Source organism: Halomonas caseinilytica, from assembly GCF_001662305.1.
Classification (GTDB): Bacteria; Pseudomonadota; Gammaproteobacteria; order Pseudomonadales; family Halomonadaceae; genus Halomonas; species Halomonas caseinilytica.
This window is the reverse complement of the sequence record NZ_BDEP01000002.1, coordinates 1-55,850: the sequence shown is the minus strand read 5'-3', so window position 1 is coordinate 55,850 and position 55,850 is coordinate 1. Positions and strand designations below refer to the sequence as shown.

At 63.6% G+C, this 55,850-nt stretch carries 53 protein-coding genes (1 of these 53 running past the window's edge); 32 read left to right on the top strand and 21 right to left on the bottom strand.

The window, feature by feature from the left end:
- From htpG to A9O65_RS00850, 6 genes are all read left to right on the top strand, one after another.
- Positions 1–698: the 3' portion of a molecular chaperone HtpG gene (gene htpG / locus A9O65_RS00875; RefSeq protein ID WP_064701100.1), read on the top strand. Its footprint begins 1,192 nt before the window's first position; 698 of the gene's 1,890 nt are visible here — the last part of the coding sequence; its start codon lies beyond the left edge, outside the window; it ends in the stop codon at positions 696–698.
- Between the two features lie 207 nt (positions 699–905).
- Positions 906–2,477: a Re/Si-specific NAD(P)(+) transhydrogenase subunit alpha gene (locus A9O65_RS00870; protein WP_064699248.1), complete on the top strand. Its 1,572-nt coding sequence runs from the start codon at positions 906–908 to the stop codon at positions 2,475–2,477.
- A gap of 16 nt (positions 2,478–2,493) precedes the next feature.
- Positions 2,494–3,927, top strand: coding sequence for an NAD(P)(+) transhydrogenase (Re/Si-specific) subunit beta (locus A9O65_RS00865; RefSeq protein WP_064699249.1), 1,434 nt, complete (start codon positions 2,494–2,496; stop codon positions 3,925–3,927).
- A 106-nt stretch (positions 3,928–4,033) separates the two neighbouring features.
- On the top strand, positions 4,034–5,101 hold the full coding sequence (locus tag A9O65_RS00860) for an NAD(P)H-dependent glycerol-3-phosphate dehydrogenase (protein WP_064699250.1): 1,068 nt from the start codon (positions 4,034–4,036) through the stop codon (positions 5,099–5,101).
- A complete protein-coding gene (gene sixA, locus A9O65_RS00855) occupies positions 5,094–5,597 on the top strand; it encodes a phosphohistidine phosphatase SixA (protein ID WP_064699251.1) in 504 nt (167 codons plus the stop codon). Before A9O65_RS00860 ends, sixA begins: the two co-directional genes overlap by 8 nt.
- Positions 5,594–5,920, top strand: a complete 327-nt coding sequence (locus tag A9O65_RS00850; RefSeq protein ID WP_064699252.1) for an antibiotic biosynthesis monooxygenase family protein — start codon at positions 5,594–5,596, stop codon at positions 5,918–5,920. Before sixA ends, A9O65_RS00850 begins: the two co-directional genes overlap by 4 nt.
- Here the strand turns inward: A9O65_RS00850 and A9O65_RS00845 are convergent.
- Positions 5,917–6,876 (bottom strand): AEC family transporter, encoded by a 960-nt coding sequence (locus tag A9O65_RS00845; RefSeq protein ID WP_064701099.1) that lies wholly within the window; start codon positions 6,874–6,876, stop codon positions 5,917–5,919. The genes A9O65_RS00850 and A9O65_RS00845 overlap by 4 nt on opposite strands.
- 223 nt (positions 6,877–7,099) lie before the next feature.
- Here A9O65_RS00845 and kdgD point away from each other — a divergent pair, with 223 nt between their 5' ends.
- From kdgD to A9O65_RS00810, 7 genes are all read left to right on the top strand, one after another.
- Positions 7,100–8,017, top strand: a complete 918-nt coding sequence (gene kdgD, locus A9O65_RS00840; protein WP_064701098.1) for a 5-dehydro-4-deoxyglucarate dehydratase — start codon at positions 7,100–7,102, stop codon at positions 8,015–8,017.
- Between the two features lie 48 nt (positions 8,018–8,065).
- Entirely contained in the window at positions 8,066–9,115 is a 1,050-nt protein-coding gene (locus A9O65_RS00835; RefSeq protein ID WP_064701097.1) for a hypothetical protein, read from the top strand.
- A 105-nt stretch (positions 9,116–9,220) separates the two neighbouring features.
- Positions 9,221–9,664, top strand: coding sequence for a tripartite tricarboxylate transporter TctB family protein (locus tag A9O65_RS00830; RefSeq protein WP_064699256.1), 444 nt, complete (start codon positions 9,221–9,223; stop codon positions 9,662–9,664).
- A 13-nt stretch (positions 9,665–9,677) separates the two neighbouring features.
- Complete coding sequence (locus A9O65_RS00825; RefSeq protein WP_064699257.1) at positions 9,678–11,186, top strand: tripartite tricarboxylate transporter permease; 1,509 nt, start codon at positions 9,678–9,680, stop codon at positions 11,184–11,186.
- Positions 11,186–12,754: a galactarate dehydratase gene (gene garD / locus A9O65_RS00820; protein ID WP_064701096.1), complete on the top strand. Its 1,569-nt coding sequence runs from the start codon at positions 11,186–11,188 to the stop codon at positions 12,752–12,754. Before A9O65_RS00825 ends, garD begins: the two co-directional genes overlap by 1 nt.
- A 43-nt stretch (positions 12,755–12,797) precedes the next feature.
- Complete coding sequence (locus tag A9O65_RS00815; RefSeq protein ID WP_064701095.1) at positions 12,798–14,123, top strand: enolase C-terminal domain-like protein; 1,326 nt, start codon at positions 12,798–12,800, stop codon at positions 14,121–14,123.
- A 109-nt stretch (positions 14,124–14,232) separates the two neighbouring features.
- Positions 14,233–15,810, top strand: a complete 1,578-nt coding sequence (locus A9O65_RS00810) for an aldehyde dehydrogenase (NADP(+)) (protein ID WP_064701094.1) — start codon at positions 14,233–14,235, stop codon at positions 15,808–15,810.
- A 118-nt stretch (positions 15,811–15,928) separates the two neighbouring features.
- Here A9O65_RS00810 and uxaC read toward each other — a convergent pair whose 3' ends face one another.
- The 5 genes from uxaC to A9O65_RS00785 all read right to left on the bottom strand — a co-directional run bounded on the left by uxaC (position 15,929) and on the right by A9O65_RS00785 (position 21,019).
- Complete coding sequence (gene uxaC / locus A9O65_RS00805) at positions 15,929–17,350, bottom strand: glucuronate isomerase (protein ID WP_064701093.1); 1,422 nt, start codon at positions 17,348–17,350, stop codon at positions 15,929–15,931.
- Positions 17,351–17,354: 4 nt separating this feature from the next.
- Positions 17,355–18,644, bottom strand: coding sequence for a TRAP transporter large permease (locus A9O65_RS00800; RefSeq protein WP_064699262.1), 1,290 nt, complete (start codon positions 18,642–18,644; stop codon positions 17,355–17,357).
- Positions 18,641–19,132 (bottom strand): TRAP transporter small permease, encoded by a 492-nt coding sequence (locus A9O65_RS00795; protein WP_064699263.1) that lies wholly within the window; start codon positions 19,130–19,132, stop codon positions 18,641–18,643. Before A9O65_RS00795 ends, A9O65_RS00800 begins: the two co-directional genes overlap by 4 nt.
- Positions 19,133–19,248: 116 nt before the next feature.
- Entirely contained in the window at positions 19,249–20,214 is a 966-nt protein-coding gene (locus tag A9O65_RS00790) for a C4-dicarboxylate TRAP transporter substrate-binding protein (protein WP_064701092.1), read from the bottom strand.
- A 64-nt stretch (positions 20,215–20,278) separates the two neighbouring features.
- A complete protein-coding gene (locus A9O65_RS00785) occupies positions 20,279–21,019 on the bottom strand; it encodes a GntR family transcriptional regulator (RefSeq protein ID WP_064699265.1) in 741 nt (246 codons plus the stop codon).
- A 470-nt stretch (positions 21,020–21,489) separates the two neighbouring features.
- Between A9O65_RS00785 and A9O65_RS00780 the strand changes: the two genes are divergently transcribed.
- From A9O65_RS00780 to A9O65_RS00765, 4 genes are all read left to right on the top strand, one after another.
- Positions 21,490–22,224, top strand: coding sequence for a FadR/GntR family transcriptional regulator (locus A9O65_RS00780; RefSeq protein ID WP_064701091.1), 735 nt, complete (start codon positions 21,490–21,492; stop codon positions 22,222–22,224).
- A gap of 238 nt (positions 22,225–22,462) precedes the next feature.
- A complete protein-coding gene (locus A9O65_RS00775) occupies positions 22,463–23,275 on the top strand; it encodes an alpha/beta fold hydrolase (protein ID WP_064701090.1) in 813 nt (270 codons plus the stop codon).
- Positions 23,272–24,147 carry an alpha/beta fold hydrolase gene (locus tag A9O65_RS00770; protein WP_064701089.1) on the top strand — a complete coding sequence of 292 codons (876 nt, stop codon included), beginning with the start codon at positions 23,272–23,274 and terminating at the stop codon, positions 24,145–24,147. The genes A9O65_RS00775 and A9O65_RS00770 overlap by 4 nt, the downstream gene beginning before the upstream one ends.
- Positions 24,148–24,161: 14 nt before the next feature.
- The gene (locus A9O65_RS00765; RefSeq protein ID WP_064701088.1) at positions 24,162–25,184 is read left to right on the top strand and encodes a patatin-like phospholipase family protein; all 1,023 of its coding nucleotides are present in this window, start codon (positions 24,162–24,164) and stop codon (positions 25,182–25,184) included.
- Between the two features lie 45 nt (positions 25,185–25,229).
- On the opposite strand, the gene A9O65_RS00760 is transcribed toward A9O65_RS00765, so the two are convergent.
- Positions 25,230–25,796: a Smr/MutS family protein gene (locus A9O65_RS00760; protein ID WP_064701087.1), complete on the bottom strand. Its 567-nt coding sequence runs from the start codon at positions 25,794–25,796 to the stop codon at positions 25,230–25,232.
- 126 nt (positions 25,797–25,922) lie between these two features.
- On the opposite strand from A9O65_RS00760, the gene prmB reads away from it, so the two are divergent.
- The 5 genes from prmB (at position 25,923) to phaC (ending at position 30,926) form a co-directional block, all read left to right on the top strand.
- Positions 25,923–26,879 (top strand): 50S ribosomal protein L3 N(5)-glutamine methyltransferase, encoded by a 957-nt coding sequence (prmB, locus tag A9O65_RS00755; protein ID WP_064701086.1) that lies wholly within the window; start codon positions 25,923–25,925, stop codon positions 26,877–26,879.
- Between the two features lie 20 nt (positions 26,880–26,899).
- Positions 26,900–27,985: a chorismate synthase gene (aroC, locus tag A9O65_RS00750; protein WP_064699272.1), complete on the top strand. Its 1,086-nt coding sequence runs from the start codon at positions 26,900–26,902 to the stop codon at positions 27,983–27,985.
- A 75-nt stretch (positions 27,986–28,060) separates the two neighbouring features.
- A complete protein-coding gene (locus A9O65_RS00745) occupies positions 28,061–28,426 on the top strand; it encodes a DUF6489 family protein (RefSeq protein ID WP_064699273.1) in 366 nt (121 codons plus the stop codon).
- Between the two features lie 116 nt (positions 28,427–28,542).
- On the top strand, positions 28,543–28,962 hold the full coding sequence (locus A9O65_RS00740; protein WP_064699274.1) for a phasin family protein: 420 nt from the start codon (positions 28,543–28,545) through the stop codon (positions 28,960–28,962).
- Between the two features lie 134 nt (positions 28,963–29,096).
- Entirely contained in the window at positions 29,097–30,926 is a 1,830-nt protein-coding gene (phaC, locus tag A9O65_RS00735; RefSeq protein WP_064701085.1) for a class I poly(R)-hydroxyalkanoic acid synthase, read from the top strand.
- A gap of 117 nt (positions 30,927–31,043) precedes the next feature.
- On the opposite strand, the gene lnt is transcribed toward phaC, so the two are convergent.
- The 5 genes from lnt to miaB form a co-directional block, all read right to left on the bottom strand.
- Positions 31,044–32,516: an apolipoprotein N-acyltransferase gene (lnt, locus tag A9O65_RS00730; RefSeq protein ID WP_254783106.1), complete on the bottom strand. Its 1,473-nt coding sequence runs from the start codon at positions 32,514–32,516 to the stop codon at positions 31,044–31,046.
- A 44-nt stretch (positions 32,517–32,560) separates the two neighbouring features.
- The gene (locus A9O65_RS00725; protein WP_064699277.1) at positions 32,561–33,433 is read right to left on the bottom strand and encodes a CorC family transporter; all 873 of its coding nucleotides are present in this window, start codon (positions 33,431–33,433) and stop codon (positions 32,561–32,563) included.
- Complete coding sequence (gene ybeY / locus A9O65_RS00720) at positions 33,430–33,942, bottom strand: rRNA maturation RNase YbeY (RefSeq protein ID WP_064699278.1); 513 nt, start codon at positions 33,940–33,942, stop codon at positions 33,430–33,432. The genes A9O65_RS00725 and ybeY overlap by 4 nt, the downstream gene beginning before the upstream one ends.
- Positions 33,939–35,045 carry a PhoH family protein gene (locus A9O65_RS00715; protein ID WP_428976909.1) on the bottom strand — a complete coding sequence of 369 codons (1,107 nt, stop codon included), beginning with the start codon at positions 35,043–35,045 and terminating at the stop codon, positions 33,939–33,941. The genes ybeY and A9O65_RS00715 overlap by 4 nt, the downstream gene beginning before the upstream one ends.
- Before the next feature lie 210 nt (positions 35,046–35,255).
- The gene (gene miaB, locus A9O65_RS00710; RefSeq protein ID WP_064701083.1) at positions 35,256–36,599 is read right to left on the bottom strand and encodes a tRNA (N6-isopentenyl adenosine(37)-C2)-methylthiotransferase MiaB; all 1,344 of its coding nucleotides are present in this window, start codon (positions 36,597–36,599) and stop codon (positions 35,256–35,258) included.
- A 549-nt stretch (positions 36,600–37,148) separates the two neighbouring features.
- Here miaB and A9O65_RS00705 point away from each other — a divergent pair.
- On the top strand, positions 37,149–37,790 hold the full coding sequence (locus tag A9O65_RS00705) for a TIGR04211 family SH3 domain-containing protein (protein ID WP_137055222.1): 642 nt from the start codon (positions 37,149–37,151) through the stop codon (positions 37,788–37,790).
- Positions 37,791–37,804: 14 nt separating this feature from the next.
- Positions 37,805–38,446 carry a thiopurine S-methyltransferase gene (locus tag A9O65_RS00700; protein WP_064701082.1) on the top strand — a complete coding sequence of 214 codons (642 nt, stop codon included), beginning with the start codon at positions 37,805–37,807 and terminating at the stop codon, positions 38,444–38,446.
- Between the two features lie 48 nt (positions 38,447–38,494).
- Here the strand turns inward: A9O65_RS00700 and A9O65_RS00695 are convergent, their stop codons facing one another.
- The 6 genes from A9O65_RS00695 to ggt form a co-directional block, all read right to left on the bottom strand.
- Positions 38,495–39,085 (bottom strand): YajG family lipoprotein, encoded by a 591-nt coding sequence (locus tag A9O65_RS00695; protein WP_064699281.1) that lies wholly within the window; start codon positions 39,083–39,085, stop codon positions 38,495–38,497.
- An 81-nt stretch (positions 39,086–39,166) separates the two neighbouring features.
- Complete coding sequence (locus A9O65_RS00690) at positions 39,167–40,270, bottom strand: sulfate/molybdate ABC transporter ATP-binding protein (protein ID WP_064701081.1); 1,104 nt, start codon at positions 40,268–40,270, stop codon at positions 39,167–39,169.
- Positions 40,267–41,094: a sulfate ABC transporter permease subunit CysW gene (cysW, locus tag A9O65_RS00685; RefSeq protein ID WP_064699283.1), complete on the bottom strand. Its 828-nt coding sequence runs from the start codon at positions 41,092–41,094 to the stop codon at positions 40,267–40,269. Before cysW ends, A9O65_RS00690 begins: the two co-directional genes overlap by 4 nt.
- Positions 41,094–41,951: a sulfate ABC transporter permease subunit CysT gene (gene cysT, locus A9O65_RS00680; protein ID WP_064701080.1), complete on the bottom strand. Its 858-nt coding sequence runs from the start codon at positions 41,949–41,951 to the stop codon at positions 41,094–41,096. Before cysT ends, cysW begins: the two co-directional genes overlap by 1 nt.
- Positions 41,952–41,976: 25 nt before the next feature.
- Positions 41,977–42,999 carry a thiosulfate ABC transporter substrate-binding protein CysP gene (gene cysP / locus A9O65_RS00675; protein WP_064699285.1) on the bottom strand — a complete coding sequence of 341 codons (1,023 nt, stop codon included), beginning with the start codon at positions 42,997–42,999 and terminating at the stop codon, positions 41,977–41,979.
- A gap of 196 nt (positions 43,000–43,195) precedes the next feature.
- Complete coding sequence (gene ggt, locus A9O65_RS00670) at positions 43,196–44,926, bottom strand: gamma-glutamyltransferase (RefSeq protein WP_064701079.1); 1,731 nt, start codon at positions 44,924–44,926, stop codon at positions 43,196–43,198.
- A 142-nt stretch (positions 44,927–45,068) separates the two neighbouring features.
- On the opposite strand from ggt, the gene rpe reads away from it, so the two are divergent.
- The 3 genes from rpe to A9O65_RS00655 are packed head-to-tail and all read left to right on the top strand — an operon-like array spanning position 45,069 to position 46,948.
- Entirely contained in the window at positions 45,069–45,767 is a 699-nt protein-coding gene (rpe, locus tag A9O65_RS00665) for a ribulose-phosphate 3-epimerase (protein WP_064699287.1), read from the top strand.
- Positions 45,768–45,769: 2 nt separating this feature from the next.
- Positions 45,770–46,045, top strand: coding sequence for a GIY-YIG nuclease family protein (locus A9O65_RS00660; protein ID WP_064699288.1), 276 nt, complete (start codon positions 45,770–45,772; stop codon positions 46,043–46,045).
- A gap of 57 nt (positions 46,046–46,102) precedes the next feature.
- On the top strand, positions 46,103–46,948 hold the full coding sequence (locus A9O65_RS00655; protein WP_082919976.1) for a mechanosensitive ion channel family protein: 846 nt from the start codon (positions 46,103–46,105) through the stop codon (positions 46,946–46,948).
- Positions 46,949–47,036: 88 nt separating this feature from the next.
- On the opposite strand, the gene A9O65_RS00650 is transcribed toward A9O65_RS00655, so the two are convergent.
- Positions 47,037–48,335, bottom strand: coding sequence for an NAD(P)/FAD-dependent oxidoreductase (locus tag A9O65_RS00650; RefSeq protein ID WP_064701078.1), 1,299 nt, complete (start codon positions 48,333–48,335; stop codon positions 47,037–47,039).
- A gap of 101 nt (positions 48,336–48,436) precedes the next feature.
- Here A9O65_RS00650 and A9O65_RS00645 point away from each other — a divergent pair, with 101 nt between their 5' ends.
- The 5 genes from A9O65_RS00645 to trpC all read left to right on the top strand — a co-directional run bounded on the left by A9O65_RS00645 (position 48,437) and on the right by trpC (position 53,584).
- A complete protein-coding gene (locus A9O65_RS00645; protein ID WP_064701077.1) occupies positions 48,437–49,102 on the top strand; it encodes a phosphoglycolate phosphatase in 666 nt (221 codons plus the stop codon).
- A 268-nt stretch (positions 49,103–49,370) separates the two neighbouring features.
- A complete protein-coding gene (gene trpE, locus A9O65_RS00640) occupies positions 49,371–50,858 on the top strand; it encodes an anthranilate synthase component I (protein ID WP_064699366.1) in 1,488 nt (495 codons plus the stop codon).
- Positions 50,859–51,135: 277 nt separating this feature from the next.
- On the top strand, positions 51,136–51,717 hold the full coding sequence (locus A9O65_RS00635; RefSeq protein ID WP_064701178.1) for an anthranilate synthase component II: 582 nt from the start codon (positions 51,136–51,138) through the stop codon (positions 51,715–51,717).
- 30 nt (positions 51,718–51,747) lie between these two features.
- Positions 51,748–52,767: an anthranilate phosphoribosyltransferase gene (gene trpD, locus A9O65_RS00630; RefSeq protein WP_064699349.1), complete on the top strand. Its 1,020-nt coding sequence runs from the start codon at positions 51,748–51,750 to the stop codon at positions 52,765–52,767.
- 22 nt (positions 52,768–52,789) lie between these two features.
- Positions 52,790–53,584: an indole-3-glycerol phosphate synthase TrpC gene (gene trpC, locus A9O65_RS00625; RefSeq protein ID WP_064699350.1), complete on the top strand. Its 795-nt coding sequence runs from the start codon at positions 52,790–52,792 to the stop codon at positions 53,582–53,584.
- A 51-nt stretch (positions 53,585–53,635) separates the two neighbouring features.
- Here trpC and A9O65_RS00620 read toward each other — a convergent pair whose 3' ends face one another.
- Positions 53,636–55,471: a cation:proton antiporter gene (locus A9O65_RS00620; protein ID WP_244534507.1), complete on the bottom strand. Its 1,836-nt coding sequence runs from the start codon at positions 55,469–55,471 to the stop codon at positions 53,636–53,638.
- 88 nt (positions 55,472–55,559) lie between these two features.
- Positions 55,560–55,760 carry a DUF2905 domain-containing protein gene (locus A9O65_RS00615; protein WP_064699351.1) on the bottom strand — a complete coding sequence of 67 codons (201 nt, stop codon included), beginning with the start codon at positions 55,758–55,760 and terminating at the stop codon, positions 55,560–55,562.
- Positions 55,761–55,850 lie beyond the last annotated feature (90 nt).

Genomic DNA, 55,850 nt, shown 5'->3' with positions numbered 1-55,850 from the left:
GCGAGAAGATCGCCGGCCTGCTGCGCTTCTCCACCACCCATACCGACAGCGCTACCCAGGATCAGTCCCTGGCCGATTACATCGGGCGCATGAAGGAAGGCCAGGAGAAGATCTACTACATCGTCGCCGACGGCTTCAATGCGGCCAAGAACAGCCCGCACCTGGAGATCTTCCGCAAGAAGGGCGTCGAGGTCCTGTTGCTCCACGACCGCATCGATGAGTGGCTGATGAGCCATCTCACCGAGTTCGAGGGCAAGTCCTTCGTCGACGTGGCCAAGGGCGAGCTCGATCTCGGCGAGGTCGAGGACGAGGAAGAGAAGAAGGCCCAGGAAGAGACCGCAAAGGCCAAGGAAGACCTGGTCAAGCGTGTCAAGGAGGCGCTGGGCGAGGCAGTGCAGGAGGTCAAGGTGACCCACCGCCTCACCGACTCCCCGGCCTGCGTGGTGCTGCCCGAACACGAGATGGGCTACCAGATGCGGCGCATCATGGAAGCCGCCGGTCAGCCGTTGCCCGAGGTGAAGCCGATCCTCGAGCTCAATCCCGAGCATGCCCTGGTAACGCGCCTGGAGGGTGCCGACGATGCGGCCTTCGGGGACCTGGCGCACATCCTGCTCGATCAGGCGATCATCGCCGAGGGTGGCCATCTCGACGATCCGGCAGCTTACGTCAAGCGACTCAATGCCTTGCTGAGTGCTTGACGTCCACGTCAAGCTAGAAAATTTTCAGCCATGCACGACCCCGCCTCGGCGGGGTCGTGTCGTGTCTGGACGGCGGTTAGAGCGATCATTCGGAAGCGTCGTCGACGATGGCATCGGCGGCATGCGCCTTGAGAAAGGTTCCCGTCTCAGGTAAAGATAGCCGGTTCGAGTCGTGGATAACGATAAACCTGCAAGGGGAGATCCAACGTGAAGATTGGTGCACCCAAGGAGTGCGCTGAAGGGGAAGCGCGTGTCGCGCTGACCCCGGAGAGCGCCCAGCATCTCCAGAAGCTTGGACACGAATGTTTGGTAGAAGCCGGTGCCGGAACGGCGGCCGGGTTCGACGATACGGCCTATCGCGAGGCCGGCGTCGAGGTGATTGAAGGAGCCGAGGCGTTATGGGACGCGGCTGATGTCGTCATCAAGGTGCGCGAGCCTTCCGATGAGGAAGCCGGGCGCCTGCGGCAGGGCAAGACGCTGATTTCCTTCTTCTGGCCGGCCCAGAACGAGGAACTGCTGGAGCGTTGCCGGGCGACCGGCGCCAATGTCATCGCCATGGACATGGTGCCGCGGATTTCCCGTGCCCAGAAGATGGACGCTCTGTCTTCCACCGCCAATATTGCCGGTTATCGAGCGGTGATCGAGGCGGGTAACCAGTTCGGACGCTTCTTCACCGGTCAGGTGACCGCGGCCGGCAAGGTACCGCCGGCCAAGGTGCTGGTGATCGGTGCAGGCGTGGCGGGGCTCGCGGCCATCGGTACCGCGACCAGCCTGGGGGCGGTGGTACGTGCCTTCGACGTGCGGCCCGAAGTGGCCGAGCAGATCGAGTCGATGGGGGCCGAGTTCCTGTTCCTCGATTTCGACGATGCTGAAGACGGCTCGGAAAGCGGTGGCTATGCCAAGCCTTCCAGTCCCGAGTTTCGCGAGAAGCAGTTGGCGCTGTTCCGTGAGCAGGCACCGGATGTGGATATCGTCATCACCACGGCTCTGATTCCGGGCAAGCCGGCGCCCAAGCTTTGGCTGGACGACATGGTCAAGGCCATGAAGCCGGGCTCCGTGATCGTCGACCTGGCTGCCGAGCGGGGCGGCAACTGCGATCTTACCGAGCCCGATCAGCGCATCGTGACGGACAATGGCGTGGTCATTGTCGGCTATACCGACTTCCCCTCGCGGATGGCGACGCAGGCTTCGCTGCTCTATGCCACCAACGTTCGCCACATGCTTGCCGACCTCACGCCGGAGAAGGATGGCCAGCTCCATCACGATATGGAGGACGATGTCATCCGCGGGGCTACGGTTGCCTACGAAGGCGAGATCACTTTCCCGCCGCCGCCGCCCAAGGTACAGGCCATCGGCGCGGCCAAGCCGAAGCCCAAGGAGAAGGAGCCGACACCGGAGGAGAAAAAGGCTGCCGAGCATGCCGCCTTCGTCGGCCAGACCAAGCGCCAGGTGGGCATGCTCGCCGTTGGCGGCGCCTTGATGCTGCTGCTCGGCCAGGTGGCGCCGGCGTCCTTCATGCAGCACTTCATCGTCTTCGTGCTGGCCTGCTTCGTCGGCTTCCAGGTCATCTGGGGGGTGAGTCACTCCTTGCATACGCCGCTGATGGCGGTGACCAACGCGATCTCGGGCATCATCGTGCTAGGTGCGATATTGCAGATCGGCTCGGGGAGCTTCCTGGTGGGGCTGCTGGCGGCGATCTCGGTACTGATCGCGACCATCAATATCGTGGGTGGCTTCCTGGTGACACGCCGGATGCTGGCCATGTTCCAGAAGTCCTGAACCGCGGGGAGACACTATGTTGAGTCAAGGATTCGTGTCCGCCGCGGCGATCGCGGCGAGTGTGTTGTTCATCCTCTCTCTCGGGGGACTGAGCAATCAGGAGAAGGCCAAGCGAGCCGTCTGGTACGGCATCGTCGGCATGGCCGTGGCCGTGCTGTTCACCGCCTTCGGGCCGGGGATCGGCGGCTACTGGTGGATGGTGCCGATGATGATCATCGGGGCCGTGGTCGGCGTCTATCTGGCGAAAAAGGTCGACATGACCGAGATGCCCCAGCTGGTGGCCGCGTTGCACAGCTTCGTCGGCCTGGCAGCGGTGTTCGTCGGCTTCAATGCCGACCTGGAACGCCGTCGCGTGCTGGCCGCCGAAGGCAGCCAAGAAGGGTTCTCGGCATTCGCTGCCCTGGTTGCCGAAAAGACCCCGGCAGAGTTGACCTTTTTGCAGATCGAAGTGGTGCTTGGGGTGTTCATCGGCGCGGTGACCTTCACCGGGTCGGTGATCGCCTTCGGCAAGCTGGCCGGCAAGGTCGATGGCAAACCTCGCCAGCTGCCTGGCGGGCATCTGCTCAATGCCGGCGCGGCTGCGCTGTCGCTGCTGCTGGCCATTCTCTATCTGAACGGTGCCGGCTTCTGGACGCTGTTGCTGCTGGCGGTGCTGGCCTTGTTCATCGGCTATCACCTGATCATGGGCATCGGTGGTGCCGACATGCCGGTGGTGGTATCGATGCTCAACAGCTACTCCGGCTGGGCGGCGGCGGCCATCGGCTTCACGCTCTCCAATGACCTGTTGATCGTCACCGGCGCCCTGGTGGGCTCCTCGGGTGCCATCCTCTCCTACATCATGTGCAAGGCGATGAACCGCAACTTCATCAACGTGATTCTGGGAGGCTTCGGTGGCAGCCAGGGGCCGGCCGCTGAGATTGAAGGCGAGCAGGTGGCGATCGACACCGGTGGCGTGGCCAGTGCCTTGAATGATGCCGACCGGGTGATCATCGTGCCGGGCTATGGCATGGCGGTGGCTCAGGCGCAGAATGCGGTGAGCGAGCTGACTCGCAAGCTGCGCAGCGCCGGCAAGGACGTGCGGTTTGGCATCCATCCGGTGGCGGGCCGTCTGCCGGGGCACATGAACGTGCTGCTGGCCGAGGCCAAGGTGCCCTACGACATCGTGCTGGAGATGGACGAGATCAACGACGACTTCGCCGAGACTGATGTGGTGATCGTCATCGGTTCCAACGATATCGTCAATCCGGCTGCCCAGGAGGATCCCAACAGCCCCATTGCCGGCATGCCGGTGCTGCGGGTCTGGGAGGCCAAGCAGGTCTTCGTCTGCAAGCGCGGTCAGGGCACCGGTTATTCCGGTATCGAGAATCCGCTGTTCTTCAAGGAAAACACGCGAATGCTCTATGGCGATGCCCGTTCGAGCATCGATACTCTGGTTCCGCTGATCGAGTGAGTCGTCGGGCCGGCATTGGCCGGCCCGATTCAGCATGCTATCAAACGCCCCGAACCGGGGCGTTTTTCGTTACAATTTCCCCATCATTCTCAGGCTCGGGGCGACCATGTCCGACGATTGCAACAGGGTGGCGGTACTCGGCGGCGGCAGTTTTGGTACCGCGCTTGCCAGCATCGCCGCTGACAACGGCTTCGAGGTGCGTCAGTGGCTGCGTGATCCCGAACTCGCCGCGCAGATCAATCGTGAACACCGCAATGGCCGTTACCTGCCCGATTACGACATCAATCCTGCGGTATCGGCACATACACGGCTGAGCGACGCACTGGACGGCGCCGGCCTGGTATTGGTGTCGATTCCGTCCAAGGGCTTTCGCGATGTGGTGCGTCAGGCGCGCCCCTGGCTGGACCCTGAGCGCATCCTGGTCAGTACCACCAAGGGGATCCAGGAAGAAGGCTTCAAACTGATGAGCCAGATTCTGGAAGAGGAAACCGGTGGCCGGCACATCGGGGTGCTCTCGGGGCCCAACCTGGCCTCCGAGGTCGCCGAGCGCCAACTGACTGCCACAGTGATCGCCAGCCATGATCCCGTGACCCGAACCCGGGTCCAGACCGCGCTGGGATGCGACTACTTTCGCGTCTATGCCAGCAACGACCGCTATGGCGTGGAGCTCGGGGGTGCCCTGAAGAATATCTACGCCATTGCCGCGGGAATGGCGGCAGCACTGGGCATGGGCGAGAATACTCGCAGCATGTTGATGACGCGCGCGCTCGCCGAGATGAGCCGCTTTGCCGTGGCCCAGGGGGCCAATCCCATGACCTTCCTCGGCCTTGCCGGCGTGGGCGATCTCATCGTCACCTGCTCGTCGAGCCTGTCGCGCAACTATCGCGTGGGTTTTGCTCTCGGCGAGGGACGAAGCCTCGATGAGGCGATCGAATCGCTCGGCCAGGTGGCCGAGGGCGTCAACACGGTGAGGTTGGTACGCGACATGGCGCGCCATGAAGGCGTCTACATGCCGCTTGCCGAAGGACTCTATCAGGTGCTGTTCCGCGAGGTTCCGGCCAGGGAAATGGCGCGCTTGCTGATGCTGGGGGAACAAAGCAGCGACGTCGAGTTCGTGTTGTCACGGGAGAACGTGCAGCGCGATCACCGGGACTCGGGAGGCGAAAATGGCTGAAACCCTGTTGATCATGCGTCATGGCGAGGCAGGAGCCGGGTCGCCCGATGCCGCACGGGAATTGACGCCTCGGGGGCACCGCGAGGCGACCCGCATGGCGACCTGGCTGGCCGGTCGCGATGATCTGGAACTGTCGAGACTGCGCCTGCTGGCGAGTCCGTATCAGCGTGCCCAGCAGACGGCCGCACACATTGCCGAGGCACTGGGCCTGACCGTGGAACCCCTGTCGCTGATCACGCCCGACGATCCTCCCGGCGCGGTGCTCGACTGGCTGCTGGAGGCATCACCCGAAGCGCCCGTCATGCTGGTCAGCCACATGCCGCTGGTCGGCGCCCTGACTGGCCTGCTGGTGGAAGGGCGCAGCGATCATGGCCTTGGGCTGCCCACCGCCGCCATTGCCGAACTGGAAGCCGAGGTGCCGGCGGCGGGCTGCGCACGACTGACGCGTTTCACCACGCCAGACGATCTACCCGACCCTGGAGTTAGCCGACCATGAGCTTCATCGTCAATAACCGTGTCCACGTAAATCCTGGTTACGAGACCGAATTCGAGGAGCGCTTCCGTGCCCGGGCCGGGGAGATCGACAAGCAGCCCGGTTTCATTGCCATGCGGGTGTTGCGCCCGCAGGGCAACCAGGCGCCCTATGTCGTCGAGACCGAGTGGGAAAGCCAAGAGGCCTTTCGTGCCTGGGTGGGCAGCGACGACTTCAAGCGGGCTCATGCCAACCCGATGCCGCCGGAGGCCACCGGTGAAGGTGGCGGCCTCGAGCAGTTCGAGGTGGTGGAGGGCACCGATACGACCGCGGGTATCGGTACTTAGATCAGCCCTGCCACCCGCAGGGCGAAGACCCCGGCAGTGATCGTGATGCTCGCCATCAAGGTAGTCAGCGCAATGATGTTGGCGATAAGCGTTTCATCGCCCCCCATGGCTTTGGCCATGACGAAGGCCGCCGCTGCCGTGGGGCTGGCGAAGAACAGGAACATCACGCCCAGTTCGCGTCCCTCGAAGCCGATCAACCAGGCGGTTGCGGTCGCCAGAAAGGGAATGCTGACCATCTTCCAGGTGCTGGCGCCCAGTGCCGGCCCATAGCCCCTTTTCAGGGCACGGGTCGACAGGGTGCCGCCAATGCAGATCAGGGCCAGCGGGAGCGTCAGGGAGGCGAAATAGTCACCGGTGGTGGCCAACCAGATCGGTAATCGTACCTCGAAAAGCGCCAGGGGCGTGGCGGCCAGGACGGCCAGGATCAGAGGGTTGGTCAGGATATGCTTGGCGATGCTTCGCCACTGAGCGAGTCTCGAGCCTTTATCCCGTGGCCGATAAAAGCTGAGCACGACCACTGACAGGATGTTGTAGGTCAGAATCACCACGCCGAGCAGCAGCCCGCCGATGGACAGTCCCGCCTCACCGTACATGCCATGGGCCAGGGCCATGCCGACGATGCCGCAGTTGCCGCGAAAGCCCCCCTGGACATAGACGCCACGCAGATGTCGGGGCATGCGCCAGCCGGCCCAGGCCCAGCACAAGAGGAAACTGGCCAGGGTTGCCAGGGCGAAGTAGAGCAGCAGCCAAGGGTTGAAGGTGTTTCCCAGGTCAGCGCCGATCAGGCTCAGGAAGATCAGGGTCGGCAGGGTGCCGCGGAAGACCAGCCGGGAGGCGGTGTTGACGAAGTTCTGATCGATCCAGCCCAGGCGCTTCAGGCCGATGCCGATGAACACCATGGCAAATACCGGCAGGGTGATGCCGAGGGTGCCGAGGAAAATATCGGTCAGTGACATGCGGACATCCTGTGTCGGCTCTGAACCCTCGGGGTATCGTCATCTTGCGACCAGGCACACGGGGTCGCCGAGGCAATATCGAGAGCTAAAACTTTAGTTCAATTTTACCATGCGGGCGCTTGTCAGTCATCGACGGGCCGTTTAGGTTGTCATTCATATGATGTATTACATGAAGTAGCGTAAGGCTTCATGTCATCGCAAGACATAACAAGGGGACGAACAAGTGCGTTTTACACATGACGATGTCAAAAAAGCGATCAGTGATGGACTGCTGTCCTTCCCGGTGACCGATTTCGACACCGAGGGACGTTTCGATGCCGAGAGCTATCGGCAGCGTCTGGAATGGTTCATCAGCCACGAGATCTCGGCGGTGTTCGTTGCCGGGGGGACCGGGGAGTTCTTCAACCTCTCCCAGGATGAGTTCCGCGAGGTCGTGCGCCTGGCGGTGCAGGTGGTCGACGGCAAGTTGCCGGTAATCGCCAGTGCGGGCCTGAGCGTGGCCACGGGCAGTGCCTTTGCGAAGATCGCCGAGGAAGAGGGCGCCGATGGCATCCTGCTGATGCCGCCGTACCTGACCGAATGTCCCCAGGATGGACTGGTGGAATATGCGCGTCAGATCTGCGATTCCACCTCCATCAGCGTGATCTACTACAACCGTGGCAACGGCGTGATGACGCCCTCATCGGTCAAGCGCCTGGCCGAGGCCTGTCCCAACCTGGTGGGGCTCAAGGATGGCAAGGGCGACATGCAGGCCTTGAACCGCATCATCAAGAGTGTTGGCGAGCGCCTGGCCTACGTGGGCGGCGTGCCCACCGCGGAGATCATGGCCGAAGCGTATCTGGCCGTTGGCGTGAATACCTATTCCAGCGCTGTCTTCAACTTCGTGCCGGACATGGCGGTGACCTTCTACAAGGCGCTGCGGGCCGGCGACAGCGACACGGTGCGACGCATCTCTCGGGAGTTCTTCCTGCCGTTCGTCGACCTGCGCGACAACAAGTCCGGCTATGCGGTCACCCTGATCAAGGCCGGCACCGAGATCATCGGGCGTCCCGCCGGTAGCGTTCGCGCGCCGCTGGAGATGCCGAATGCCGATGAGCGGGTGCAGTTGGAGACTCTGGTCGAGAAAGCCAAGAGTTTCTGATCCCCGTCTTTCACCCATACCCAATAATGACAGTGAAGAGGTGATCCAATGAGCATGCCCAGCATCATCAAGACACTGGGAACCTCCGTGATGGTGGCCGGCATGGCCTTCGGCAGCTCCGCCGTTGCCGCCGATGCCCAGCTACCCGGTAATGTTCGCGTGGTGATCGGTTCGACCTCGACCGGAGGCGATACCTATCAGAACTCCAGCATCGTCGCCGATGGCCTGGCCGAGCATCTCGACATCAACATGAAGGTGGACGCCGTCGGGGCGAGCTCCGCCTTCCGCTTCCTGGATCGCGATCCGCGTGGCAACACCCTGATGATCTTCCACGATCAGTCCTACCTCGGCCACCTGTACGGTGTCCAGGGGTATGACGACATCTTCGAGAAATACACCATCGGCCCGACCGTTGCCATCAATCCGGGCAACGCCTATCTGGTACCCAAGGATTCGCCCTACCAGACCCTGAACGATGTGATCGAAGCGGTCGGCAATGGCGAGGAGGTGCGCGTTGCCATCCAGCCCGGCGGTGTGTCCGAGATTGGCTTCAGCGCCTTGAAGAACGCCATCTCGATTGAGCATCCGGGCATGGAGGACAATCTGGTAGCCGTCAATACTGGCTCCCAGGCCGACAAGAACCAGCAGCTCTTCAACGATCAGGCCGACATGATCAACGGCACCGTGCAGGCCAACGAACAGTACACTCGCCTGCCGGAAGACGATCAGAAGGCCATGCGCTTCCTGTGGCTGACCGCACGCCAGGGCACCATCGAGCAGGCGCCGGAAGACGGCCTCGGGCAAACGAGCCGCGAGCAATTGCTGCAGTACGTTGCGCCCAATGTCTCCGTGCCCATGGGCAATGGCGACGACTTCACCTTCGATAAGGAATTCTTCTTCCTTTACAACAAGGACATGGATCAGGCCATCGTCGATCAGATCGACCAGGCGCTCACCGAGATCTATGACGAGGGCGAGATTCAGCAGACCCAGAAGACGTCTTTCTTCATTCCCAATTTCAAGCCGTCCGATGAGGCCGCCGAGTATCTGGAAACCAAAATGTCCGTCTACGAGGACATCATCACCAACATCCAGTGAGGCAAGATCGCCGGCGGGAAGCCTCCCGCCGGCTCTCGCGGCTGCTGCTTCATCCTTTGTAACGATTGAAAGGCCAACCTGACGAGAGCCTTCACCGGAGCCGCCATGGAATCAGGACTGTCATCCCTGTTGAGCGTCTCGATCGATTTCGAGACCTCCCATCTGTTCTTCCCCCACATCATTCACTGGGTGCTGGGCGTTCTCTTTGCCCTGGTCCTGGTGTTCAACGTGGTTCCCTTCCTCGCCGCTGTCAGGCGGGGGGAGCGGTCGCTGCCGATCCTGGGCGAATCCATGGACAAGTTTCGCTTCTTCGGAACCCTGGTGCTGATCGTCGCCTATTTCCAAACGATGTCGATGGTCGGCAACTTCTTTCCCTACACAGGCTACGGCTTTCTGTTCGTGTCGATGGTCTTCCTGTTCTTGATGTCGCTGATGTACATGCACACCAGAACCAGGCGCAAGGTCCTCACGGCCGCCATCAACGCGCTCGTGGCACCGACGCTGGCGTGGTTCATCCTCGCCAGGCTGTTCCAGATAACCCTGCCGTAGCGGAGTCACTTCCATGCTCGATATCCTGTCGCTACTCGATATCACTTTCTTCCTGTTGGCGGCCCTGGGCGCCCTGGTCGGGATCATCTTCGGGGCCATCCCGGGGATGACCGCCACCATGGCCGTCGCCGTGTGTCTGCCGCTGACCTATGCACTCGGCCTCAATCACGGGCTGGCGCTACTGCTGGGGCTTTACGTGGGGGGCATTTCCGGTGGCATGGTGCCGGCAGTGTTGCTCAACATTCCCGGCACGCCATCGTCGATCACTACCACTTTCGACGGCTTTCCCATGGCCCAGAAAGGCGAGGGCGAACGTGCCCTGCGGGTCTGCGTGGTAGCGTCGGTGATCGGTGGCCTCATCAGCGCCATCGTGCTGTTCCTGTTCGCGCCGCTGCTGGCCGAGTTCTCGATCAAGTTCTCCTACGTCGAGAAGTTCCTGATCATCCTGCTGGCGCTGACCGTCATCGCGTCCATGTCGCGCAACATGCTGGTTGGCATCTTCAGCGGCGTGATCGGCATCTGGCTGAGCCTGATCGGCACCTACAGCATCTCCGACGGTGGCAATGGCAAGACACGCCTGATGTTCGACTTCCTTGAGCCCTACCTGTTCGAAGGCTTCTCCCTGCTGCCGGTGCTGATCGGTATCTTCGGTATCGCCACCATCCTGCTCGAGGCCGAGGAGGGGATAAAGAGTGGTCTGGCCAGCCAGAATATCAAGTTCGGCAAGGGCGGCGGTTTCTCCTTCGGCATCTTCAGGGGCCGGCTGACCAATCTGGTGCGTTCTTCCTTCATCGGTACCTTCGTCGGCATGTTGCCGGGGGTCGGCGGCAGCGCCGCCTCGGTACTGGCCTATACCCAGGAGAAGAACCTGTCCCGCGATTCCAGCGAGATGGGCAAGGGCGCCCCCCAAGGGCTGATGGCCTCCGAGTCGGCCAATAATGCCCTGACCGGCGGTGCTCTGATCCCGCTGCTGTCGCTGGGTATCCCCGGCGATTCCACCACCGCGGTGCTGATCGGCGCCTTCACTCTGCAAGGCATCCAAGTCGGGCCGCTATTCATCCCGGAGAACGCCGACACCTGGTACGTGATGATGACCGCCCTGGTGTTCGCCAACATCGTGATGTTCTTTTTGATGTTCTATGCCATCAAGCACATTGCCAAGGTGGTGCTGGTGCCCAAGTACATCCTCTATCCGATCATCGTGATGATGTGTGTGGTCGGTGCCTACGCCATCAACTACGGCATCATGTTCGATGTCTGGACGCTGCTGATCTTCGGCGTGCTGGGCTATCTGATCCAGAAGGTCGGGCTCGAGGTCGCTCCCTTGATAATCGGCTTCATCCTCGGTGGCCAAGCGGAGGTCTACTTCGTGAAGAGTCTGGAGTCAGCCGGCAGCTATGGCATCTTCTTCACCAAGAGCCCCATTGCCCTGGTGCTCTGGGGGCTGATCGCCGCCTCTGTGATCTTCTCGGTGGTGATGGGCTTGAAGAGCCAGGCCAAGCGTCAGGTGGAGGCGTCCTGATGAGTATGTCGACGCAGGCGCCGCGGGTGATCCGTATTCACCCTCGTGACAATGTCGCCGTGGTCGTCGGCCGGGGAGGCCTGACCGTCGGCGAGCAACTCGATGATGGTGTCGAGCTCCAGGCCAATGTGCCCCAGGGGCACAAGGTGGCGCTGGTGGCGCTGGCGGAGGGGGACAAGGTGATCCGCTACGGTGAGGTCATCGGCACGGCTGCCATGGCCATCCCTCGGGGCGGTCACGTCAACGAGTCCAATCTGCACATGCCCACGCCGCCGGCGCTGGAGGACCTGCCGCTGGCGACGCGCCCGGCGCCGTCGACGGAGCCGCTGGAAGGTTACACCTTCGAGGGATTTCGCAATGCCGATGGGAGCGTGGGTACCAAGAACGTGCTCGGTATCACCACCAGCGTGCAGTGCGTGGCGGGCACCGTCGATCATGTGGTGCAGCGCATCAAGCGCGAGCTGCTGCCGCGCTTTCCCAATGTCGACGATGTGGTGGGGCTCAATCACAGCTATGGCTGCGGCGTGGCGATCAATGCGCCGGCGTCGGTAGTCCCGATCCGTACGCTCAAGAACCTGGCGCTGAATCCCAATTTCGGCAATGAGGTGATGGTCATCGGGTTGGGCTGCGAGAAGTTGCAGCCCTCGACCCTGGTCGAAGATCAGCCGGTCAGGATCTACGAGCACACCGACGCCGCCGATTCCGGGGCCAACGTGCTGAGCCTGCAGGACGAGTCCTTCGAAGGCTTCGGTGAGATGGTCGACGGCATCATGGCCATGGCCGAGCGTCACCTGGAGCGCCTCGATCGTCGCCGCCGCGAGACCTGTCCCGTCGCTGACCTGGCAGTAGGCATGCAATGTGGCGGCAGCGATGCCTTCTCGGGGCTGACGGCCAATCCGGCGGTCGGATTCGCCACTGACCTGATCGTGCGTGCCGGGGGCAGTGTCATGTTCTCCGAGGTCACCGAGGTACGTGATGCCATCCATCTGCTGACGCCGCGCGCCGTGGATCGTTCGGTCGGCCAGGCGCTGATCGATCAGATGGCTTGGTACGACGACTACCTGTCCCAGGGCCAGGCGGATCGCAGTGCCAACACCTCGCCCGGCAACAAGAAGGGCGGGCTGTCCAATATCGTCGAGAAGGCGCTGGGGTCGGTGATCAAGTCCGGCAACTCGCCGATCGTCGATGTCATCGGCCCCGGCGAACGACTTCGCAAGCGCGGTCTTACCTTCGCCGCCACCCCGGCCAGCGACTTCATCTGTGGCACCCTGCAGGCCGCCGCGGGCATGAACCTGCAGGTCTTCACCACCGGGCGCGGCACGCCTTACAACCTGCCGATGACGCCCGTCATCAAGGTTTCCAGCAATTCCACGCTGGGACAGCGCTGGCACGACCTGATCGATCTCGATGCCGGACGAATCGCGACCGGCGAGGCGTCCATCGAGGAAATGGGGTGGGAACTGTTCCACCTGATCCTGGAGGTCGCCAGCGGCCGCCGCCAAGTCGCCGCCGACCGGCTGGGCCTGTACAACGATCTGGTGCTGTTCAACCCGGCGCCGGTGACCTGATTCCCTTTCGTTGGTGCTTTCGATTATGACCAGAGGCAATGCCATGTTTCCCAAGATCACCAAGATGAACATCGTGCCGGTCGCCGGCGAGGACGGCTTTTTGCTGAACCTGAGCGGCGGCCACGCGCCCTGGTTCATCCGTTGTGTGCTGGTGCTGGAAGACGAGTCCGGCAACCGTGGCGTTGGCGAGATCCCCTCCAGCGAAGGCATCCTGAAAGGACTGGAAAAGTGTCGCGAGCTGGTGGAAGGTGCGCGAGTCAACGAGGTCAAGCAGGTGCTGAGCCGGGCCCGCGACCTGCTGGCTCAAGGCGGCCCCGAGGAACGCGGACGCCAGACCTTCGACTTGCGGGTGGCCGTGCATGTCATCACCGCCATCGAGTCGGCATTGTTCGACCTCTTCGGCCAGGCGCTGGGCATGCCGGTGGCAGATCTGCTGGGCCAGTACGGTCGCCAGCGCGATGAGGTCGAGGCACTCGGTTACCTGTTCCTGCTTGGTGATCCAGACAAGACCGACCTGCCGTATCCGCGTGTCGCCGGTCCCGTCGATGCCTGGGATGAGGTGCGCTACCGCGAAGCCATGACGCCCGAGGCCGTCGCCAACCTGGCCAAGGCCGCCTACGAGCGCTATGGCTTCCGTGATTTCAAGCTCAAGGGCGGTGTGCTGCGCGGCGAAGAAGAAGCCGATTGCATCCGCGCGCTCCACGAGGCCTTCCCTGAAGCCCGCCTGACACTGGACCCCAATGGTGCCTGGACGCTGGACGAGGCGGTGCGCGTGCTGGAGCCGATCAAGCACCTGCTCAGCTACGCCGAGGATCCTTGCGGCCAGGAAGGTGGCTTTTCCGGCCGCGAGACCATGGCGGAATTCAAGAAGCGTACCGGGCTGCCTACCGCCACCAACATGATCGCCACCGACTACAAGCAACTGCAGCTTGCGGTGCAACTCAACGCGGTGGATATCCCGCTGGCCGACTGCCACTTCTGGACCATGCAGGGCGCCGTGGCCGTCGGCGAGCTATGCCACGAGTGGGGCATGACCTGGGGGTCGCACAGCAACAACCACTTCGACATCTCGCTGGCGATGATGACCCATGTGGCGGCGGCTTGCCCGGGTGAGATCACGGCCATCGATACCCACTGGATCTGGCAGGACGGTCAGCGCATCACCACCGATCCCTTTCAGATTCGCGACGGCAAGCTCCAGGTGCCGTCCTCGCCGGGGCTTGGTGTCGAGCTGGATGACGACAAGCTCATGGAGGCTCACGAAAAATACAAGCGCCTCGATGTCACCCAGCGCGACGACGCCATGGCCATGCAATATCTGATCAAGGGCTGGGAGTTCGATCCCAAGCGCCCGGCGCTGGTGCGCTGAAGTCGCCTCACGCCATCCGGCGGATCGGATGAACATCCACCGCCGGGCTCACTTCCGGTGGTATGGCCATGCCGGCGATATCACCGCTTCCCGCGACAGGAGAAAGATGATGACACTCGAAGGCAAGCAACTCATCGGCCAACAGGCCGTCTCGGCTGAAGGCGCTGTGATCCAGGCAGTGAATCCCGCCACCAACGAGCGTCTCGACCCGGGCTATTCCGCCGGTGGCAAGGCCGAAGTCGAGCGGGCCTGCGAACTGGCCTGGGCAGCCTTTGATACCTATCGCGAGACCGGCCTCGAAGCCCGCGCGACCTTCCTCGAAACCATTGCCGATGAGATCGAGGCCATCGGCGAGCCGCTGATCGAGCGTGCCGTGGCGGAATCGGGGCTGCCACAAGCGCGCCTCCAGGGCGAACGCGGCCGGACGTGCGGCCAACTGCGCCTGTTCGCCAATGTCGTGCGTGCCGGCGAATGGCTCGACGTGCGCATCGACCCGGCATTGCCGGACCGCCAACCGATGCCGCGGGTCGACCTGCGCCAGCGCCACGTTGCCCTGGGCCCTGTCGCGGTGTTCGGTGCCTCGAACTTTCCGCTGGCGTTCTCGGTGGCCGGTGGCGATACCGCCTCGGCGCTGGCCGCCGGTTGCCCGGTGGTGGTCAAGGCTCATTCCGCGCATCCGGGGACTTCCGAGCTGGTCGGCCGTGCCATTCAGCGCGCGGTGCAGAAGTGCGAGCTGCCGGAAGGCGTCTTCTCCCTGCTGTATGGCTCCGGGCGCGAAGTGGGGCAGGGCTTGGTGAAGGATTCCCGCATCAAGGCCGTGGGCTTCACTGGTTCGCGTTCCGGCGGCACCGCGCTGATGGCCGCCGCCCAGGCGCGTCCCGAGCCGATCCCGGTCTATGCCGAAATGAGCTCGATCAACCCCGTGTTCCTGCTGCCTGAAGCGCTGAAATCCCGGGCCGCGGCGCTGGGTGAGGCCTTCGTCGGCTCGCTGACCATGGGCGCCGGCCAGTTCTGCACCAACCCCGGCCTGGTCATCGCCGAAAAAAGCGAGGGCCTCGATGCCTTCGTGGCGGCTGCCGGCGAGGCAGTGAAGGGGGCGGCGGCCCAGACCATGCTCACCCCGGGGATTCATGACGCCTACAGCAAGGGGGTCGATAGCCTGGTGGCCAGCGACAAGGCTCGCGAGGTGGCTCGGGGACCTGCCGGTGACGGTCCCAATGCCTGTCAGGCCGGGCTGTTCGTGGCCTCCGCCGAGGACTTCCTGACCGACGAGGCCCTGCAGGCCGAGGTCTTCGGTGCCACCTCGCTGGTCGTCGAGTGTGCCGATCAGGACGAGGTCAAGCGCGTGGCAGAACACCTGGAAGGTCAGCTGACCGCCACCCTGCAGATGGATGACGCCGATGCCGAAACGGCCCGTGGCCTGCTGCCGATCCTCGAGCGCCGCGCCGGCCGCGTGATGGCCAATGGCTGGCCCACCGGGGTCGAGGTGTGCCACGCCATGGTCCATGGCGGCCCGTATCCGGCCACTTCGGATTCACGCACCACTTCGGTGGGCAGCGCCGCCATCCACCGCTTCCTGCGTCCGGTGTGCTACCAGAACCTGCCCGAGGCCCTGTTGCCCGAGGCGCTCAAGGACGGCAACCCGGCCGGCGTCAGCCGTCTGGTCGATGGCAAGCGCGAAGCCTGAGAGCCAGACATTCAACTTGGCAAGCAGTCAGCATTGGGCGGCCTTCGGGCCGCCTTTTTTATGCGTCTGTCTGATGGAATCTTCTGGGGAATGTCGTTCTGTTTTCATGAGCGTTCTTTCAGCGCTCGAAGAGGTAACGCTGGACGTTGTCGTAGCAGACCGCGCGTACCAGCTCTCCAACTCGATCGAGGTCATTGGGCAACTCGCCTCTCACCATCTGCTGGCCGAGCATCTGGCAGAAGATGCGACGGAAGTAGTCGTGGCGGGAGAAGGACAGCAGGCTTCGCGAATCGGTGAGCATACCCACGAAATGGCGCAATAGTCCGAACTGCATCTGGGTGGTGAGCTGACGCTCCATGCCGTTACGCTGGTCGTTGAACCACCAGGCCGCGCCGAACTGTACCTTGCCGGGAATGCCATCGCTTCGGAAGCTTCCGGCAAGGCTGGCGAGCAGCTCGTTGTCGCGTGGGTTGAGGTTGTACAGTACGGTCCTGGGCAGTACCTGGTTGCGGTCGAGAGCGTCGAGCAGCGCGGCCAGGGGGTCACCGTAGGTCGCGTCGCCGATCGCGTCGAAGCCACTGTTGGGGCCGATTTCGGCCAGCCCCCGCTGGCTGACGTTACGGTGCGCGCCCAGATGCAACTGCATGACCCAACCACGCTCGGCGTATTGCTGGCCCAGCCAGAGCAGTAGAGCCGTGGTGAAACCTGCCGCCTGTTCGGCGTCGAGGGCATCGCCTCGGCGCCGGCGCTCGAGCTGTCGGTCCAGTTCGGCGGTGGGTGGCGGCGCGGCGAAGGCTGGTTTCTCGAGGCTATGGTCGGAGAGGCAACAGCCGTGGGCGGCGAAGTGATCGAGCCGTTGATGCAGGGCGGCAAGAAGGTCGTCGTAGCGATGGATGGCCACGCCACTGGCCGCTTCGAGAGCTTCCAGATAATCAACGAATCCGGGCTGCTCGATCTTGAGCACGGTATCGGGCCTGAAGGTCGGCAGCATGGCCACCTGAGCATCTCCCTGGGCATGGCGTCGGTGAAGCGCCAGATCGTCGCAGGGATCGTCGGTGGTACAGACAGTACGTACGTCGAAGCTGTCGAGAATACCTTGAGCGCGCAGCGCTGGCGTCGCCAGCCGCTCTTGGCTACGGGTCCAGATCTCTTCGGCGGTGTCCGGTGAGAGGAGGGTATTCTCGATACCGAGGGGGTGGCGCAGCTCGAGGTGCGTCCAGTGATAGAGGGGATTACCCAGACAGTCGGGCACCGTCTCGGCCCAGGCCTGGAAGCGTTCGCGGTCGCTGGCGTTGCCGGTAATGCGGTGCTCATCGATGCCCGCAGCGCGCATTGCTCGCCACTTGTAGTGATCGCCGTGCAGCCACAGTTGGGCCAGGTTGTCGAATTGCCGGTTGTCGGCGATTTCCTGGGGACTCAGGTGCGAGTGATAGTCGCAGATTGGCATGACGGCTGCGTGGTCATGATAGAGCCGTCGGGCGGCTTCGGATTCCAGCAGGAAGTCCGGCCCCATGAAATCCAGCTTGTCAGTAAGACTCATGACGTCATCCCATCAAGTAGTTGGGTAGGAAGAGCACGATATCGGGGAATAATATGATGCCGAGCACTACCGCGAAGACGGCGATAGCGAAGGGCACCATCTCCCGGCTGTAGGCGGTGAAGGGGCAGCGCAGGATGCCGCAGACGGTGTACATGGAAATCCCCACGGGTGGGGTCATGCCACCGAAGGTCACCAGCGTCATCATCAGCAGGCCAAAATGGACGGGATCGACGCCGGCCGCTTCGATGACGGGAACCAGGATCGGGGTCAGAAGCATGACCACCACCGTCGCTTCGAGCAGCATGCCGAGGAAGATCAGCAACACCGCCAGGGTCAGCAATAGTGCGGTCGGGCTGGCAAAGACGCCCAGGGTCAGTTCGGCGATGGTCTGAGGCACGCGCTCGAAGGACACCACATAACCGATGACTCCGGAGAACATGATGATCAGCATGATCATGCCGATGTCCCGGACACTGGCGCGCATTGACTCGATGATCTCCTTCACGCCCATCTCGCGATGGATCAGGCAGCCCACCACCAAGGCATAGACCACGGCGAAGGCTCCGGCCTCGGAAGGCGTGAACAGGCCATAGCGGATCCCGACCAGCAGCCACACCGGGAACAATAGCGCCCAGATGCTGCCGCGGGCGGCGCTCAGCACTTCACCGAACCGTGGGGGACGCTCTCGGACCGGAACATAGCCGCGCTTTCTGGCCATGATGCCAGTGGTGATCATCAGCGCGATCATCAGCAGCACGCCGGGCACGATGCCGGCGATGAACAGCCGGCCGATCGATACCTCGCCGAGGTAGCCGTAGAGGATCAAGCCGATGCTTGGCGGAATGGTGGCAGTGATCAGCCCCCCGATGGAGAGAACAGCCCCGGCGAAGCCGGGTGTATAGCCATCCTTGATCATTCCTCGACCCAGCACCCGGGACTGCATGGCGGCATCGGCCACTGCCGAGCCGGAGACGCCCCCCATCAGCGTACTCAGCACCAGGCTGGCCTGGGCCAGGCCGCCGCTCATCCAGCCTGCCAGGAGCGTCGACAGACGTAGCAGTCGTGGTGTGATGCCGCTGGCATTCATCAGGTGGCCGATGAAGATGAATAATGGCACTGCCAGAAGAGGGAAAGACTGGGTGGCCGAGACGATCCGCTGAGGTCCGATGTTCACCGGCAGGAAGGTCTCGGGCATCAGGAAATAAAGAAAGCCTGCGATGCCGATCGCGAAGGCGACGGGCATACCGATGGCCATCAGAAGCAGTCCGAGTCCGAGCAACAGGGCAGTCGTCATAGGGTTTCCTCCGCGACGTCATCGTCGGGGTCGAGGCTCTTCAGGATGCCCTTGTCGAGCACGCGGCGAATCAGCGAAATGAACATCAGCACAGCGCCCACCGGCAGGGCGAGAGTGACATAGCCATAGCTCAACCCGGCCACCCCCATGGGACGCTGCCAGTTCGAGATCGCCAGCGGGAAGCCATGCCATGCCAGCAGGCCCAGAAAGCTCAGCATCAGCAACAGGCAGGTGACGGTTACGCCTCGCTGCATCATGACCGGCATACGCACGGTGAGCGCGTCGATACGCACCTGGCCGCCGCGCCGCAGGGTGATGTCGGCTCCCAGCACAGCCGTCCAGATGAACAGGAACTGGGCCAGCTCGGCCCCTCCGCTGAAGGGATGACCTATCGCCCGCATGGTGGCGCTGGCCAGAATGACGAGAGCCGTTGCTCCGAGCAGGGTGATGGCCAAGGCGTCTTCGATTCGATCGAACCAGCGCCACATGGAGACTCCTCGAGCCTTGCCGGCGGCTCGCTTGCCGCGGGTTGGGGAGAGGGAGGGGCGAGCTACCCCTCCTTTTACGTTGCTACCGCTGGAAGCAGAAGAACGGATACCCATGGTTAGTCACCGATCTCGGAAACCAGTTGGTCGCGGTATTCGTCGTAGCCAAGCTCTTCATAGACGGTATCGACGCGTTCGCGGAACAGACTGGTATCCACCTCGGTAAAGGTGACGCCTTCCTGCTCCATCTTCTCGCGCACGGCGTCCTGTGCGTCCACGGTAGCTTGACTGGCCTCGTTGCCGGCTTCCTTGAGCTCTTCATCGAGGATGGTGCGCAGTTCATCCGGCAGTGACTGGAACCACTGCTCCGAAGTGGCGATCCCCGTCATCAACTGGATATGGTGGGTCAGGGCAACGTGATCGATGACCTCCTGGAGGCGCTGTCCATCGGCGCCGGTCAACTGAGCCTCAGCGGCATCAATCGATCCCAGCTGCAGGGCCGAATAGACCTCGGACCAGGGCAGCGGCGCGGGCGTGGCCCCCATGGCCTCGATGGTCTTGAGCCAGACCGGCGAGTTGATGGTGCGTGTACGAACCCCCTGCAGATCTTCCGGGGTTTCGATCGGGGTCTGGGTAAGCATTTCCCGCGAGCCCTGGAACCAGTTGTAGTTCAGCAGCCTCAGGCCACTGTTGTCGGCCAGATCCTCCACCCAGCCCCGGTAGAGGTCGGTGTCGGTGATGGCCTCGTATTGGGTGTGATCCTCGACCAGATAGGGAGCAGCCAGGATGCCCAGCTCGGGTTGATACTCTGACAACCTGCCGGCATCGATGAGGATGGCGATATTGGCACCGCTGCGAATTTGCTCGACCACATCTTCGTCGGAGCCAAGCTGGCTGTTGGGAAACACATTGAGCCGCAATTCGCCCTCGGAGCGCTCCTCTATTTCGTGTTTGGCCTCCTCCATGGCTTTCACGATGGGATCCTGACCACTCAAGGCCGTGGATAGATTCAGCTCATAGTCGGCGTGGGCAAGATTGCCCGCGAGAGCCAGTGCTGCAACAGGGAGGGTCAGTGTTGTTTTCATGGTATCTCCTGGCGTGTTTCATGGGAGTTTGAGGTGAGGCCATGACGCCATCACAGTGTCGGGATTACCCGAGTGCTGTGTGGATGGCCCGGGAGGTGGCTGTTGTCTCCTGGAACATGTCGGGGAAGCGGTCCACGAGATCGGGTAGCGATTGCAGGATCTCGTTCTGATGGATGCGCATGGCATCAGCCGCCGCGTCCACATCGTGCTGCTCGATGGCATCGACGATGGCCGCATGCTGCTCGATCAACTTATCGATGGGGGTGCTGGCCGGGATACTCAGGTAGCGCACCCGATCGAGTTGCGCCTTGACCTCCTCGATCACTTTCCAGGCGGTTTGCTGACCGACACCCAGCGATAGGGTGCGATGGAAGGCTTCGTCGAGCAGAAAGAACCGGTCGTGATCGGCCGGTTCGATGCAAAGCCGCTGGTGATCGATCAACTCACGGAGCTCGGCGAGCACCTGTTGCGCCAGTCCCTGAGTCGCGGCTTCACGAGCCACGGCCACTTCAACCGCTTCGCGCACAAAGCGTGCCTCGAGCACTGCCTGCTGCGAGATCTTGACCACGAAGGTGCCACGTTGGGGTCGCACCTTGACCAGACCCGCTTCCGAAAGCCGGATGAAGGCCTCACGGACCGGCTGACGGCTTACCGAAAAGGTATCGGCGAGCTCCTTTTCCGATAAGGCCTGCCCCGGTGCCAGCACCATGCGAATGATGGACTGGCGTAATACCTGATGGAGCCGCTGGCGCACCGAGTCGCTATCACGGGTTTCTTGCCATAGTGCTTGAAGTGTCGCGTGCATGAGATTCACCTCATTTCGCCGCCATGGAGCCGGCTGGCGACCTATTCGATAAAGCTAGTATGGTAGTATGGCAATGAAACAGAAAGTCTCTGTCCCTTAGACATTAGTGCTATGCGCACGGTGTCAGGCGACGCTTGCTTAAGCGTTTGTTCAATACCGGTAATGTGCGGATTGGAGGTAAGTGCGTCAGAACTCGCTGTTTCGTAATGGGGCGTGCTGGTGACTCAGCATGGTTCTTGGGCCACACTGTGTCGCCATTTCCCGATGTAATGCTGTTACGCTATGTTGCAATATCTTGTGTGACGCTCCAGGGATATTGATCGTCACTTTCGGAATAGGAGAAACAGAACTTCTTGCCTGTCGGTACGAGTTTATTTGTATGATATATTATAAATATGGATGTCGAACCCATCTGCTGCCGGTATCATGGCAGCATTGATAGTCGAATATATGTGGCAGAGGGTCGTGAGATGGCGGTTTCGAATTCTTGGGGCGTCAAGCGCATCACTCGCGAGGGCAGTCTGTCCAAGGCGGTGCTGGAACAGCTCGAGCGACGGATCACCTCAGGGGATACGCCGGTGGGCAGCAAGCTGCCTACCGAGAGCGAGCTGTGCGATGCCTTTGGTGTGAGTCGCACGGTGATTCGTGAAGCGATCACTCATCTCAAGTCGCTTGGCCTGGTCGAGACTCGCCGTGGCGTCGGGACGACAGTGTTGCGCACCGATGTGGTCGAGCCGCGTCCGGCGGTGCACATCAGTCCCCAGACCGTCGAGGATATCCTGCAGGTCCTGGAGTTGAGGTTGACGCTGGAACCCAGCGCCGCCGAGTTGGCCGCGTTACGCCATGACGCAGAAGACCGAGCGCGCCTTGAAGCGCGGCATGCGGAATTTTCGGCGGTTCAGGCCAGTCAGTCTCAGGCCCGTCGGGAGGATTTCGCCTTTCATCATGCCATCGTCAAGGCAACCCACAACGTATTCTTCGAACGCTTCTACGAGCCTTTGAGCGACAGCATGATTCCTCGCTCCAAGCTGCTCAGCGTCGACATCGACCCGAGTTCCTCGGCGCGCTATCTCGAGCTGGTGCATGAGGAGCATACCCGGATCCTGGAGGCCATCCTCAACCGAGACGGCCCTGCCGCACGCCAGGCGATGCATGAGCATCTCAGCCGCTCCAGGGATATGTACGCACGTTATCGGGACGAGTAAATCCGGCGCCGGGGGGCGGATAGCGGCTAGCGCGCCATCCAGAGTCCGATGACGATGGCGATGGCCACGGTGGTGAAGAAGATGCGGTTGCGCAGACGGGTGTCTCGGCGAGGCTTGTCGGGGCGATGTGTCACGACGACTCCAGGTCTTGGGTGAATGGGGCGAAAGGCGACTTGGCGCATCATGGTATTCCCGTTAGCCTGCTATCACCAGACGGCCCGCCAAACCGGAAGACGCCATGCCCCAGCCCGAAACCGACTCCCTTCTTGTCTTCGCCCATGCCAACGGCTTTCCCGGCCGTAGTTATCGCAGCTTTCTGGCGCCGCTCGAGGCGCGTTTCGATGTACGCCCCGTGGAGCAGCTCGGCCATCATCCCGACTTTCCCGTAGGGCACAACTGGCTTGCCTTGCGTGACGAGCTGCTTGCACAGCTGCAAGCGTTTTCCAGGCCGATCATCGGTGTCGGGCATTCCATGGGCGGGGTGCTGATGGCCATGGCAGCCGAACAGGCACCGGAACGTTTCCGTTGTGTCGTGATGCTCGATCCTCCCTTGATGCTGGGCATCGATGCCATGGCCATGAAAGCGGCCAAGCGTCTCGGCTTCGTCGATCGGATCACCCCGGCGGGGCGGACCCTGGGACGCCGCTCGCGTTGGTCGGATCGCGCGGCGATGCGCGATTACCTGCGTCGCCGAGGGTTGTTTCGCCGCTTCACCGAGCAGGCGCTGGACGACTATATCGAAGGCGGTACCCAGGAACTCAAGTCGGGAGAGGTGGTGCTGCGCTACGATCCCGATATCGAAGTGGATGTCTTCCGCCATCTGCCCGATCACCTGAACGATCTACCCGAGGACGTGAGAGTGCCGCTGGGCGTGCTGGCCGGCAGCGATTCCGACTTGCTCACGCCGCGGCGGCAACGCAGGCTGAAGCGCCGAGGCATTCGCGTCGCCGAGGTGCCCGGTGGTCACATGTTTCCCATGGAGCATCCTGAAGCGACGCGCGCGGCCTTGCTGACCATGCTCGATGCGCTGATGTGCGGAGATGGACGATGAGCTCGGGGGAAGCCTTGCGTCTTGCCGACGGTCGCCTGGCTGCCCTGTCCTGGGGCGAGGCTCGGGCGCCGACCTGGCTCGCCCTGCATGGCTGGCTGGATAACGCGGCCAGTTTCTCGCGCCTCGCGCCGCGTCTTGTGTCGCGTTTGGGGATCCGGGTCGTGGCGCTCGACTTTGCGGGGCATGGACACTCGCATTATCTGGCCGGGGACGGGGACTATGCCCTCTGGGACTACTGTCATGATGTCCTCGATGCGCTCGACGCCCTGGGACTCGAGCGTGCCCCGCTGATGGCGCATTCCATGGGCGCCGGAGTGGCGTGCCTGCTGGCGGCCGGCCTGCCGGAACGCGTCGAGAGGCTGACCCTGATCGACGGTCTCGGCGCGGTGACCACCGATTTCCCGGCCGCGCCGCGGCAGCTCCGCAAGGGGCTGATGGCGCGTCGGCGGCCAGGGGCGACGGCGCCACGCTATGCTGATATCGAGAGCGCTGTTACGGCGCGGGTCGCCGGCAGTGCCACGCCGATCGACTCGGCCACTGCCAGGCCCCTGGTCGAACGTAACCTGGAAGCCCTGGCATGGGGGGAGTGGCGGCTGCGCAGCGATCCCCGCTTGCGCTGGGCTTCGCCGGTGCGACTCTCTTCCGATCAGATGCTGGCCATGCTGGAGGCCATTCGCTGTGACGTGCTCTTGGTCGAGGGGGAAGACGGCATTCTCTCCGAGCGGGAGGGCATGGCGCAGAGACGGGCCGCGGTTGCTGAACTGACGAGGCGGATGCTGGCGGGTGGCCACCACCTGCATCTGGAACCGGGACGGGTGAATGCCGTGGCGGAAGTGATCGCGACGCATGTTCACGGCATCGGTCGAAGCTGAGGGAGACAACGACGATGACCGAACGACATTCCGATGATGCCGCCGGCCGACGTGTCGTGCTGGCGCTGGGCAGCGGTGGGGCGCGTGGCTATGCGCACATCGGCGTCATCGAGGAGCTCGAGGCGCGCGGCTATGAGGTCGTGGCGCTGTCGGGCTGTTCCATGGGAGCACTGGTGGCCGGAATTTATGCGGCGGGTGAGCTGAGTGCCTATCGCGACTGGGTCTGTCGCCTGGATTACTTCGATGTACTGCGCCTGGTGGATGTCACCTGGAGTCCGATGGGGGCCATGAAGGCCAGCAAGGTGATGAGCAAGCTGGAGGAGCTGGTCGGCGACAGACTGATCGAGGACTTGTCGATTCCGGTGACCACCGTGGCCACCGACCTGACTCGCCAGCGGGAGGTGTGGTTCCAGTCCGGCTCGTTGCTACAGGCCATTCGCGCCTCCATTGCGGTGCCGGGGGTGATCACGCCCGTCTATCGAGGCGCCCAGGTGCTGGTGGATGGTGGCCTGCTCAACCCCTTGCCGGTGATGCCGGCGGTGGGCGTGAGTGCGGATTTCCTCATGGCGGTCAATGCGACTGCCCACACCTCGCGGCCGGTGACGCTGGAATCCTTGCTGCCACCTAAGGAAGCCGCCGAGGAACAGGCGCGCGAGAAGGAGCGCGACCGCTCGGGGGCGGTCGATTTCGCCGGCTGGATGGAGGGCGTTCGAGGCGCCACTCGCCGGCTCTTCGATGGCTTCGGCGGCGGTGACGGCGATGATGACGCCGAACAGGGCAAGCTCGAGCGTGGACGCCATGCCTGGGGGCGTCTCGACATGATGCTGGCATCCTTCGACATTGCCCAGGGGGCGATTGCCAAGTACAAGCTGGCAGGCTATCCGCCGGATGTGCTGGTCGAGATCCCCAAGACGGTCTGCGGCGCCTATGAGTTCCACCGCGCCGAGGCACTGATATGCCTGGGGCGGCATCTGGCCCGGGAGGCGCTGGATCGGCGCGAGCGCGAGCTCAACGTGGGGCTGACCTCGGAGCGGTGAGCGAGTCGCGACAACGGCCGTGTTGCCCGCTCGCCCTGGAGCAGCCTAACGTTGACGTCGCAACAGCACGTACACCGCGCCGGTGCCGCCATCGACGTCGGTGGCTGAACAGAAGGCCAGGACACTCGGCCATTCGCGCAGCCAGGCGTTGACGTGGCTCTTGATCACCGGGTAATCGGAGGTGGTGCCCCAGGCCTTGCCATGCACGACCAGTACGCAACGTGCTCGCTCGGCCTCGGCATCGCGCAGGAAGGTCTCGAGCTCGAGTCGGGCTTCATTGACGGTATGGCCGTGCAGGTCCAGCCCCGCTTCCCAGGCGATCCGGCCGCGCTTGAGCTGGCTGCGGGTGCGATAGGGCAGATCGGGCAGTGCGAAATCGAGATAGGCCGAGGGCCGGACCGCCTCGACGCGGCCATCGGAGGAGCGCCCGGTGGCATTGTCCGAGCCGGCGTCGGTGGCCGCGGCGCGACGTGCTCGCGCGGCTTCGTCTTCCCGACGCGGACGACCGGGATCGGCGCGGTTGCTTTGCAGCGGACGCACGCCGGCCTTGCTCAGCGCCTGACGGAAGGCGTTGATGTCATCGGCGTCCGGCTGATAGCGGCGTCGGCTCATGTCGTTCGTGGCTCGCGTGGACCTGAAAAGGGGCCAGTATACCGGCCCTGACGTGGCTGTGAACCGCCGCCGAGGGTACAATCGGGGCTCAGCCGCCTCCCATGCAATCGTCGAACAGGATGCCCCGTGGCCGATTCCGTCTGCTCTTCATCGACTTCCACTCTGACGCTCGACGACGCCGAGCTTGCCGAGGGATTGATTACCCTGCGAGACTGCCTGCGCTGGGCCGCCAGCGAATTTCATCTGGCCGGCCTGCATTATGGCCATGGCACCGACTCCGCCTGGGACGAGGCGGTGGCCCTTACGCTGGGGGCCTTGCACCTGCCGTGGAACGTCGATCCTGGCGTGCTCGACGCACGTCTGCTGCCCATGGAGCGCCGTCGTATCGTCGGGCTCGCCAGGGAGCGAATCGAGAGTCGTCGCCCCTTGCCTTATCTGCTGGGCGAGGCCTTCTTCGCCGGCGTGCCCTTCAGCGTCGACGAACGGGTACTGATTCCACGCTCGCCCATCGCCGAGCTGATCGAGCAAGGCTTCGGCGCCTGGTTCCCCATCGAACCGCCATCGCGGGTGCTGGACCTGTGCGCCGGCTCCGGCTGCATCGGCATCGCCACCGCCCTGCACCTGCCTACCTGCGAGGTCGATCTGGCCGACGTCAGCGCCGACGCCTTGGAGGTGTCGCGCCTCAACATCACCCGTCACGATGTCGGCGACCGTGTCCGGGCCGTTGCCTCGGACCTCTTCGCTGCCCTCGAAGGACGGCGCTATGACGTGATCGTCTCCAATCCGCCCTATGTCGATGCCCGGGACCTGGCTACCATGCCTGCCGAGTTTCGCCACGAGCCGGGTCTGGCGCTGGGGGCCGGCCCCGATGGTCTGGATATCGTACGGCGTATCCTGCGCGAGGCTCGCGAGCATCTGACCGACGACGGCGTGCTGATCGTCGAGGTCGGCAACTCCGATCACCACCTGGAAGCGGCCTTTCCCGAGGTTCCCTTCCTGTGGCTGGAATTCGAGCGCGGTGGCCAGGGCGTGTTCGCGCTGACCGCCGCGGAACTCGACGCCCATGCGGCGTCCTTCGCCTGATTCGTCATTGAGGAACGCCCATGTCCGGCAACACCTTCGGCAAGCTGTTCACCGTCACCACCTTCGGCGAGAGCCATGGCCCGGCGCTGGGTGCCATCGTCGATGGCTGCCCGCCGGGCGTGCCGATCAACGAGCAGGTCATTCAGCGCGACCTTGACCGTCGCCGGCCGGGTTCCTCGCGGCATACCACCCAGCGCCGCGAGCCCGACCGGGTACGTCTGCTTTCCGGCGTCTTCGAGGGCGTGACCACCGGGACGTCCATTGGTCTGCTGATCGAGAATACCGACCAGCGCTCCAAGGACTATTCGCGGATCAAGGACCAGTTTCGCCCGGCCCACGCTGACTACACCTATCATCACAAGTACGGGGTTCGCGACTACCGTGGTGGTGGCCGTTCCAGCGCCCGGGAAACCGCCATGCGGGTGGCTGCCGGCGCTATTGCCAAGCAATACCTGGCCAGTCAGGGCATCCGGGTGCGCGGCTACATGAGCCAGCTCGGCCCCATCGCCATCGAGTTTCGCGACTGGGCGGCGGTGGACGCCAATCCATTCTTCTGTCCCGACCCGGAAAAAGTGCCCGAGCTCGAAGCCTTCATGGATCAGTTGCGGCGCGATCAGGACTCGGTGGGCGCGCGGATCTCGGTGGTCGCCGAGGGCGTGCCGCCTGGCCTTGGTGAGCCGGTCTTCGATCGTCTCGATGCCGAGCTGGCGCATGGCCTGATGAGCATCAACGCCGTGAAGGGCGTGGAGATCGGTGACGGTTTTGCCTCGGTGGCCCAGCGGGGCAGCGAGCATCGCGATGAAATGACGCCCGAGGGCTTTCTGTCCAATCATGCCGGCGGTGTTCTGGGCGGCATTTCCAGCGGCCAGACGATCATCGCGCACCTGGCTCTCAAGCCGACCTCCAGCATCACCACGCCGGGGCGTTCCATCGACATCACCGGCGCGCCGGTGGAGGTGGTCACCCGGGGGCGTCACGACCCCTGTGTCGGTATCCGCGCCACGCCCATCGCCGAGGCGATGATGGCGCTGACCCTGATGGATCATCTGCTGCGCCACCGTGGGCAGAATCAGGATGTCGAGGTGTCGACGCCCAGACTGTCCTGAGCCGCATGTCCTGAACGGCCGGGCTGCTACACTGGGGAAGTATCACCTCACTCACATTGGCCAGGCGAGGCGCCCATGAAGATCAACGTCGAGTTCGATTTGACGCCCGATGAATTCCGCCGGGCACTCGGGCTGCCCGATGTGGAAGCCTTTCAGCAGGAGTTGCTGGAACGTATCCAGAAGCAGATGGAGTCCGGCGTCGAGGGCTATGATCCCATGAGCCTGATGCAGCCCTTCCTCCAGCAACCGCTCTTCCAGCAGGGCATGGCCAACGTCGGCAACTATCAGCAGATGATGATGGACATGCTGAGCCGCGCCGCCTCCGGGGCTGCCCGAAGCCAGGAAAACGACCCGGATGAACCGCCCTCCGGGACATCCGGACAAGGCGCCGGCAAGGCCTCCTCGGCCAGCGCCCAGTCTCGGAGTCGGCGCAAGAGCTGAGGCACTGCTCTCGGGTGGGCGTGCATCGTCATCATCTTGCAACGGGCTGCATGCCAGACTAGTCTTTGTGCAGTGCAGCACGGATGTCATCCGCATTCCTCGAGGAGGGTCAGGCCATGCAGGACAAGATGATCGATGCGTTCAACGAGCAGGCTCGCGAGTTCTTCACGCCGATGCGCAAGCTCAATGCCTTGATGCTGGACAACATGGAGCGTGTGACCCAGTACCAGCTGGAGGCCATGAAGCGATACAGCCAGATGGGTACCTCGCGTCTGCGAGATGCCTCCGATGTCAGCGATGCCGAGAGCATGCGTGACTTCGGCACGCGCCAGGTCGAGATGATGACGGAGCTCTCCAATCTGATGCTCGAGGACGCACGGGCCATGAGCGAGATGAGCCTGCGCTTCAAGAGCGAACTGGAGCGCCTCTATGGCGAATCCGGCCAGACGCCCGAGGCGATGAGCGAGGAGGCCGGGACATCCGGGGACGCCGGGCCGGCCAAGGCCACCAGCCAGGCGTCGCGCAAGCGTAGCTGAACGGCTTTCATGCCATCGCCGGGCATTGTCCGACCAGGCGACGTGCGCAGTCACCTTTCCGACCAATGCCCGGAGCCGCCACCACCCGCTGGACGAGAGGGTGGGGGCGTGTGTCCAGATTGCGGGAGGGAATGATGCAGCCAGGGAATCACGCACCGTCGCAGGCCGAACTCGAGGCATGGGGCGAGCAGGTCAAGCTGATCGGCGAACAGTATCGGGCCTTGCTCGAGGATGTGCTGCCCCGCCTGGTGCCGGATGTCGCCGCCGAGTCTGTCTATGCCGACATGCACGACAGCTTTCGTGCCGGTGCCGAGGCGCTGAATCGGGATCCCTCCCTGTTGTGGCAGACGCAGGCGCGCCTGATGGAAGACCAATACCGGCTTTGGCAGCACGGCCTCAAGGCGCTGGCCGGCGAGTCGGTGACGCCTCTGGTTACGCCGGCGAAGGGAGACCGGCGTTTTCAGGACGAGGCCTGGCACAGCGATCCCTTCTACATGTCGATCATGCAGCAGTACCTGCTGTTTGCCCATCGGGTCGAGGCGCTGGTGGAAAGCCTCGAGGGGCTGTCGGATGATCATCGGCGCAATCTCGCCTTCTATGCGCGGCAATTGGTCAATGCCATGTCGCCGACCAACTTCGTTACCACCAATCCCGAAGTGATGCGCCGCACCCTGGAGACACGAGGCCAGAACCTGGTGGATGGGCTGGCCCGGCTGCGCGAGGACCTTGCCAATTCAGTCGAGGGTCTCAATGTCACCATGACCGATCGCGGGGCCTTCGAGGTCGGCGAGAACATTGCCGTCACGCCGGGGGCGGTGGTCTTCGAGAACGAGCTGATGCAACTGATCCAGTATGCACCCAGCACCGAGAAGGTCTTCAAGACGCCGTTGCTGGTGATCCCGCCCTGGATCAACAAGTACTACGTGCTCGACCTTCGCCAGGAGAACTCGCTGGTCAAGTGGCTGGTGGATCAGGGGCACAGCGTCTTTCTGATTTCGTGGCGCAATCCGGGCCCCGAACAGCGCGACCTGACCTGGGCCGATTACATGCAGATGGGTCCCATCGCCAGCATGGAGGCCATCGAGCAGGCCGTCGGCGAAAAGTCGGTCAACCTGATGAGCTATTGCGTCGGCGGCACCCTGGCCGCTTCCACGGTAGCCTATCTGACCAGTACCCGGCGCGGTCGCAAGGTTCGCTCGGTTACCTACATGGCGACCCTGCAGGACTTCCGCGACCCCGGCGAGCTGGGTGTCTTCCTCACCAAGCCGGTGCTCAAGGGCATCGAGGAGACGCTCGAGCGGGATGGCTACCTGGACGGCCGAGTCATGGCCTACTCCTTCAACCTGCTGCGCGAGAACGACCTCTTCTGGTCGTTCTACATCAACAACTACCTCAAGGGCGACGCGCCGGCTCCCTTCGATCTGTTGTACTGGAATACCGACGGCACCAACCTGCCGGCAGGTACCCATGGCTGGTACCTGCGGCACCTTTATCGAGAGAACCGCCTGGTCGAGCCGGATGGCATCGAGCTCGACGGCGTGAAGATCGACCTGCGCAAGATCTCGGCTCCCAGCTACTTCATTTCCACGCGCGAGGACCACATCGCCAAGTGGAACAGCACCTATTATGGCGCCTTGCTCCCCAAGGGCCCCGTTACCTTCGTGCTGGGTGGCTCGGGGCATATCGCCGGTATCGTCAATCCGCCGCACAAGAACAAGTACGGCTTCTGGACCAACGAGGAACTGCCGGACGACCATGAGGCCTGGCTCGAGGGAGCCGAGGCGCACGAAGGCTCCTGGTGGCCGCATTGGCAGGCCTGGATGACCGACAACGGCTATGCCGACCCCGCCAAGCTCGTGCCGGCTCGCCAGCCAGGGGAAGGCCAGCTCGATATCCTCGAGCCGGCACCGGGGCGCTACGTGAAGATGACGATTCCCGAGGTGCTGGGCGACATCGAGGCATGAAGCTGGAAGAGCCGGGCTTCGCCCGGAGCTGGAAGAACGCTCGCTTCGCGGGCTTAAGCTGGAAGCTTGAAGAAAACCCTTGACCTCATGATGGCGGGGTTCATGCTGCCTTCCAGCTTACGGCTCCTGGCGGCGGCGTAGCCGCAGTCCTGGCAGTACCATCAACGCCGCGAGGAGCCAGATCGGCCAGCTACCGGTGCGGGTGAAGGGTGTGAGGCCCTCCATGGGCGTGTATTCCCCGACCAGCGTGGCCGCTTCGAACTGGGGCAGGCGCCCGGTGACACTTCCTTGCGGATCGATGATGGCGGTGACGCCATTGCTGGTGGCCCTGACCACGTAGCGACCGTTCTCCAGCGCGCGCAGACGGGCCATCTGCAGGTGCTGCTGCGGGCCCAGGGAGTCGCCGAACCAGGTGTCGTTGGAAAGGGTCAGCAGGACATCGGATTGGCGTGCTTGCCGGGCCACCAGATCGGCATAGATGATCTCGTAGCAGATGGCATTGCCGATGCGAGTGCCGGCGGCCACCATCGGTGCCTGGCCATCGGGGCCTGGCGTCATTGCCGGCATCGGCAGATCGAAGAAGGCAATGGCGCCGCGCAGCAGGCTCTCCAGTGGCAGATATTCGCCGAAGGGAACCAGGTGGCGCTTGCGATATTCGCCCTGTACACCGTTCAGCCCGACCACGCTGTTGTAGAAATTGCCCTCTTCGTCGCGCTGCAAAATGCCGGTGAGCAACTGGGTCTCGTCGGGGAGGCCCGCCTGGGCGCGCTCCAGCACCGGCCGTGCCTGGTCCTCGAACATCGGCAGCGCCGCTTCCGGCCAGATCACCAGGTCGAGCGGCGTATTGTCCAACTCCCGGGTCAAGCGCCGATAGGTATCGATGGCGGTGCGTTGCCCCTCAGGGGTCCACTTGATCAGCTGCGACAGGTTGCCCTGCAACAGGGCGACACGCACGGGCTCGCCGGCCGGGTGGGTCCACTGCTGGGGCAATGCCAGGGGCGCCAGCCATAGTCCGGCCAGGGGCAGGGCGGCCCACCAGCGCCGGCGCAGCAGTTCCACACCCAGGGCGCCGGTCAGGGCGGTGACCAGCGACAGCAGATAGACGCCTCCCACCGGCGCCCAGGGCGCCAGCGGCGAATCTACCTGACCACTGCCCAGCAGCAGCCAGGGAAACCCGGTGAACAGCCAGGTGCGCAGAGCCTCGCCCAGCACCCAGGCGCCGGAGAAGGTGAGCACGGCGAAGCGGGGGCCGGCAAGGCGTCGATAGAGCCAGAGCGTGACGGCGAAGAACAGTGCCAGAGCGGCCACGAACAGGGCGGTCAAGGTCACGGCCAGGGGGATGCCGGTATAGCCGTAGTCGTGGATCGAGACGTAGACCCAGGACACGCCGGTGCCGAACAGGCCCAGACCGTAGCACCAGCCCCGCCAGGCCGCCTGACGCGGCGACAGGGCGGGCAGGCCCGCATAGAGCAGGCCGGCGGCCACCGGGGCGAGCCACCAGAGCATGAAGGGGGCGGCGGAGAGCGTGGTCAGTACGCCGGCCACCACGGCGGCCAGGCAACCGATGAGTGGGGAGCGAAAGGCAGGCATGGTTCCGTCCATGGTTCGTCGTCAAGGCTAGTGGACGAGGGCCGTCACTGGTCGTCGGCGTCGTGGGTATCCTGCTCGGCCTCCAGCAGTCGGATGCGGCGGTTGTCGGCATTGAGCACGGTGAAGCGCCAGCCGCCGATCACGGTGTGCTCGCCGCGTCCGGGGAGATGGCCGAAACGCTGCATGACCAGACCGCCCAGAGTATCGAACTCTTCGTCGGAGAGCCGGGTGCCGAAGTGCTCGTTGAAGTCCTCGATGGGCGTCAGGGCGCGAATGGCATAGCGACCGTTGCCTAGATCCCGGATGTCCGCTTCTTCGTCGGTATCGTGTTCGTCTTCGATATCGCCGACGATCTCCTCGAGAATGTCCTCGATGGTCACGATGCCGGCGGTGCCGCCGTATTCATCCACCACCACGGCCATGTGGTTGTGGGTGTCGCGAAATTCCTTGAGCAGACTGTTGAGCCGCTTGGATTCCGGCACGAACATCGCCGGGCGCAGCACTTCCTCGAGCTGGAAGGCATGGCCATTGTCCTGCCCGTTGCGCAGCAGCGGCAGCAAGTCCTTGACCAGCAGGATACCCTTGACCTCGTCGAGGTTCTCGCCGATGACCGGATAGCGGGAATGGCCGGTCTCGAGAATCACCGGCAGGTATTCCTCCAGTGGCTGGTCGAGGTCGATCGCGTTGACCTGAGAGCGCGGGATAAGCACTTCGCGAACCTGCTGGTCGCTGATGTTCAGGGCGCCTTCGATGATCATCATGGCGTCCTGCTCCAGCTTGAGACGGGTCGCCGCCTGGCGCAGAAATTCCAGGAGCTCGTCTCGGGAGCTGGGTTCGTCGCTGTCGCTGGAAAGGGCGCTGAACAATTTATCGAGCCAGGACTTGTTGCCCTGGCTACTCGATCGGTCTTCGCTCATGCGTCGGCTCTCTCGTCCTCGGTATCGATGTCGCGCGGGGGAGGGCTGGGGGTGACATAGGGGTCGGCGATGCCCAGCCCAGCGAGTATGTCTCGTTCGAGGGCTTCCATGACCTCTGCCTCATCGTCCTCGATATGATCGTAACCCAACAGGTGCAGCGTGCCATGCACGACCATGTGGGCATAGTGATCGGTCAGGGACTTGTGCTGTTGCCTGGCTTCGTCGACGACCACCGGATGGCAGATCACCAGGTCGCCGAGCAGAGGCACGGCCACCGTCGGCGGGCATTCGAAGGGAAAGGAGAGCACATTGGTCGGACGGTCGCGATCGCGATAGTCGCGGTTCAGGGTCCGACTCTCCTCGGCATCGACGAAGCGGATCGTCAGCTCCTGGCGTGTCTCGTCGGGGTGGCGAGACAGCACGCCGGCCACCCAGGCCTCGAGATCCGCCTGTTGCGGCAGGTCCTCGGCTTCAAGGGCGACCTGGCGATCGATATCCGGTGAGCTCATGTATTCTCGGTGTCGCCGTTGTCGCGGCGCTCCTGTCGCTGTTGACGCTGTGCCTCGCGTTCCTGCTCACGGGCTTCCCGCTTGGCCCTGGCTTCGGCTTCCTGCTCGGCCTCGAAGACATCGTAGGCCTCGATGATGCGTTGTACCAGGGGATGGCGCACCACGTCCTTGGCGGCGAAGTGCGTCACGCCGATGCCGGGGGTGTCCTTGAGCACATCGAGGACCTGGATCAAGCCCGAGGTCTGGCCGCGCGGCAGGTCGACCTGGGTGATGTCGCCGGTAATCACGGCGGTGGAGCCGAAGCCGATGCGCGTCAGGAACATCTTCATCTGCTCACGAGTGGTGTTCTGGCTCTCGTCGAGAATGATGAAGGCATTGTTGAGCGTGCGGCCTCGCATGTAGGCCAGCGGTGCGATCTCGATGATCTGACGCTCGATGAGCTTGGCGACCTGTTCGAAGCCGATCATTTCGTAGAGGGCATCGTAGAGCGGTCGCAGATAGGGGTCGATCTTCTGGGCCAGGTCGCCGGGCAGAAAGCCGAGCTTCTCGCCGGCCTCGACGGCCGGGCGCACCAGCAGGATGCGGCGCACTTCCTGCTGGTTGAGCGCTTCCACAGCGGCGGCGACGGCCAGGTAAGTCTTGCCGGTACCGGCCGGGCCGATGCCGAAATTGATGTCATGGCCACGGATGCTCGAGACGTAGCCCTGTTGGTTGAAGCCGCGAGGCTTGATCAGCGCCTTGGGGGTGCGAATCAGCACGTCGTCCCCGCCGTTCGAGCCCGCTTCCTCTTCTTCCAGCGCCTCGAGCCCCGATTCCTGAAGGAACAGGTGAACGGTGTCCGGGGTCAGCTCGCTGGCCTCGGCCTCGCGATAGAGGTGCTCGACGACATTGGATGCGGCCTTGACCCGGTGCTCCGGTCCGGCCAGCTGAAAGGTGTTGCCGCGATTGCGTAGCGTGACGCCGAGCCGCGCCTCGATCAGTTTGAGGTGCTCGTCGCGTTGCCCGCAGAGGTTGGCCAGGCGTTGCGGGTCGTTGGGCTCGAGATTGAGCGTGATGATGCGATTGGCCGGTGTGGATGACTGGCTCAAGACAGGCGGGTCCATGGTTTGATGAGTGATCGCGGTCAGCTTACTGCCACCTTGGGTGCCGGAGCAACGGTGGTCTGCCCGAGGGCAGGCTGCGCACCGAAGCGGGCAAGCCCAGCGGTGCCAGGCGGGCGCCGACGGCGCACCGGATCAAGCGGCCGAAGCCATCTCCCGGTGCTGTCGACGCCCGATGCCGAGCGCCGACAGCGCCTGGCAACCTTGGTCGGGTCAGAAACGCTCCGGGGATGCCAGGTCACCACGCAGTGAGTTGGGCAGCGCCTCGGTGATTTCCACGTCGACGAAGTAGCCGATCAGCTCGGTGGGATTGGGGGCGCGGAAGTTGACCACCCGGTTGTTCTCGGTGCGCCCGGAGAGCTGACCCGGGTCCTTGGGCGAGAAGCCGGTGACCAGGATGCGCTGGGTCGTGCCCACCATGCGACGGCTGATCTGCATGGCCTGCTGGTTGATGCGCTCCTGCAGGATGGCCAGGCGCTGCTTCTTGACTTCTTCCGGCGTTTCGTCGGGCAAGGCGGCTGCCGGTGTGCCGGGGCGTGCCGAATAGACGAAGCTGAAGGAAACGTCGAAGCCGATGCGATGGATCAGGTCCATGGTCGATTCGAAGTCGGCCTCGGTCTCGCCGGGGAAGCCGATGATGAAGTCCGAGGAGAAGCTGATGTCCGGTCGCAGGGCGCGGATGCGCTCCAGCTTGTCGACGTATTCCTCGACGGTATGACCGCGCTTCATGGCGGCCAGGACGTTGTCGGAGCCGGCCTGCACCGGAAGGTGGAGATGGCTGACCAGTTCCGGAATCTCGCCGTAGGCCTCGATCAGGCTGTCGGAGAACTCCACTGGATGCGAGGTGGTGAAACGAATGCGGTCGATGCCCTCGACGGCCGCCACGCAGCTGATCAGCTCGGCCAGGTCGATCTCGTCGCCGAGCTGGTTCTCGCCGCGATAGGTATTGACGTTCTGGCCCAGCAGGTTGATCTCGCGAACGCCCTGGTCGGCCAGGTGAATCACCTCGTCCATCACTGCCTCGAACGGCCGCGACACTTCCTCGCCGCGCGTGTAGGGAACCACGCAGAAGGTGCAGTACTTGGAACAGCCTTCCATGACCGAGACGAAGGCGGTGGCGCCATCGGAGGTCGGCTTCGGCAAGTGATCGAACTTCTCGATCTCCGGGAAGGTGACATCGACGACCGAAATCTTGTCATCCTGTCGCGCGTCGAGCATGGACGGCACACGGTGCAGGGTCTGAGGGCCGAATACCAGGTCCACCTGGGGGGCGCGCTTGCGCAAGGCATCGCCTTCCTGGCTGGCCACGCACCCACCGACGCCGATCACCAGGTCCGGATTGGCGTCCTTGAGCTTCTTCCAGCGGCCAAGCTGGTGAAAGACCTTCTCCTGTGCCTTCTCTCGGATCGAGCAGGTGTTGAGCAGAATGACGTCGGCATCATGCTCGTCGTCGGTGAGCTCCAGCTGATGGGATTCGCCGAGCAGATCCGCCATGCGCGCGGAGTCATACTCGTTCATCTGGCAGCCGTGCGTCTTGATGAAGAGTTTCTTCGCCATAAGAATCTAGTCGTGGCGTCGAGGCCCGACGGGTTGCACCGGTGGATGAGCGTTTAGGGAAACGTTGCCTTGAATGTCCTGACGTGTGAACCGCGAGCTGGCACAGCATTCGAAAACTCGCCGAACCGAATGGCGTGTCTTTCTGCTCCGTGCGCCTGGCGTTTCACGACGCTTGCCGATTCATGCAGCGCTTCCTTGGCAAGAGGAGACGTGACGTCTTCCGATGAGGCCAGAATTATACGCGCGCACGACCTCGGGGGCCAGCGTCGTGCGCTGCCGGGCTTGCCAAGTCTATGGTACCTTTGGCGCCTGTATCGGCCCTGGCGGCGCGCACAGGTGGTCATGATGTGATCGATACCGCGACCATGCCGACAGCACGCCGCCTGGCCGGTGGTTTCCAGCGGTTTTCCCGGCACTTGTCCACAGCAACTGTGGATGATGTCGCAGGAGCATCGCACTCATCGCGGGTCGGGTCGGAAGGGAAACCGGCACCTGCCGCCATTGCCTTGAGACATCGCACACAGAGCCTTGGATACCCAGGATGACAGCATGACGATGCAACTAAGCAAGAAAGTGACACTGGGCGTGTTGCTCGGGGCCCTGACCCTGCCGGCTTTCGCTCAGCAGGATGATGAGGGGGGAGACGATGCTTCGCGCTGGGTCTCCGATGAACTGACGACCTACGTTCGCAGCGGACCTACCGATGGTTACCGCATCGTCGGTAGCCTGACAGCCGGTGAGCCGGTGGAAGTGCTCGATACCGAAGGTGAGTATACCGAGGTGCGCAGCGAGAGCGGCGATGAGGTCTGGTTGCCGAGCGACCAGTTGCAGGATACGCCGAGCGCGCGCGTCCAGTTGCCGGCGCTGGAGACCCGGGTCGAGGAGTTGAGTGCCGAGTTGTCCGGTATCAATGACACCTGGGAAGGGCGTATCAATGCGCTCAGCGAGACACTCGAGGTAAGAGAGCAGCGCATCGCCGAGCTGGAGGAGCGCAACCATGAGCTTGCCACCGAGGCCGAAGCGTCACGGAGCAGCGTTCGCGATCTGCGGGCCCGCCTGGAGACCCAGGAAGAGGATCTGCTGATGCGTTACTTCATGTATGGCGGGGGCGTGGCGGGTGCCGGCCTGCTGGTGGGGTTGATCGTTCCTCATCTGCCGCGCCGGCGTCGCAAGCGCGACCGCTGGTTCTGAGCAGAGGACGCAGCATGGACGAGGACTGGCGGCAACGTTGGCAAGAAGGGCGCATCGGCTTTCATCGGGAAGCGGTCCACTCCGCGCTCGAGCGCCACTGGCCCTGTCTCGGTGTCGGCGAAGGTACCAAGGTGCTGGTGCCCTTGTGCGGCAAGAGCCTGGACATGCGCTGGTTGGCCGCTCGTGGCCATCCGGTGCTGGGCATCGAACTGGCCGAGCCTGCCATCGAGCAGTTCATGGCCGAGGGCGAAGGAGAAGTGTCCCGCTATCATCAGTCGCGCTTCACCGTCAGCCGTCAGGGCAAGGTGGAGCTGTGGTGCGGGGATTTCTTCCACTTTCATGTCAACGAGGCGGCAGACCTCGGGGCCTTTTACGATCGGGCAGCGCTGATCGCCTTGCCCGAGGCCAAGCGTCAGCGTTATGCCTTTCATCTGGCGCAGTTGCTGCCACCCGGCGCTCGGGGATTGTTGGTCTCCCTGACTCGCGCGCCGGGGGATACGGGTGGGCCGCCCTTTGACGTGACGGCCGATGAAGTGATCGAGCGCTTCTCGCCCAACTTCGAGGTGACGCATCTGGAGGATGGTGAGCGACAGCCCGACAGCGGTTTCCAGGAGAGTGTCTGGCAGTTGGTCCGGCGTGGCCCGGGGCGTTCTTGAGAAGGCAAGAGCCGCGGGCCACGCCGTCCCTTCACGGTCGGTCCCTCTTCAACGTGCCAGGAACCGCCCCAGTTCGGGGTCCCTGAAGACGCGGTTCAGCCCGTCCGAGAGCAGCTCGGCGACCATCTTGGTATTGTCCTTGAGATCCGGGCGCACGGCGTACCCCTGGGTGCGCCGTGAGGTATAGGTCCCGGTGTAGGTCGCGCCACCATTCTCTGCCTTGGCGACCAGCACGGACTCGAGACGGGCCTCATCGATCAGCGGTCGGCTCTGGCCGCGCCCGTACTCGAGACGCTGCAGGGTCAGCGTCAGGCGAGGACGTCCTTGAGCGGTTTGCGTGGTCGGCTCGAAGCCCATGTCGCGCAGGGCGCGTTCGGCCTCTGCCTGGAGCTTCGGCATCAAGGGCCCGGCCTCCACGGTGATCACCGAGGTCGACATGGCGTTGCCGCTGCGGGTACCGATCTGCGGCCCGTCTCGGCCGTCCACGACCGCCACGGTCACGGCCTGGCCCTGGCCGACGCTCGGGACTGCAACGGTACGTTCGGGCGTTGGTTGCAGGTACTGAGGCGCCGAGCAGCCGGTGAGCCAGACGACCGACAGCAACAAGGCGATGAGTCGCAGAAAGCATCGACGTTGCATGAGTTCTCTCCCTGACATGGCGATGAGGCATCGAGTATAGCCTTCTCGCCGAAACGCCTGCATGTTTCGTGAACGCCTGTTTCAGTCTGCCAGCAGTGCCGTGGTGTCGCGCGTCGTCGCCTTTTCCGGAAAACGGTGCCAGCGGCGAGGCAGGGCGAACAGTCGCATGCCGCGAGTGAGGGCGAGGCGCTCGAAATCGGCATGTCGTACGGTGGCAAGCCAGGGGCCGGGCAGCCAGTCGGCGGCCAGTTCCACGCGCACCTCCGCGCCAACCGGCGCGATGGCGGTCACGGTCACCGGCAGATGGGCCGACTCGCGAGGCGTCTTGTCCAGCGCTACCTCGTGAGGACGCAGCAGCAGTTCCTCGGCCCCATCGGGCAAGTCGACCTCGAGCCGGGCGTCACCGCAGGTGAGAACGCCATCGCGTACCTCGCCTTCGAGGTGATTCACATCGCCCAGGAACTCGAACACGAAACGGTTGCTAGGGGCGCGATACAGCGCCTCCGGTGTGTCGATCTGTTCGATGCGGCCATCGCTCATCACCACCACGCGGTCGGAGAGTTCCAGCGCCTCTTCCTGATCATGGGTGACGAAGACGCTGGTGAAGTTCAGCTCATCGTGCAGGTGGCGCAGCCAACGACGCAGTTCCTGGCGGACCTTGGCATCCAGGGCGCCGAAGGGTTCGTCGAGCAGCAGGACATCGGGGCGCAGGGCCAGGGAGCGTGCCAGCGAGACCCGCTGCTGCTGGCCGCCGGACAGTTGCGCCGGATAACGCCCCGCCAGTTGCTCCAGCTGGACCATTTCCAGCAGGCGGTGCACTCGAGCGCGGATCTCGCCGCTGGATGGGCGCTGACGGCGCGGCATCACCGTCAGGCCGAAGGCCACGTTGTCGTAGACCGTCATGTGACGGAACAGCGCATAATGCTGGAAGACGAAGCCGATGCGTCGGTCGCGGACGTGCAGCCGGGTGACATCGCGCTCGCCGAACAGGATGCGACCCGCGGGTTCACGGTCGGGCGTCTCGAGCCCGGCGATGATGCGCAGCAGCGTGGTCTTGCCGGAACCGGAAGGACCGAGCAGCCCGATCAGCTCGCCCTGGTGAATGTCGAGATCCAGGGGCGCCAGGGCCTGGTGGCGACCCCCGCGGCCATAGTGCTTGGCGATGTTCTCGAGATGAATGCTCATGCGGAAGCCTCCCGGCGCGTGGCGCGCCACTCCAGACCGGCCTTGGCGGCCAGTGTGAACAGGGCGATGAGGGCCAGCAGGGCGGCGCTGGCGAAGGCGCCCACGGTGTTGTAGTCCTGATACAGCAGTTCGACGTGCAGTGGCAGGGTGTTGGTCTCGCCGCGGATCGCGCCGGATACCACGGAGACGGCGCCGAATTCACCGACGGCCCGGGCATTGGTCAGGATGACACCGTAGAGCAGTGCCCAGCGGATGTTCGGCAGGGTGACCCGGCGGAACAGCGTGAAGCCCGAGGCGCCCAGAGTGACCGCGGCTTCTTCCTCCCGCGAGCCTTGAGCCTGCATCAGCGGAATCAGCTCCCGCGCCACGAAGGGGCAGGTGACGAAGATGGTGACCATCAGGATGCCCGGCCAGGCAAACATCAACTGAATGTCATGGGTGTCCAGCCAGCCGCCGATCCAGCCATTGCGCCCATACAGCAGCAGATAGACCAGGCCGGCGACCACCGGCGAGATGGCGAAGGGAATGTCGATCAGCGTCTGCAGCAGTCGGCGTCCCGGAAAGCGAAAGCGCGTCACCAGCCAGGCCAGCATCACGCCGAACACCAGGTTCACCGGGATGGTCAGGAGGGTGATGAACAGCGTCAGACCGATGGCGGACAGCGTATAGGTATCGCTGACATTGCGCCAGAAGCCGCCGATACCCTCGGCGAAGGCCTGGGCGAAGATCGCCACCAGCGGCAGCAGCAGGAAGAGTGCGGCCAGTGCCACGGCGGCGCCGATGAGGAGGCGGCGCAGGGCGGGAGCGTCTCCGATTCGTTGCATCAGTTGCCTCCTCCGTGCAGGCGTCGGATGAAGCGGCCCTGCCACAGGTTGATGACCAGCAGCAGGATCAACGAGGTGGCGAGCACCACCGAGGCAATGGCCGAGGCGCCGACATAGTCGTATTCCTGCAGTTTGACGAAGATCATCAGCGAGGTGATTTCGGTCTCGTAGGGCATGTTGCCGGCGATGAAGATGACCGCGCCGAATTCACCGAGCGAGCGTACGAAAGCCAGGCCCGTGCCGGTGACCAGCGCCGGCCAGAGGTGAGGCAGGATCACGCGGCGAAAGGCCACGCCGTCACGGGCGCCCAGCGCCATGGCGGCTTCGTCGATTTCCCCCGGCAGATCCTCGAGAATCGGCTGCACGGTGCGTACCACGAAGGGAATGCTGGTGAAGGCCATGGCGAGCGCGATGCCCGCCCAGGTATAGGCGACGTCGATGCCTAGCGGTGCCAGCGCCTTGCCCATCCAGCCGCTGCTGGAGTAGAGCGTGGCCAGGGTGATGCCGGCTACCGCCGTCGGCAGGGCGAAGGGAAGATCCATCAAGGCATCGAGCAGGCGCTTGCCCGGGAAGTCGTAGCGCACCAGGACCCAGGCCAGCAGCAGCCCGAAGATGGCATTGATCACCGCGGCGACCGCCGCGGCGCCGATGGTGGTCATATAGCTGGCCACCACGCGCCCTTCGCTGATGATCGCCCAGTATTCGCCCAGTGAAAGCCCCGCAAGCTGGCCGACCAGACCGGTGAGCGGCAGCAGCAGGACCAGCGAAACGAAGGTCAGGCTGATGCCCAGGGACAGGCCGAAGCCCGGCAGCACGCGCTGCCGGGCCCGGGGCAAGGGAAAGGCCGCTGCTTTCATGATGATGCCTCGTTCATGGCGTCACTCAGCGGCGCTGGAGCTGATCGAGGGTGCCGCCACTCTTGAAGTGGGTCTCCATGGCTTGGTCCCAGCCACCGAAGACATCCTGAACCTCGAGCAGCTCGGTCTCGGGGAATTGATCGGCAAACTCCTCGACCACGGTTTCGTCGTGCACGCGGTAGTTGAAGCCGGCCAGAATGCGCTGAGCCTCTTCGCTGTAGAGGTAATCCAGATACGCCTGGGCCAGCTCGGTGTTGCCGTTCTCCTCGGCATTCTCGCCGACCACGGCGACCGGGAACTCGGCCAGGATGCTGACCGGCGGCACGATGACCTCGTATTCATCGCTGCCGTATTCCTGACGAATATTGTTGACCTCGGATTCGAAGCTGATCAGCACATCGCCGATGCCACGCTCGATGAAGCTGGTGGTGGCACCGCGACCGCCGGTATCGAAGACCTTGACGTTGCCGAGGAAGGTGCGCATGAAGTCCTTGATCTTCTCCTCGTCGCCGTCAAAGGCGCGATCCGCGTAGCCCCAGGCCGCCAGGTAGGTGTAGCGGCCGTTGCCCGACGTCTTGGGGTTGGGGAAGACCAGTTCCACGTCCTCGTCGGCCAGGTCGGCCCAGCTCTCGATGCCCAGGGGATTGCCCTTGCGCACCAGGAAGGCGGTGGTGGAGTAGTAGGGCGAGGCATTGTTGGGCAGTTGCTGCTGCCAGTCCTCGGCCACCAGGCCGGCGTCGGCGAGTACCTGAACATCGGTGACCTGGTTGTAGGTCACCACGTCGGCGCCGAGTCCTTGCAGGATGGCGCGGGCCTGGGCTGACGAGCCACCGTGAGACTGCTTGATGGTCAAGGTGTCGTCATGGTCCGCTTCCCAGTGTGCCTTGAAGGCCGGGTTGATCTCGGCGAACAGTTCCCGAGCGATGTCGTAGGAGGAGTTGAGCAGCTCCCGCTCAGCGGCCATGGCCGGCGTGGCGAGGCCGATGCCCAGGCCAGCAGCGACGATGGAGGCGGTGAAGGTGCGACGTACAAAGGGCAGCGGCGACATGACGACTCCTTGGATCCACGATGGATTTACTTAGATCGCTAAGGTAGTAATCGCCAAATGGAATTACAAGTAGTTTATCTATTCTTTTTTTGTCTATAACTATCGAAGAGGGGAACGTCGGCTGCAAAAGAGGGAAGAGGGAAGAGGGAAGAGGGAAGAGGGAGGATGCCCCCGGATGAACCGGGGGCATGGGGCATCAAAGCCCGATGGCCGAGGAGGTCGAGCGGCGGGGGTCGGCGCCACCGAAGAAATGATCGTCCTCGATCACGATCGACTGGGCGGCCCCCATGGCGGCCTGCTGGCTGATGGTGTGTCCCTTGGCTTCGAGCAGCTCGAGGGTGTCCGGGCTGATGCCGGCCTCGATGCGGATCTCGTCGGGTAGCCACTGGTGATGGATGCGCGGGGCGCTGACCGCCGACTGGATGTTCATGTCGTGGTCAATGACATTCATCAACACCTGCAGCGTCGTGGTGATGATGCGCGAGCCGCCCGGACTGCCGGTGACCAGGAAGTTCTTGCCATCACGCTTGACGATGGTCGGCGTCATCGACGAGAGCATGCGCTTGCCGGGCTCGATCTTGTTGGCCTCACCACCGATCAGGCCATAGGCATTGGGCACGCCGGGCTTGGCGGAGAAGTCGTCCATCTCGTTGTTGAGCAGGAAGCCGGCGCCTTCCACGGCGATGCCCGAGCCGTAGCTGAAGTTGATGGTGTAGGTGTTGGAGACCGCCAGGCCATTGTCGTCGGCAATGGAGAAGTGGGTGGTCTCGTTGGACTCGTAGGGCAGAGGCTTGCCGGGCGCGATATCGCTGCTCGGCGTGGCGTTGTCCATGTCGATCTGCTCGCGCAGTTCGTCGGCATAGGCCTTGGAGGTGATGCCGTCGAGCGGAACGTCGACGAAGTCGGTGTCGCCCAGGTATTCCGAGCGGTCGGCGTAGGCGCGTTTCATGGCTTCGGCCATCACGTGGATGGTATCGGCGGAATTGAAGCCCATCTCTGAGATCGGGTAGTCCTCGAGGATATTGAGCATCTGCACGATGTGCGCACCACCCGAGGAGGGCGGGCTCATGGCGTAGATGTCGTGGCCTCGATAGGTGCCGTGGCTGGGTTCGCGGATCTCCGGCTGGTAGCCGGCCAGATCCTCGAGGGTGATCAGGCCATCGTGGCGCTCCATTTCGGCGGCGATCAGCTCGGCGGTCTTGCCTTCGTAGAATTCGCGGGCGCCCTGTTCGGCGATGCGCTTGAGCGTCGCGGCCAGATCCGGCTGGCGGAAGGTGTCGCCGACCTCGTAGGCGCTGCCGTCCTCCTTGAAGAACATCTTGCGCGTCGAATCCCACTTTTCCAGGCGTTCGCGCGTGTCGTTGACACCGGCAACGAAGCGGGGCGGCACCTCGAAGCCCTCTTCGGCGAGCTGGATCGCCGGTGCCAGGGCGTCGGCCAGGCTCATGGTGCCGTACTTCTCGAGCGCCAGGGCCAGGCCGGCCACGGTGCCGGGCACCCCGGCGGCACGATGGGTGAAACGCGACCACTCCGAGACGGCATTGCCGTCCTCGTCCTGGAACATGGTCTCGGTGGCGGCGGCAGGCGCGGTCTCGCGATAGTCGATGGCGATGACTTCGTCGCTGTTCTCGTCGGAGATCAGCATGAAGCCGCCGCCGCCGATATTGCCGGAGCGAGGTTGGGTAACGGCCAGGGCGAAGCCGGCGGTGACCGCGGCATCCACGGCGTTGCCGCCGTCGGCCAGGACATCCCGGGCAACCTGCGAGGCCAGGAAGTGGCTGGTCGCCACCATGCCGTTGGCACCCTCTTCGGGGTGGAATCGCTCACCTTCGAGGATCGCCGGCTGCGCAAGGGCCAGGGGAGCGGCCAGCATGGAGCCGACCAGCAGGCCTGCGTTGAGCGGGGTGAGTAACCAGCGTGGGATCATGACGTCTCCTTGTCGCATTGTTATGCATGGCGGCCATTAACTATCGGTGGCGTGTGGCTATCCTGCAAGTCACGAGTTGTGCCGTTGATCCTGCTAGAATGGCTCGCCATCGTGACCACTCGATCTTTTGCCAGAGAATCTCATGACTGCAACGACGCCCGATTACCTGATCGCCCCCTCGATCCTTTCCGCCGACTTCGCCCGGCTTGGCGAAGAAGTCGACGATGTGCTCGCTTCGGGGGCGGATATCGTGCACTTCGACGTGATGGACAATCATTACGTGCCCAATCTGACCATCGGGCCGATGGTCTGCGAGGCGCTGCGGCGCCACGGCGTGACCGCGCCGATCGACGCGCATCTCATGGTCAAGCCGGTGGATCGCCTGATCGGCGATTTCATCGATGCCGGAGCCAGTTACGTCACTTTCCATCCGGAGGCCTCCGAGCATATCGATCGTTCGCTGCAGTTGATCCGTGACGGTGGCTGCAAGACCGGCCTGGTCTTCAATCCGGCCACGCCCCTGACGTTTCTGGACCATGTGATGGACAAGGTCGACATGATCCTGTTGATGAGCGTCAATCCCGGCTTCGGTGGCCAGTCGTTTCTACCCGGCACGCTCGACAAGCTGCGCGAGGCGCGTCGCCGCATCGATGCGTCGGGACGCGACATCCGCCTGGAGATCGATGGGGGGGTCAAGGTCGAGAACATCGCCGAGATCGCCCGGGCCGGTGCCGATACCTTCGTCGCCGGATCGGCGGTCTTCAAGGCGCGCAATCCCGATGATCCGCACCGCTACGATAGCGTGATCGAGCGGTTTCGCCGGGCGCTCGCCGAGGCCTGAGCATGGAGAAGGAAGCGGCGTGCCAGTGGCACCTCTATGTGATCGAGATGGCCAATGGTGCGCTCTATACCGGCATCACGACGGATGTCGAGAGGCGCCTGGCCGAGCACAGGGCGGGGCGTGGCGCCAAGGCATTGCGCGGTAAGGGGCCCTTGCAACTAGTATATCAGCAGGCTGTGGGGGATCGCGGCGAGGCGCTGCGGCTCGAAGCCGGCGTCAAGCGGTTGTCGGCACAGGGCAAGCGGCGCTGGATGGCAGAACGACGCGTGAAGGCCTGAGGGAAGCGTCGGCCGCAGGAACTATTCTTTCATTGAGGCAGAGGCAAAGGAGGCGATATGGACTTGGAGAAGGTAGTGGAGTTCCTGCAGGTGCAGGGAACGAGCTTCGTGATCAACCTGGTGGCGGCCATCGTGATCTTCGTGATCGGTCGCTGGATCGCCAAGCTGTTGCATCGGTTGGTGATCAAGGCCATGAAGCGGGCCAAGACCGATCCTCTGATCATCACGTTCACGGGCAATATCCTGTATATATTGCTGATGTTTGCCGTGGTGCTGGCGGCGATCGGCCAGCTTGGCATTCAGACTACCTCGCTGATCGCGGTGATCGGTGCTGCCGGCCTGGCGGTGGGGTTGGCGTTGCAGGGCTCGTTGGCGAACTTCGCTGCCGGGGTCATGGTGGTCCTGTTCCGGCCCTATCGCGTGGGGGACTACATCGAAGGGGGTGGCGTTTCCGGCACGGTCGAGGAAGTGCAGATCTTCAATACCGAGCTCAGCACGCCTGACAATCGTCGGGTGATCGTGCCCAACGGCCAGATGCTGTCGGATGCCATCACCAACTACTCGACGCACCCCACGCGGCGCGTGGATCTGGTCGTCGGGGTCGGCTATGGCGACGACATCGACACCGTGCGCCGTGTGCTCGAGGGCGTGGTGGCCGACGATTCACGGGTCCTGGAGGACCCGGCACCGAATATCCGCATCGGCTCGCTGGGCGATTCCAGCGTCAACTGGATCGTGCGTCCCTGGGTCAAGGCCGTCGACTACTGGGATGTCTACTGGGAGATGACCGAGGAGATCAAGCGCCGCTTCGATCGCGAAGGCATCAACATTCCCTTTCCCCAGCGCGACGTGCATGTCTATCACCATGGAGAGGAGAAGGGCGGTGCCGATGTGAGCGGCTGACAGCTCCGGACCCTGCATGACGAGGGCCGTCGGGTTACCCCGGCGGCCCTCGTTGCGTGATGTGGGGCATGAGCCCGGGTATCACGACTCAGTGAAGCTTCATGCGCGGCTTCAGGAAGCGGTTGAGGCCATCCACCACGACCATCAGGCCGGTCTTCAGGGTGCCGTGTATGGCGCGCTGGTGCATGCGATACAGCGAGGCATAGAAGAACTTCGCCAGGTGGCCTTCGATGAACAGGCTGCGTGCCGAGGCGCCACGCATCAGACTGCCGACGGCATCGAAGTGGGCCAGCGAGATCAGCGAGCCCCGGTCACGGAACACGAAGGGCTTGAGTGGCTTGCCGTCGAGTCGAGCGCGCAGGTTCTTGTAGAGCAGACTGGCCTGCTGATGGGCGGCCTGAGCGCGCGGAGGCACCTGTGAGCCGTCTTCCTGGGGGCAGCTGGCGCAATCGCCGAAGGCGAAGATGTGCGGGTCGTCGATGCTCTGCAGTGTCGGCTCGACCTTGATGCGATGGTTGCGCTCGGTGGTGAGGCCGAGTTCGGAGAGAAAGGCGGGCGCCTTGATGCCGGCGGCCCATACGCTCAAGTCCGTCTCGATGCGCTGGTCGTCGGCGGTGATGATGGCCGAGGGCTCGACGCGGGTAACGCGGGTCGACACATGGACCCGAACCCCCAGGCGCTCGAGTTCGGTGTGCACCGCCTGGCTGATGCGGTCGGGCAGTGCGGGCAGGATACCCGGCGCGGCCTCGATCAGATGGACTTCGAGGTGCTCGCTCTCCAGCGGGGTGAAGCCATAGCTGTGGAGCATCTGGGAGGCGTCGTAGAGTTCGGCGGCAAGCTCCACGCCGGTGGCGCCGGCACCGACGATGCCGACGACCATGCGGGTCTGGGTGTCCTGCTGCGGGGCGTTGTAGCGCAAGAAGACGTTGAGCATGTCCTTGCGGAAGGCTTCGGCCTGGTGCGGGCTGTCGAGGAAGTGACAGTGCTCGCCGACGCCTGGCGTGCCGAAGTCGTTGCTGACACTGCCCACCGACATGACCAGCTCATCGTAGGACAACGTGCGCGATGGCAGTACCTCCAGGCCGTCATCATCGAGGATCGGTGCCAGGGTGAGGGTGCGCGCTTCACGGTCCAGCCCCTCCAGGGTGCCGCGCTGAAAGCGGTAGCCATTGGCGCGGGCATGGCCCTGATAGGATATCTCGTCCAATCCCGAGTCCAGCACGCCGGTGGCCACTTCATGCAGCAGGGGCTTCCAGATGTGCGTGGCATTGCGGTCCACCAGCACGATCTCGGCCCGGCCGCGACGTCCTAGACGCCGTCCCAGGCGGGTCACCAGCTCCAGACCGCCGGCACCACCGCCGACGACGACGATTCTTGGTATGCTCATCTCGATAAGCTCCTGAGAAGATGGGAGTACCAGCATAAGCGCCTGAGCGGGTCCTGCCCATGCCCCGTTAGGGATATGAACGCGTCAAAGGAGACACTGTTATGCATTCGCTGCTCGATGGCATTCGCCTGGTAGCCTTCGACCTCGATGGTACTCTGGTGGATTCCGTGCCCGACCTGGCGGCGGCGGTGGATGCAGCCCTGTGCGACCTGGGCATGCCTGCACCGGGCGAATCTCGAGTCCGGGACTGGGTCGGCAATGGCTCGATGGTGCTGATCGAGCGTGCCTTGCGCGATGCCCTGGGAAGGGATGCCGATCCCGAGCGTTGCCGGCAGGCCCATGAGCGCTTCCTGGTGCACTACGCACAGCGACCCTGCAACGCCACCCGGCTTTATCCCGGCGTGCGCGAGGCGCTGGAGACATTGCGTAGCGCGGGCATGATCCTGGTGCTGGTGACCAACAAGCCCGAGGCCTTCATTGCGCCGATTCTCGAGCACTTCGAACTGGCCGGGCATTTTTCCCTCTGCCTGGGCGGCAACAGCCTGGTGCGACGCAAGCCCGATCCCTTGCCGTTGACCCATGCCGCCGAGCATTTCTCGATATCGCCAGCGAATTGCCTGATGGTCGGCGATTCACGGCACGATATGGCGGCAGGCCGCGCGGCGGGCTTTCGTACCCTGGCGGTGCCTTATGGTTACAATCATGGCGAGCCGGTGGCCGCCAGCGGTCCGGATGGCGTGGTTGAATCGCTTCGGGAACTCGTCTAGGGTGATCTTGGCCCGGCCTGACGCCGTCGGGCCGCCCATGACGATTCATTATGATGCCCGGGAATCTTCGCATTACCTGCCTGTATGGACGCCCGCATGACGCTGGATGCCTTTGCCTGCCGTAATCTTGCCGAACCTTTCGAATCCCGCACCTTGAAGGCAGGCTGGCGATGGTGACGCTCGCCTACTGAGACAGCCATGCTGTCTCTCGATTCGTCACGTTTTCTCCACCGCGAGTCCTTCACCACCGCGAGGCACAGGGCAGATGATGACCCCCGAACGTTTCCAGGAACTGGCCGACGCCGGCTATAACCGCATTCCCGTCACCCGCGAGGTCCTGGCCGATCTCGATACACCGCTCTCCACCTATCTCAAGCTCGCCGATGCGCCCTGGACCTTCCTGCTGGAATCCGTCCAGGGCGGAGAGAAGTGGGGACGTTACTCGATCATCGGTCTTCCGTGTCGCGAGCGTATCGAGGTGCGCGGCTTTCGTGTCGAGCACATCGTCGATGGCCAGGGGAGCGGTGCCGTTGAGGTCGAGGACCCGCTGGCCTGGATCGAGGACTTCCAGGCACGCTTCAAGGTGCCGCGGCTGGACGATACGCCGCGCTTCGACGGCGGCCTGGTGGGGTATTTCGGCTACGACACCATTCGTTACATCGAGCCACGGCTGCGTGGCGTGGAGAAGCCCGACCCGCTCGGCGTGCCGGATATCCTGCTGATGGTCTGCGACGACCTGGTGGTCTTCGATAACCTCGCCGGCCGCCTGACGCTCTGGACCCATGCCGATCCAGGCGAGCCGCAGGCGCATGCTCGAGCGCTCGAACGGCTCCAGGCGCTGGAGGAGAAGCTGCGTGGCGTGGTGCTGGAGGGACGCAGTCCGGGAAGCGGTCGTCATGACGTCTCGGAGGATGACTTCCACGCCAGCTTCAGCGAGGCGGGCTACAAGGCGGCGGTGGAGCGCATCAAGGAATACGTGAAGGCCGGCGATGTGATGCAGTGTGTGCCATCTCAACGGATGTCTATTCCCTATCAGGCGCCGCCACTGGATCTCTATCGTGCCCTGCGCAGCCTCAATCCATCGCCTTACATGTTCTTCCTCAACCTCGACGATCATCATGTGGTCGGGTCGTCGCCGGAGATCCTGACGCGACTCGAGGAAGGCGAGGTCACGGTACGGCCCATCGCCGGGACCCGGCCGCGTGGCGCCACCGAGGAGCAGGATCGGGCCTTGGAAGCCGACCTGCTCGATGATCCCAAGGAGATCGCCGAACACGTCATGCTGATCGATCTTGGTCGCAACGACGTGGGACGCATCAGCGAACCGGGGTCGGTGACGGTCACCGACAACATGGCCGTCGAGCGCTATTCGCATGTCATGCACATCGTCTCCCAGGTCACCGGCCGTCTCCGGCCGGACATGACGGCCATGGACGTCCTGCGGGCCACCTTCCCGGCGGGAACCCTGTCCGGGGCCTCCAAGGTGCGTGCCATGGAAATCATCGACGAGCTGGAGCCGGTCAAGCGCGGTATCTATTCCGGTGCGGTGGGGTATCTCTCCTGGCATGGCAACATGGATACCGCCATCGCCATTCGCACCGCCGTGATCAAGGACGGTGAACTGCACGTCCAGGCGGGTGGCGGCATCGTCGCCGACTCCGATCCCGATGATGAGTGGCAGGAAACCATCAACAAGCGCCGTGCATTGTTCCGCGCCGTGGCCATGGCCGAGCGCGGCCTGGACAATCTCTCGTGAACGCCCGGTCACGCGTCTTGACAGGGTCGGTCGCGCCGCACACTATAGCGAGCATGATGATTTCCACGACGACCTCCGCAAAGCAGTGGCGCCTCTACGATTGAAGGGGCGGCTTTCGCGTGTCTGACGTGTCCGAACAAAAATGCCGCCCGCGAGGCGGCATTTTTGTATCCGTCGGCTCGCGGTAGAGATGATTCGGGCATTGTGGGTAGGAAAGCGAGCAAGAATCCAGTGATCGAGCCGGTTGGCTCATGAGAATCAGGAGCTTATGCCCGACATGATCGTGATGATCGATAACTACGACAGCTTCACCTTCAACATCGTCCAGTATCTTGGCGAGCTGGGGGCGGAGGTGGTCACCCATCGTAACGATGCCATCAGCGTGGCGGAGATCGAGGCGCTGTCACCCAGTCATCTGGTGATCTCGCCCGGCCCCTGCACACCCAATGAGGCGGGAATCTCCATGGAAGCCGTCCGCCACTTTGCCGGCCGACTGCCGATCCTTGGCATCTGCCTGGGGCATCAGGCCATCGGCCAGGTGTATGGCGGCGAGGTGCGGCGCGCGCCCCAGGTCATGCATGGCAAGACGTCGCGCATCCGTCACGATGGCCGTGGCGTGTTTGCCGGGCTCGAGGATCCTCTGGAGGTCACCCGCTATCATTCCCTGGTGGTGGCGCGAGAGGGACTGCCGGAGTGCCTGGAGGTGACCGCCTGGACCGATGAGGATGATGTCACGCCGGGATTGATCATGGGGCTTCGTCACCGGGAGCTCGACATCGAAGGGGTGCAGTTCCATCCCGAATCCATCCTGACGCGCCAGGGCCACGAGCTTCTGGCCAACTTTCTCGAGCGTCGCTGAATGCTGCCACAGCCAAAGGAGAAGACGGCCATGCAGATGCGGGAAGCCCTCGGTGCCCTGATGCGCCACGAGAGCCTGAGCTTCGACCAGACCCATGCGTTGATGCGCGATATCATGACGGGAGAGGCCAGCGATGCCCAGATCGCCGCTTTCCTGATGGGCATGGCGATGAAGGGCGAGTCTGCCGAGGAGATCAGCGCTGCCGCCCAGGTGATGCGCGAGCTGATGAAGCCGGTGACGCTGAATGCCGAGAACGTGGTGGATATCGTCGGTACCGGAGGCGATGGTGCCAACCTGTTCAACGTTTCCACTGCCTCCAGCTTCGTGGCCGCCGCTGCTGGCGCCCATGTCGCCAAGCACGGCAACCGAGGCGTTTCCTCGTCCTCGGGCAGTGCCGACCTGTTCTCCGTGGCAGGCATTGGGCTGGATCTCTCTCCCGACCAGGTCGGACGGTGTATCGAAGAGGTGGGCGTCGGCTTCATGTTCGCGCCGAACCATCATCCGGCCATGCGCCATGCCGTCGGGCCGCGTCGCGAGATGGGGGTGCGCACCCTGTTCAATATTCTCGGGCCGCTGACCAACCCGGCCGGAGCGCCCAATCAACTGCTGGGCGTCTACGATCCCTCCCTGGTGCCGCTGATGGCGGACGTCATGCGGCGTTTGGGCAGCGAGCACGTGATGGTCGTGTGGGCCGAGGACGGGCTCGATGAAATATCCCTTGCCGCCCCGACGCAGGTGGCTGAACTCAAGGACGGCGAGATCAGGGAGTACACCATTGCCCCCGAGGACTTCGGTATCGAGCGTCAGTCGCTCGAGGCGCTGAAGGTTCAGACGGCCGAAGACAGCCTGCGCCTGGTCGAGCAGTCCCTGGTAGGCGATGGTCCGGCGGCGGACATCGTGGCGCTGAACGCCGGCGCGGCGCTTTATGCTGCCGGCGTGTCCGACACGCTCAAGGAGGGCGTGGCCATGGCGCAGGATGCCCAGGCGTCCAAGCTGCCTCTGGAGAAACTCAAGGAACTGGCCAACTTCACGCGCGTCTTCGCCCAGTAGGGTCATTGTCCCGGAGCATGTTATGACCACACCGACCATTCTGACTCGCATCCTGGCTCGCAAGGCTGAGGAAGTGACCGAGCGTCGCCGGGCCGTGCCCGAATCCGAACTGTTGGCCCGAGCGAAGGAGATGAGCGAGCCTCGCGGTTTCATCACCGCTCTGGAGGCTCGCATGCGAGATGGCGATCCGGCCGTGATTGCCGAAATCAAGAAAGCCTCGCCCTCGCGAGGCGTGATCCGTGAGGACTTCCGTCCCGCCGAGATTGCCAAGCGTTACGCCGCTGGAGGTGCGGCCTGTTTGTCGGTGCTCACCGACGCTGACTTCTTCCAGGGTCACGAGGACGATCTCATCGCGGCCCGCGAGGCCTGTTCGCTACCGGTGATTCGCAAGGATTTCATCACTCATGGCTATCAGGTCAGCGAGGCCCGCGCCATCGGTGCCGACTGCATCCTGCTGATCGTGGCCGCCCTGGACGATGCGCGTCTGGCCGATCTGCATCGCCAGGCCAGCGAGCTCGGCATGGACGTGCTCGTCGAGGTGCACGATGCCCATGAGCTGGAGCGGGCACTGGCCCTAGAGCTCTCCCTGGTGGGCATCAATAACCGCGACCTGCACACCTTCGAGACCCGTCTGGAGACGACCCTGGATCTGCTCGACCGCCTGCCGGCCGGCGTGACGGTGGTCACGGAATCGGGTATCCATACCCGCGACGATGTTCTGCGCATGCGGGAGCACGACGTCCACGGTTTCCTGGTGGGCGAGGCCTTCATGCGCGAGGAAGACCCGGGGGAGTCGCTGCGCCGGCTGTTCTTCTAGGCGCTTGGCTACCGGACGAGCCGACCCGCCTACGTGGTCAGCTCGTCCGGCTCAGGACATCAAGGGGGTGTCGAACGCCGGGGAATCGGCGAACACCAGGCTGACCAGTGTATCGCCGCGTTTGGGCGCCAGCCCGTTTTCCGCGGTGGCTAGGCGTAGCCGACCGGATTGGCTGATGCTGAGCAAGGGCAGCCAGCGCCCGTCATGTCGACGGCGCTGTCCCTCCAGACGAGTCTTTTCGTCGAAGCGCACGCGCTGCAGCTCGCCGCCTTCGGCGACCAGGCGCGAGAGCCGGGCATAGGTCACGTCGCGGCCGAACAGCAGTGGCAGGTGGCTCAGGGCCTGTCCATGGGGACGATTGGCGCTGCGGCCTTCATCCACGGCCAGCCGGAACACCCGGTCGCGTCCCAGCAAATGCTCGAAATGCAGCGCCGCCAGGTCGTTGAGTTCACGATAGGGCGAAAGGGGCAGCAGATAGCCGATGTTGCTGAGCTCCAGATGCTGGGCGGCGTGCTCCGATAGAGGATCGCCGTAGTAGGTGGTCAGCCCCAGTGCCTTGGCTTCCTGGATCGCGTCCCAGTTACTGTCCGTCAGCACCACGCTGACTCCCGCGGAACGCAATTGCTGGCCGATCTGTCGCGCCACCGGATTGGCACCGATGATCAGCACGCCGTCCGGCGAGGGGCGACGTACGCCCAGCCAGCCCGCCAGGGGGCGCGACAGCAGGCTCTGACCCACCACCGTGCTGATGATGACCAGGAAGGTCACCGGCACCAGCATCTCGGCCCCGGGCATGCCGATCTCCTCCAGGCGAATCGAGAACAGCGACGCCGTGGCGGCGGCCACGATGCCGCGTGGCGAGATGAAGGCGAGCAAGGCCTTTTCGCGGATATCCAGCTGACTGCCCAGGGTGCAGACCCAGACCATCAGCGGGCGTGCGACGCCCAGCAGCACGAACAGGAAGGCCCAGGCCGGCCAGCCCAGCAGGGCCAGCTGGTCCACGGTGAGTCGTGCGGCCAGCAGAATGAACAGGCCCGAGATCAGCAGCACCGAGAGGGTTTCCTTGAACTCGATGATGGGACGGGTCGGCACGCCGCGCATATTGGCCAGCCAGGCGCCCATGACCGTGACCGTCAGCAGCCCCGACTCGTGAAACAGCAGGTTGGAGATCGAGAACAGCGTCAGCATCATCATCAGGGTGCCGAAGCTGTGCAGCTGGCGAGGCAACCAGTGTCGGCGCAGTATCAGCCCCCAGAGGTAGCCGCCGCCAATTCCCAGACCGAAGCCGATCAGGGCCGTCTTGCCGAACAGCACCAGGGTGTGGGTGGCAGCGCCCGTCGCGCCTGAGCCCAGGGCGACGTATTCATAGACCAGCACGGCGCCGATGGCACCGACTGGATCGATCAGGATGCCTTCCCAGCGCAGTATCTGGGTCAGGTGCTGACGGGCCCCTAGGGTCTGGAGCATGGGCAGGATCACGGTCGGACCGGTGACCACCAGCAACGCGCCCAGTACGCTGGCCATCTCCCACGACAGCGACAGCAGCAGGTGAGCGGCGACGGTGCCGATCACGGCGGTGATCAAGGCACCCCAGGTGACCAGGCGTCGCACCGTGCGGCCATGGCCGCCCAGTTCGCGGAAATCCAGTGTCAGGCTACCCTCGAAGAGGATGACCGCCACGGCCAGCGAGACCAGCGGAAACAGCAGCTCGCCGAACATGGCGTCAGGGTCGAGCAGCCCTGTGACAGGGCCGGCGGCAATGCCGGCGACCAACAGCATCAGAATGGCTGGCAGCTTCAGCTGCCAGGCAAGCCATTGGCAGATCAGCGCCAGCAGGCCGATCATCGCCAGGTCGAAGCCGGCATGCTCCATGAGGGTGCGCTCCATCGGTTCGAGGTTCATCGAAGGGCGCGCAGCCTAGCGTCGGAAACTCGTACATGCAATCCATTGACGCGATGAAGTGCCTCAATGTCGATCAACGATGGAACCACCAGAGCACGAAGGAAAGCACCAGGCTGATCAACAGCATGGTGGTGATCGGGAAATACAGGGTCAGATTTTCACGCCGGATCACGATATCTCCCGGCAATTGCCCCAGTGGTAACTTGCCGAGCCAGGGCCAGAACACCCCGGCGACGACCAGCAGTAACCCGATGATGATCAGTGTCCGAGACATCGCTCTCCTTCACTCCCGGGTGGCCTGTTGCAATGCTGCCAGCAGCCCCTGGAGGGGATGCGGCAGGGTAGCATCCGACAGTCGCCTGGC

What these genes read in the sequence shown, in the direction of transcription:
- A9O65_RS00865 (WP_064699249.1), top strand. Translation starts at nt 2,494, where the DNA reads ATGTTGAGTCAAGGATTCGTGTCCGCCGCGGCGATCGCGGCGAGTGTG.
- A9O65_RS00860 (WP_064699250.1), top strand. Translation starts at nt 4,034, where the DNA reads ATGTCCGACGATTGCAACAGGGTGGCGGTACTCGGCGGCGGCAGTTTT.
- sixA (WP_064699251.1), top strand. Translation starts at nt 5,094, where the DNA reads ATGGCTGAAACCCTGTTGATCATGCGTCATGGCGAGGCAGGAGCCGGG.
- A9O65_RS00850 (WP_064699252.1), top strand. Translation starts at nt 5,594, where the DNA reads ATGAGCTTCATCGTCAATAACCGTGTCCACGTAAATCCTGGTTACGAG.
- A9O65_RS00845 (WP_064701099.1), bottom strand. Translation starts at nt 6,876, where the DNA reads ATGTCACTGACCGATATTTTCCTCGGCACCCTCGGCATCACCCTGCCG.
- A9O65_RS00835 (WP_064701097.1), top strand. Translation starts at nt 8,066, where the DNA reads ATGAGCATGCCCAGCATCATCAAGACACTGGGAACCTCCGTGATGGTG.
- A9O65_RS00830 (WP_064699256.1), top strand. Translation starts at nt 9,221, where the DNA reads ATGGAATCAGGACTGTCATCCCTGTTGAGCGTCTCGATCGATTTCGAG.
- A9O65_RS00825 (WP_064699257.1), top strand. Translation starts at nt 9,678, where the DNA reads ATGCTCGATATCCTGTCGCTACTCGATATCACTTTCTTCCTGTTGGCG.
- garD (WP_064701096.1), top strand. Translation starts at nt 11,186, where the DNA reads ATGAGTATGTCGACGCAGGCGCCGCGGGTGATCCGTATTCACCCTCGT.
- A9O65_RS00815 (WP_064701095.1), top strand. Translation starts at nt 12,798, where the DNA reads ATGTTTCCCAAGATCACCAAGATGAACATCGTGCCGGTCGCCGGCGAG.
- A9O65_RS00810 (WP_064701094.1), top strand. Translation starts at nt 14,233, where the DNA reads ATGACACTCGAAGGCAAGCAACTCATCGGCCAACAGGCCGTCTCGGCT.
- uxaC (WP_064701093.1), bottom strand. Translation starts at nt 17,350, where the DNA reads ATGAGTCTTACTGACAAGCTGGATTTCATGGGGCCGGACTTCCTGCTG.
- A9O65_RS00800 (WP_064699262.1), bottom strand. Translation starts at nt 18,644, where the DNA reads ATGACGACTGCCCTGTTGCTCGGACTCGGACTGCTTCTGATGGCCATC.
- A9O65_RS00795 (WP_064699263.1), bottom strand. Translation starts at nt 19,132, where the DNA reads ATGTGGCGCTGGTTCGATCGAATCGAAGACGCCTTGGCCATCACCCTG.
- A9O65_RS00790 (WP_064701092.1), bottom strand. Translation starts at nt 20,214, where the DNA reads ATGAAAACAACACTGACCCTCCCTGTTGCAGCACTGGCTCTCGCGGGC.
- A9O65_RS00785 (WP_064699265.1), bottom strand. Translation starts at nt 21,019, where the DNA reads ATGCACGCGACACTTCAAGCACTATGGCAAGAAACCCGTGATAGCGAC.
- A9O65_RS00780 (WP_064701091.1), top strand. Translation starts at nt 21,490, where the DNA reads ATGGCGGTTTCGAATTCTTGGGGCGTCAAGCGCATCACTCGCGAGGGC.
- A9O65_RS00775 (WP_064701090.1), top strand. Translation starts at nt 22,463, where the DNA reads ATGCCCCAGCCCGAAACCGACTCCCTTCTTGTCTTCGCCCATGCCAAC.
- A9O65_RS00770 (WP_064701089.1), top strand. Translation starts at nt 23,272, where the DNA reads ATGAGCTCGGGGGAAGCCTTGCGTCTTGCCGACGGTCGCCTGGCTGCC.
- A9O65_RS00765 (WP_064701088.1), top strand. Translation starts at nt 24,162, where the DNA reads ATGACCGAACGACATTCCGATGATGCCGCCGGCCGACGTGTCGTGCTG.
- A9O65_RS00760 (WP_064701087.1), bottom strand. Translation starts at nt 25,796, where the DNA reads ATGAGCCGACGCCGCTATCAGCCGGACGCCGATGACATCAACGCCTTC.
- aroC (WP_064699272.1), top strand. Translation starts at nt 26,900, where the DNA reads ATGTCCGGCAACACCTTCGGCAAGCTGTTCACCGTCACCACCTTCGGC.
- A9O65_RS00745 (WP_064699273.1), top strand. Translation starts at nt 28,061, where the DNA reads ATGAAGATCAACGTCGAGTTCGATTTGACGCCCGATGAATTCCGCCGG.
- A9O65_RS00740 (WP_064699274.1), top strand. Translation starts at nt 28,543, where the DNA reads ATGCAGGACAAGATGATCGATGCGTTCAACGAGCAGGCTCGCGAGTTC.
- phaC (WP_064701085.1), top strand. Translation starts at nt 29,097, where the DNA reads ATGCAGCCAGGGAATCACGCACCGTCGCAGGCCGAACTCGAGGCATGG.
- lnt (WP_254783106.1), bottom strand. Translation starts at nt 32,516, where the DNA reads ATGCCTGCCTTTCGCTCCCCACTCATCGGTTGCCTGGCCGCCGTGGTG.
- A9O65_RS00725 (WP_064699277.1), bottom strand. Translation starts at nt 33,433, where the DNA reads ATGAGCGAAGACCGATCGAGTAGCCAGGGCAACAAGTCCTGGCTCGAT.
- ybeY (WP_064699278.1), bottom strand. Translation starts at nt 33,942, where the DNA reads ATGAGCTCACCGGATATCGATCGCCAGGTCGCCCTTGAAGCCGAGGAC.
- A9O65_RS00715 (WP_428976909.1), bottom strand. Translation starts at nt 35,045, where the DNA reads ATGGACCCGCCTGTCTTGAGCCAGTCATCCACACCGGCCAATCGCATC.
- miaB (WP_064701083.1), bottom strand. Translation starts at nt 36,599, where the DNA reads ATGGCGAAGAAACTCTTCATCAAGACGCACGGCTGCCAGATGAACGAG.
- A9O65_RS00705 (WP_137055222.1), top strand. Translation starts at nt 37,149, where the DNA reads ATGACGATGCAACTAAGCAAGAAAGTGACACTGGGCGTGTTGCTCGGG.
- A9O65_RS00700 (WP_064701082.1), top strand. Translation starts at nt 37,805, where the DNA reads ATGGACGAGGACTGGCGGCAACGTTGGCAAGAAGGGCGCATCGGCTTT.
- A9O65_RS00695 (WP_064699281.1), bottom strand. Translation starts at nt 39,085, where the DNA reads ATGCAACGTCGATGCTTTCTGCGACTCATCGCCTTGTTGCTGTCGGTC.
- A9O65_RS00690 (WP_064701081.1), bottom strand. Translation starts at nt 40,270, where the DNA reads ATGAGCATTCATCTCGAGAACATCGCCAAGCACTATGGCCGCGGGGGT.
- cysW (WP_064699283.1), bottom strand. Translation starts at nt 41,094, where the DNA reads ATGCAACGAATCGGAGACGCTCCCGCCCTGCGCCGCCTCCTCATCGGC.
- cysT (WP_064701080.1), bottom strand. Translation starts at nt 41,951, where the DNA reads ATGAAAGCAGCGGCCTTTCCCTTGCCCCGGGCCCGGCAGCGCGTGCTG.
- cysP (WP_064699285.1), bottom strand. Translation starts at nt 42,999, where the DNA reads ATGTCGCCGCTGCCCTTTGTACGTCGCACCTTCACCGCCTCCATCGTC.
- ggt (WP_064701079.1), bottom strand. Translation starts at nt 44,926, where the DNA reads ATGATCCCACGCTGGTTACTCACCCCGCTCAACGCAGGCCTGCTGGTC.
- rpe (WP_064699287.1), top strand. Translation starts at nt 45,069, where the DNA reads ATGACTGCAACGACGCCCGATTACCTGATCGCCCCCTCGATCCTTTCC.
- A9O65_RS00660 (WP_064699288.1), top strand. Translation starts at nt 45,770, where the DNA reads ATGGAGAAGGAAGCGGCGTGCCAGTGGCACCTCTATGTGATCGAGATG.
- A9O65_RS00655 (WP_082919976.1), top strand. Translation starts at nt 46,103, where the DNA reads ATGGACTTGGAGAAGGTAGTGGAGTTCCTGCAGGTGCAGGGAACGAGC.
- A9O65_RS00650 (WP_064701078.1), bottom strand. Translation starts at nt 48,335, where the DNA reads ATGAGCATACCAAGAATCGTCGTCGTCGGCGGTGGTGCCGGCGGTCTG.
- A9O65_RS00645 (WP_064701077.1), top strand. Translation starts at nt 48,437, where the DNA reads ATGCATTCGCTGCTCGATGGCATTCGCCTGGTAGCCTTCGACCTCGAT.
- trpE (WP_064699366.1), top strand. Translation starts at nt 49,371, where the DNA reads ATGACCCCCGAACGTTTCCAGGAACTGGCCGACGCCGGCTATAACCGC.
- A9O65_RS00635 (WP_064701178.1), top strand. Translation starts at nt 51,136, where the DNA reads ATGATCGTGATGATCGATAACTACGACAGCTTCACCTTCAACATCGTC.
- trpD (WP_064699349.1), top strand. Translation starts at nt 51,748, where the DNA reads ATGCAGATGCGGGAAGCCCTCGGTGCCCTGATGCGCCACGAGAGCCTG.
- trpC (WP_064699350.1), top strand. Translation starts at nt 52,790, where the DNA reads ATGACCACACCGACCATTCTGACTCGCATCCTGGCTCGCAAGGCTGAG.
- A9O65_RS00620 (WP_244534507.1), bottom strand. Translation starts at nt 55,471, where the DNA reads ATGGAGCGCACCCTCATGGAGCATGCCGGCTTCGACCTGGCGATGATC.
- A9O65_RS00615 (WP_064699351.1), bottom strand. Translation starts at nt 55,760, where the DNA reads ATGTCTCGGACACTGATCATCATCGGGTTACTGCTGGTCGTCGCCGGG.